At 64.9% G+C, this 55913-nt stretch carries 58 protein-coding genes and 1 tRNA gene (1 of these 59 running past the window's edge); 52 read left to right on the forward strand and 7 right to left on the reverse strand.

Annotated elements, in window-relative coordinates:
* Positions 1-1092 carry the 3' portion of an ATP-binding protein gene (locus DWV11_RS18135; protein ID WP_115790314.1) on the forward strand. Its footprint begins 219 nt before the window's first position, so the window shows 1092 of its 1311 coding nt (coding positions 220-1311); its start codon lies off the left edge, out of view; it ends in the stop codon at positions 1090-1092.
* A complete protein-coding gene (locus DWV11_RS18140) occupies positions 1089-1772 on the forward strand; it encodes a LuxR C-terminal-related transcriptional regulator (RefSeq protein ID WP_115790315.1) in 684 nt (227 codons plus the stop codon). The genes DWV11_RS18135 and DWV11_RS18140 overlap by 4 nt, the downstream gene beginning before the upstream one ends.
* Before the next feature lie 63 nt (positions 1773-1835).
* Here DWV11_RS18140 and DWV11_RS18145 read toward each other — a convergent pair whose 3' ends face one another.
* Complete coding sequence (locus DWV11_RS18145; RefSeq protein WP_115790316.1) at positions 1836-3065, reverse strand: pyridoxal phosphate-dependent aminotransferase; 1230 nt, start codon at positions 3063-3065, stop codon at positions 1836-1838.
* A gap of 259 nt (positions 3066-3324) precedes the next feature.
* On the opposite strand from DWV11_RS18145, the gene DWV11_RS18150 reads away from it, so the two are divergent.
* From DWV11_RS18150 to rplL, 9 genes are all read left to right on the forward strand, one after another.
* A tRNA-Trp gene (locus tag DWV11_RS18150) sits at positions 3325-3397 on the forward strand.
* 77 nt (positions 3398-3474) lie between these two features.
* Positions 3475-3756 (forward strand): preprotein translocase subunit SecE, encoded by a 282-nt coding sequence (gene secE, locus DWV11_RS18155; protein ID WP_074587838.1) that lies wholly within the window; start codon positions 3475-3477, stop codon positions 3754-3756.
* Between the two features lie 115 nt (positions 3757-3871).
* On the forward strand, positions 3872-4633 hold the full coding sequence (nusG, locus tag DWV11_RS18160) for a transcription termination/antitermination protein NusG (RefSeq protein ID WP_115790317.1): 762 nt from the start codon (positions 3872-3874) through the stop codon (positions 4631-4633).
* A gap of 130 nt (positions 4634-4763) precedes the next feature.
* On the forward strand, positions 4764-5195 hold the full coding sequence (gene rplK / locus DWV11_RS18165; RefSeq protein WP_115790318.1) for a 50S ribosomal protein L11: 432 nt from the start codon (positions 4764-4766) through the stop codon (positions 5193-5195).
* A gap of 144 nt (positions 5196-5339) precedes the next feature.
* The gene (gene rplA / locus DWV11_RS18170; protein ID WP_115790319.1) at positions 5340-6047 is read left to right on the forward strand and encodes a 50S ribosomal protein L1; all 708 of its coding nucleotides are present in this window, start codon (positions 5340-5342) and stop codon (positions 6045-6047) included.
* A 97-nt stretch (positions 6048-6144) separates the two neighbouring features.
* Positions 6145-7233: a GNAT family N-acetyltransferase gene (locus DWV11_RS18175; protein WP_115790320.1), complete on the forward strand. Its 1089-nt coding sequence runs from the start codon at positions 6145-6147 to the stop codon at positions 7231-7233.
* Positions 7212-8354, forward strand: a complete 1143-nt coding sequence (locus DWV11_RS18180) for a GNAT family N-acetyltransferase (RefSeq protein ID WP_425452079.1) — start codon at positions 7212-7214, stop codon at positions 8352-8354. The genes DWV11_RS18175 and DWV11_RS18180 overlap by 22 nt, the downstream gene beginning before the upstream one ends.
* A 310-nt stretch (positions 8355-8664) precedes the next feature.
* Complete coding sequence (gene rplJ, locus DWV11_RS18185) at positions 8665-9243, forward strand: 50S ribosomal protein L10 (protein WP_115790322.1); 579 nt, start codon at positions 8665-8667, stop codon at positions 9241-9243.
* A 78-nt stretch (positions 9244-9321) separates the two neighbouring features.
* Positions 9322-9702 carry a 50S ribosomal protein L7/L12 gene (gene rplL, locus DWV11_RS18190; RefSeq protein ID WP_074587828.1) on the forward strand — a complete coding sequence of 127 codons (381 nt, stop codon included), beginning with the start codon at positions 9322-9324 and terminating at the stop codon, positions 9700-9702.
* Between the two features lie 52 nt (positions 9703-9754).
* Here the strand turns inward: rplL and DWV11_RS18195 are convergent, their stop codons facing one another.
* Positions 9755-10225 (reverse strand): aminoacyl-tRNA deacylase, encoded by a 471-nt coding sequence (locus DWV11_RS18195; RefSeq protein ID WP_115790323.1) that lies wholly within the window; start codon positions 10223-10225, stop codon positions 9755-9757.
* A 118-nt stretch (positions 10226-10343) separates the two neighbouring features.
* Positions 10344-11543 (reverse strand): acetyl-CoA C-acetyltransferase, encoded by a 1200-nt coding sequence (locus DWV11_RS18200; RefSeq protein ID WP_115790324.1) that lies wholly within the window; start codon positions 11541-11543, stop codon positions 10344-10346.
* 404 nt (positions 11544-11947) lie between these two features.
* Here DWV11_RS18200 and rpoB point away from each other — a divergent pair, with 404 nt between their 5' ends.
* From rpoB to DWV11_RS20510, 8 genes are all read left to right on the forward strand, one after another.
* Positions 11948-15469 (forward strand): DNA-directed RNA polymerase subunit beta, encoded by a 3522-nt coding sequence (gene rpoB / locus DWV11_RS18205; RefSeq protein ID WP_115790473.1) that lies wholly within the window; start codon positions 11948-11950, stop codon positions 15467-15469.
* Positions 15470-15566: 97 nt separating this feature from the next.
* A complete protein-coding gene (locus tag DWV11_RS18210) occupies positions 15567-19466 on the forward strand; it encodes a DNA-directed RNA polymerase subunit beta' (protein WP_115790325.1) in 3900 nt (1299 codons plus the stop codon).
* Positions 19467-19870: 404 nt separating this feature from the next.
* Positions 19871-20245, forward strand: a complete 375-nt coding sequence (gene rpsL, locus DWV11_RS18215; protein WP_009358312.1) for a 30S ribosomal protein S12 — start codon at positions 19871-19873, stop codon at positions 20243-20245.
* 1 nt (position 20246) lies between these two features.
* Positions 20247-20717, forward strand: coding sequence for a 30S ribosomal protein S7 (rpsG, locus tag DWV11_RS18220; protein ID WP_021472399.1), 471 nt, complete (start codon positions 20247-20249; stop codon positions 20715-20717).
* Positions 20718-20783: 66 nt separating this feature from the next.
* On the forward strand, positions 20784-22898 hold the full coding sequence (fusA, locus tag DWV11_RS18225; RefSeq protein ID WP_115790326.1) for an elongation factor G: 2115 nt from the start codon (positions 20784-20786) through the stop codon (positions 22896-22898).
* Positions 22899-23131: 233 nt separating this feature from the next.
* Positions 23132-24322, forward strand: coding sequence for an elongation factor Tu (gene tuf, locus DWV11_RS18230; protein ID WP_070350356.1), 1191 nt, complete (start codon positions 23132-23134; stop codon positions 24320-24322).
* A gap of 517 nt (positions 24323-24839) precedes the next feature.
* On the forward strand, positions 24840-28604 hold the full coding sequence (locus tag DWV11_RS18235) for a hypothetical protein (protein WP_115790327.1): 3765 nt from the start codon (positions 24840-24842) through the stop codon (positions 28602-28604).
* 63 nt (positions 28605-28667) lie between these two features.
* Positions 28668-28793, forward strand: a complete 126-nt coding sequence (locus tag DWV11_RS20510; RefSeq protein ID WP_281269636.1) for a hypothetical protein — start codon at positions 28668-28670, stop codon at positions 28791-28793.
* Between the two features lie 36 nt (positions 28794-28829).
* Here the strand turns inward: DWV11_RS20510 and DWV11_RS18240 are convergent, their stop codons facing one another.
* The gene (locus tag DWV11_RS18240; RefSeq protein ID WP_115790328.1) at positions 28830-30278 is read right to left on the reverse strand and encodes a GH1 family beta-glucosidase; all 1449 of its coding nucleotides are present in this window, start codon (positions 30276-30278) and stop codon (positions 28830-28832) included.
* Positions 30279-30660: 382 nt separating this feature from the next.
* Here DWV11_RS18240 and rpsJ point away from each other — a divergent pair, with 382 nt between their 5' ends.
* From rpsJ to map, 23 genes are all read left to right on the forward strand, one after another.
* Positions 30661-30969 carry a 30S ribosomal protein S10 gene (rpsJ, locus tag DWV11_RS18245; protein ID WP_003803825.1) on the forward strand — a complete coding sequence of 103 codons (309 nt, stop codon included), beginning with the start codon at positions 30661-30663 and terminating at the stop codon, positions 30967-30969.
* Positions 30970-30986: 17 nt separating this feature from the next.
* Positions 30987-31637, forward strand: a complete 651-nt coding sequence (gene rplC / locus DWV11_RS18250; protein ID WP_074587815.1) for a 50S ribosomal protein L3 — start codon at positions 30987-30989, stop codon at positions 31635-31637.
* 4 nt (positions 31638-31641) lie between these two features.
* Entirely contained in the window at positions 31642-32259 is a 618-nt protein-coding gene (gene rplD, locus DWV11_RS18255) for a 50S ribosomal protein L4 (RefSeq protein WP_074587814.1), read from the forward strand.
* Entirely contained in the window at positions 32256-32561 is a 306-nt protein-coding gene (gene rplW, locus DWV11_RS18260) for a 50S ribosomal protein L23 (protein WP_070350360.1), read from the forward strand. The genes rplD and rplW overlap by 4 nt, the downstream gene beginning before the upstream one ends.
* A gap of 29 nt (positions 32562-32590) precedes the next feature.
* Positions 32591-33430 (forward strand): 50S ribosomal protein L2, encoded by an 840-nt coding sequence (rplB, locus tag DWV11_RS18265; protein WP_074587812.1) that lies wholly within the window; start codon positions 32591-32593, stop codon positions 33428-33430.
* A gap of 12 nt (positions 33431-33442) precedes the next feature.
* Positions 33443-33724, forward strand: a complete 282-nt coding sequence (rpsS, locus tag DWV11_RS18270) for a 30S ribosomal protein S19 (RefSeq protein ID WP_070350362.1) — start codon at positions 33443-33445, stop codon at positions 33722-33724.
* A 38-nt stretch (positions 33725-33762) separates the two neighbouring features.
* Positions 33763-34128: a 50S ribosomal protein L22 gene (gene rplV, locus DWV11_RS18275; RefSeq protein ID WP_074587810.1), complete on the forward strand. Its 366-nt coding sequence runs from the start codon at positions 33763-33765 to the stop codon at positions 34126-34128.
* Complete coding sequence (gene rpsC, locus DWV11_RS18280; protein WP_115790329.1) at positions 34129-34962, forward strand: 30S ribosomal protein S3; 834 nt, start codon at positions 34129-34131, stop codon at positions 34960-34962.
* Positions 34963-35379, forward strand: coding sequence for a 50S ribosomal protein L16 (rplP, locus tag DWV11_RS18285; RefSeq protein ID WP_070350365.1), 417 nt, complete (start codon positions 34963-34965; stop codon positions 35377-35379). It abuts the gene before it with no gap.
* Between the two features lie 2 nt (positions 35380-35381).
* Positions 35382-35702: a 50S ribosomal protein L29 gene (gene rpmC, locus DWV11_RS20515; protein WP_014922387.1), complete on the forward strand. Its 321-nt coding sequence runs from the start codon at positions 35382-35384 to the stop codon at positions 35700-35702.
* Entirely contained in the window at positions 35699-35995 is a 297-nt protein-coding gene (rpsQ, locus tag DWV11_RS18295; protein WP_070350367.1) for a 30S ribosomal protein S17, read from the forward strand. Before rpmC ends, rpsQ begins: the two co-directional genes overlap by 4 nt.
* Positions 35996-36338: 343 nt before the next feature.
* Entirely contained in the window at positions 36339-36707 is a 369-nt protein-coding gene (gene rplN, locus DWV11_RS18300) for a 50S ribosomal protein L14 (RefSeq protein WP_070350368.1), read from the forward strand.
* 3 nt (positions 36708-36710) lie between these two features.
* Positions 36711-37073 (forward strand): 50S ribosomal protein L24, encoded by a 363-nt coding sequence (gene rplX / locus DWV11_RS18305; RefSeq protein ID WP_074587804.1) that lies wholly within the window; start codon positions 36711-36713, stop codon positions 37071-37073.
* Positions 37073-37651: a 50S ribosomal protein L5 gene (gene rplE / locus DWV11_RS18310; protein ID WP_070350370.1), complete on the forward strand. Its 579-nt coding sequence runs from the start codon at positions 37073-37075 to the stop codon at positions 37649-37651. Before rplX ends, rplE begins: the two co-directional genes overlap by 1 nt.
* An 82-nt stretch (positions 37652-37733) precedes the next feature.
* On the forward strand, positions 37734-38132 hold the full coding sequence (gene rpsH / locus DWV11_RS18315; RefSeq protein ID WP_115790330.1) for a 30S ribosomal protein S8: 399 nt from the start codon (positions 37734-37736) through the stop codon (positions 38130-38132).
* Between the two features lie 18 nt (positions 38133-38150).
* Positions 38151-38687, forward strand: a complete 537-nt coding sequence (gene rplF, locus DWV11_RS18320; RefSeq protein WP_115790331.1) for a 50S ribosomal protein L6 — start codon at positions 38151-38153, stop codon at positions 38685-38687.
* A gap of 3 nt (positions 38688-38690) precedes the next feature.
* The gene (gene rplR, locus DWV11_RS18325; RefSeq protein ID WP_115790332.1) at positions 38691-39074 is read left to right on the forward strand and encodes a 50S ribosomal protein L18; all 384 of its coding nucleotides are present in this window, start codon (positions 38691-38693) and stop codon (positions 39072-39074) included.
* A 29-nt stretch (positions 39075-39103) separates the two neighbouring features.
* Positions 39104-39775 carry a 30S ribosomal protein S5 gene (rpsE, locus tag DWV11_RS18330; protein WP_210725787.1) on the forward strand — a complete coding sequence of 224 codons (672 nt, stop codon included), beginning with the start codon at positions 39104-39106 and terminating at the stop codon, positions 39773-39775.
* 2 nt (positions 39776-39777) lie between these two features.
* Complete coding sequence (gene rpmD / locus DWV11_RS18335; protein ID WP_115790334.1) at positions 39778-39984, forward strand: 50S ribosomal protein L30; 207 nt, start codon at positions 39778-39780, stop codon at positions 39982-39984.
* Entirely contained in the window at positions 39984-40463 is a 480-nt protein-coding gene (gene rplO / locus DWV11_RS18340; RefSeq protein ID WP_070350376.1) for a 50S ribosomal protein L15, read from the forward strand. Before rpmD ends, rplO begins: the two co-directional genes overlap by 1 nt.
* 203 nt (positions 40464-40666) lie before the next feature.
* A complete protein-coding gene (secY, locus tag DWV11_RS18345) occupies positions 40667-41977 on the forward strand; it encodes a preprotein translocase subunit SecY (protein WP_115790335.1) in 1311 nt (436 codons plus the stop codon).
* Positions 41978-41982: 5 nt separating this feature from the next.
* The gene (locus DWV11_RS18350) at positions 41983-42552 is read left to right on the forward strand and encodes an adenylate kinase (protein WP_210725794.1); all 570 of its coding nucleotides are present in this window, start codon (positions 41983-41985) and stop codon (positions 42550-42552) included.
* Between the two features lie 190 nt (positions 42553-42742).
* Positions 42743-43573: a type I methionyl aminopeptidase gene (gene map / locus DWV11_RS18355; RefSeq protein ID WP_115790337.1), complete on the forward strand. Its 831-nt coding sequence runs from the start codon at positions 42743-42745 to the stop codon at positions 43571-43573.
* A 108-nt stretch (positions 43574-43681) separates the two neighbouring features.
* On the opposite strand, the gene DWV11_RS18360 is transcribed toward map, so the two are convergent.
* The 3 genes from DWV11_RS18360 to DWV11_RS18370 are packed head-to-tail and all read right to left on the reverse strand — an operon-like array spanning position 43682 to position 46391.
* Complete coding sequence (locus DWV11_RS18360) at positions 43682-44239, reverse strand: 2-oxo-4-hydroxy-4-carboxy-5-ureidoimidazoline decarboxylase (RefSeq protein WP_115790338.1); 558 nt, start codon at positions 44237-44239, stop codon at positions 43682-43684.
* Between the two features lie 17 nt (positions 44240-44256).
* On the reverse strand, positions 44257-45717 hold the full coding sequence (locus DWV11_RS18365; RefSeq protein ID WP_115790339.1) for a chlorohydrolase family protein: 1461 nt from the start codon (positions 45715-45717) through the stop codon (positions 44257-44259).
* On the reverse strand, positions 45714-46391 hold the full coding sequence (locus DWV11_RS18370) for a FadR/GntR family transcriptional regulator (RefSeq protein ID WP_115790340.1): 678 nt from the start codon (positions 46389-46391) through the stop codon (positions 45714-45716). Before DWV11_RS18370 ends, DWV11_RS18365 begins: the two co-directional genes overlap by 4 nt.
* Positions 46392-46488: 97 nt before the next feature.
* On the opposite strand from DWV11_RS18370, the gene DWV11_RS18375 reads away from it, so the two are divergent.
* The 10 genes from DWV11_RS18375 to rpmJ all read left to right on the forward strand — a co-directional run bounded on the left by DWV11_RS18375 (position 46489) and on the right by rpmJ (position 55895).
* Positions 46489-47580, forward strand: coding sequence for a sugar phosphate isomerase/epimerase family protein (locus tag DWV11_RS18375; RefSeq protein WP_168404761.1), 1092 nt, complete (start codon positions 46489-46491; stop codon positions 47578-47580).
* On the forward strand, positions 47577-48464 hold the full coding sequence (locus DWV11_RS18380) for an ABC transporter permease (protein ID WP_115790341.1): 888 nt from the start codon (positions 47577-47579) through the stop codon (positions 48462-48464). The genes DWV11_RS18375 and DWV11_RS18380 overlap by 4 nt, the downstream gene beginning before the upstream one ends.
* A 7-nt stretch (positions 48465-48471) precedes the next feature.
* On the forward strand, positions 48472-49488 hold the full coding sequence (locus DWV11_RS18385; protein ID WP_115790342.1) for an ABC transporter permease: 1017 nt from the start codon (positions 48472-48474) through the stop codon (positions 49486-49488).
* On the forward strand, positions 49488-50549 hold the full coding sequence (locus DWV11_RS18390) for an ABC transporter ATP-binding protein (protein WP_115790343.1): 1062 nt from the start codon (positions 49488-49490) through the stop codon (positions 50547-50549). The genes DWV11_RS18385 and DWV11_RS18390 overlap by 1 nt, the downstream gene beginning before the upstream one ends.
* A complete protein-coding gene (locus DWV11_RS18395) occupies positions 50546-51427 on the forward strand; it encodes an ATP-binding cassette domain-containing protein (protein ID WP_115790344.1) in 882 nt (293 codons plus the stop codon). The genes DWV11_RS18390 and DWV11_RS18395 overlap by 4 nt, the downstream gene beginning before the upstream one ends.
* A gap of 1 nt (position 51428) precedes the next feature.
* The gene (locus tag DWV11_RS18400) at positions 51429-53069 is read left to right on the forward strand and encodes an ABC transporter substrate-binding protein (protein WP_115790345.1); all 1641 of its coding nucleotides are present in this window, start codon (positions 51429-51431) and stop codon (positions 53067-53069) included.
* Between the two features lie 87 nt (positions 53070-53156).
* The gene (locus tag DWV11_RS18405; RefSeq protein WP_115790346.1) at positions 53157-54212 is read left to right on the forward strand and encodes a sugar phosphate isomerase/epimerase family protein; all 1056 of its coding nucleotides are present in this window, start codon (positions 53157-53159) and stop codon (positions 54210-54212) included.
* Between the two features lie 107 nt (positions 54213-54319).
* Positions 54320-55282 (forward strand): P1 family peptidase, encoded by a 963-nt coding sequence (locus tag DWV11_RS18410; RefSeq protein ID WP_115790347.1) that lies wholly within the window; start codon positions 54320-54322, stop codon positions 55280-55282.
* A 209-nt stretch (positions 55283-55491) separates the two neighbouring features.
* Positions 55492-55713, forward strand: a complete 222-nt coding sequence (gene infA, locus DWV11_RS18415) for a translation initiation factor IF-1 (protein WP_009358723.1) — start codon at positions 55492-55494, stop codon at positions 55711-55713.
* A 68-nt stretch (positions 55714-55781) separates the two neighbouring features.
* A complete protein-coding gene (gene rpmJ / locus DWV11_RS18420) occupies positions 55782-55895 on the forward strand; it encodes a 50S ribosomal protein L36 (RefSeq protein WP_011775570.1) in 114 nt (37 codons plus the stop codon).
* The last annotated feature ends 18 nt before the right edge of the window (positions 55896-55913 follow it).

Consider the following 55913-nt stretch of genomic DNA (forward strand, 5'->3'; position numbering starts at 1 on the left):
TCCATCGGCCCTGCGGTGAGCGCGTCACTTCCGGCGCCAAACGCGCCGCTGTCTGCCGGAGGATCGCCGTCCGCGAGGCCCGCCGTGCCTTGGTTCAGCGGTCGCCGGTTCCAGTACGGCAAGGAACTGCTGCTCGGGGCCGGCCTGATTTTCGTGGCGGGAATCCTCATCGCGCGCCAGCTTGGCGTGGACCTGCCCTTGGGCACCTTGATTCCGGCAGCCGCCATTCTCGGCGGTGCCGCCATCGCCTGGATGCAGCTGGACGAGACCCGCAGGGCCGGACTGGTCGACAAGACGAAGGCCGACCAGGCGGGCGGCTGGGTCCGCCTCGCTGCGGGCCTGGCCCTGGTGGTGGCCGGGGTGCTGGTCATGGTCTCGGGGTCGGGTTCCTGGGAACAGACCTGGTTGGCCCTGCTGGCCTCGGTGGCGGTGCTCGGCGGTGTGGTCCTGGTCCTGCTGCCGTGGGGACTGAAGTTCTGGAGGGATCTGGAAACGGAACGCGCGGGCCGCGTCAGGGAAACCGAACGGGCGGAGATCGCCGCCCATCTGCACGACTCGGTCCTGCAGACACTGGCCCTGATCCAGCGCCGCGCAAGCTCGGAACAGGATGTGGTCCGCCTGGCCCGCGCCCAGGAGCGTGAACTCCGGGGTTGGCTGTACCGGGACCAGGCTGCCGGTTCGGGACAGCTTGCCGACCGCATCAAGGCGGTTGCCGCCGAAGTGGAAGACACCCACGGGCACATGGTCGACGTCGTCAGCGTCGGGGACACAGTCATGGGCGAACGGCACGAGGCGCTGGTCCAAGCCGCCCGGGAGGCCATGCTCAACGCCGCCCGGCACGGGGGCGGAACGGTGTCCGTCTACCTGGAGACTTCGGACGCGGGAAGCGAGATCTTCGTCAAGGACCGTGGCCCGGGATTCGACCCCGAGGCGGTCCCGAAGGACCGCCTGGGCGTCCGCGAATCGATCATCGGACGCATGAAACGGCACGGCGGCACGGCTGCGATCAGCAGCGGTCCCTCAGGGACCGAAGTGCGCCTCAGCCTTCCGGCGGCCGGCCCGGACGAACGCAACGGAGAGGGAAGACCATGAATGCTGCAGGCACCGCGGGCGATGGTGGAAACCAGCGGAGGATCCGCGTGGTGGTGGTCGATGACCACGCCATTTTCCGCTCCGGCCTGAAGGCCGACCTCGATTCCCGGATCGACATTGTCGGCGAGGCGGGCTCCGTCGAGGAAGCCCTCCGGGTCATCGCCGAACAGCGGCCTGAAGTGGTCCTGCTGGACGTCCACCTGCCAGGCGGCCTGGGCGGCGGTGGCCGGGAGGTGATCAGCAAGTCTGCGCACATGCTGGGAAGCACCAGCTTCCTCGCCTTGAGCGTCTCTGACGCTGCGGAAGACGTGGTGGCCGTGATCCGGGCGGGCGCCCGCGGGTACGTCACCAAGACCATTTCCGGGCCCGGGATTTCCGACGCCGTCATCCGCGTTGCCGATGGCGACGCCGTGTTTTCGCCGAGGCTGGCGGGTTTCGTCCTGGACGCCTTCGGTACCTCACCGTCGGACATCGCCGACGACGAACTGGACCGCCTGTCCGCCCGCGAACTCGAAGTCATGCGGCTCATTGCACGCGGCTACAGCTACAAGGAAGTTGCCAAGGAACTGTTCATTTCCATTAAGACCGTGGAAACCCACGTGTCAGCAGTGTTGCGTAAGCTTCAGCTCTCCAGCCGGCACGAACTGACCAAATGGGCGGCCGAACGCCGCTTGCTGTGAACCGCGAACCGGCCCCGAGACGAAGAATGCCCCCTCCGGTGAGGGGGCATTCTTCACGTGGTGCTACTTGGCTTTGCCGAGGAAGTCCTGGAGGCGGCGCACGCCTTCGGCGAGGTCCTCGTCGCCCAGTGCGTAGGAGAGGCGCACGTACCCGGACGGGCCGAAGGCCTCACCCGGAACGATCGCCACCTCTACCTCGTCCAGGATCAGGGAGGCCAGCTCGGCGGAGGTCGACGGGCGGACCGGGCCGTTCGCCGTCGGGAATTCCTTGCCGAGCAGGGCCCGGACGTCGGCGTAGACGTAGAACGCGCCGGTCGGCGTCGGGCATTCAACGCCCTCGATGGCGTTCAGGCCCGCCACGATCGCCTTGCGGCGGCGGTCGAAGGCAACCTTCATTTCGTCGACGGCGGTGAGCGGGCCGGAGACTGCGGCGAGGGCGGCGATCTGCATGATGTTGGAGACGTTCGACGTCGAGTGCGACTGCAGGTTGGTGGCAGCCTTGATGACATCGGCCGGGCCGATCATCCAGCCGACCCGCCAGCCGGTCATGGCGTACGTCTTGGCGACACCGTTGAGGATGACCACCCTGTCGCCGAGCTCGGGAGCGGCGGTTGCGATTGATGTGAAGGGCACGCCGTCGTAGGTCAGGTGTTCGTAGATCTCGTCGGTGACCACCCACAAGCCCTTGGCGGCGGCCCACTTGCCGATTTCGGCCACTTGCTCCGGGCTGTAGACGGCGCCGGTGGGGTTGGAAGGGGAGACGAAGAGCAGGATCTTCGTCCGCTCCGTGAGGGCGGCTTCGAGCTGATCGACGGTAACCAGGTAGCCCTGCTCCGGGCCGGCGAACACCTCCACCGGCACACCGCCGGCGAGACGGATGGCCTCAGGGTAGGTGGTCCAGAAGGGGGTCGGGATGATGACCTCGTCGCCCGGGTCGAGCAGGGTGGCGAAGGCGTTGTAGACGGCCTGCTTGCCGCCGTTGGTCACCAGGACCTGGGAAGGGTCTACCTTGTAGCCGGAATCGCGGAGGGTTTTCTCCGCGATGCCCTTCTTCAGTTCGGGAAGGCCGGCTGCGGGGGAGTACCGGTGGTTCTTGGGATCGCCGGCGGCCTCGATGGCGGCCTTGACGATGTAGTCCGGGGTGGGGAAATCCGGTTCCCCTGCGCCGAAGCCGATAACGGGACGGCCGGCGGCCTTGAGCGCCTTCGCCTTGGCATCAACGGCAAGGGTGGCGGATTCGGCAATGGCGGAAATTCTCTGTGATACGCGGGCGGGAGCTGTTCCGGCAGGCATGTGGGACCGTTCTTCGCTGGCAGCGTGAGCTGGATGATGGGAAACGACGAGTTCTACTCTATGCTGTTCTGCGGACGCCCTGCTGGCCCCGTTTGCGAAAGTGACGGCTGCGGCAGGGAGGCCAGGATGTCCCGGGCACACCGGAACGGTCCCGGTTCGACTATCGCGAAGTTCTTGCGTAGACTGGTTCACCGGTGTTGAAAAACATCACAATGGTCCGCGCCTCTGGTGTGGCCGAAATATTATGGATTCGTTCCATAGGGTAGTGGCGCAATTGGTAGCGCAGCGGTCTCCAAAACCGCAGGTTGCAGGTTCGAGTCCTGTCTGCCCTGCGCAGGCTGTTCCGGGTTCAGTCCGGGACAGACGCGGCAACGGTTCTGATCAGAACCGGGTCAACAACGTTGCATGGATGAGTGAGGACCGGGTGACCGAAACAGCTGCAAGCAGCTCGAAGGGCCGACCTGCCAGGAAGGCCGACGCCGGCTTCTTCGCTCGAATCACCCTCTTTGTCCGCCAGGTAATCGGCGAACTCAAGAAGGTGGTCGCTCCGACCCGCAAGGAACTGATCAACTACACCCTTGTGGTGCTGGTTTTCGTGGCCGTCATGATGCTCATCGTCACCCTGCTGGACCTGGCCTTCGGTACCGGAGTCAGCTGGGTGTTCGGCGGATCAGGCGCCACGGACCGCTAAACGGATCACTCCGCAAACCGTGCCGGAATCCCCGGAAATTCAAGGGATTTTGCAGGGTTTGCGGAATTGAGCCATTTAAATAGGCATGTTAGGCAATGAGGAAGCAGGAGACCAAGTGTCTGAGCAGGAGCTCGAGGTAAACGAGACTGAGCTGGATGGAAGCACGGACGCGGCGGCGGAGGCCCCCGAGACGTCCGAGGCTGAGTCTGCTGCGCCTGAAACCGCCGGAGAAGAGTCCGGCGACGACGCCCTTGCCGCCGCCGCTGCAGCCGCACCGGCCGATCCGGCCGAAGAATTCAAGGCCAAGCTGCGCCGCCAGGAGGGTGACTGGTACGTCATCCACTCCTACGCCGGTTACGAGAACCGTGTGAAGGCAAACCTTGAGACCCGCATCCAGACCCTGGACATGGAAGATTACATCTTCGAAATCCAGGTGCCCATGGAAGAAGTCGTTGAGATCAAGAACGCCCAGCGCAAGGTCATCAACCGCGTGCGCATACCCGGCTACGTCCTGGTCCGCATGGACCTGACGGATGCTTCCTGGGGCGCCGTCCGCCACACCCCGGGTGTCACTGGATTCGTGGGCAACGCCCACAACCCCGTGCCGCTGCGCCTCGACGAGGTCTTCTCCATGCTCGCCCCGGTCTTCGAAGAAGAGCAGGCCGAGAAGGGCAAGCCGGTCAAGCAGAGCGCCACTCCGGTTGCCGTGGACTTCGAGGTCGGCGAATCGGTCATCGTCAAGGAGGGTCCCTTCGAGACCCTCCCGGCCACGATCTCCGAGATCAAGCCCGAATCCCAGACCCTTGTGGTGCTGGTTTCGATCTTCGAGCGCGAAACCCCGGTCACGCTGGCGTTCAACCAGGTCACCAAGATCTGATAGACCAAAAGATTTCGCCCTGCTTCCGCCTGCTTAGCGGTGGCGGGGCGGCCGGCCGCCTTGCCATGGCGGCCAACAACCTGAGGCACGCTCCTGTGTCCCAGGACGCTATTTAGAGAAGGACCCTACATTGGCTCCCAAGAAGAAGGTCACCGGCCTCATCAAGCTGCAGATCCAGGCAGGTGCCGCCAACCCGGCCCCGCCGATCGGTCCTGCGCTTGGCCAGCACGGTGTCAACATCATGGAATTCTGCAAGGCGTACAACGCCGCAACGGAAGCCCAGCGCGGAAACGTCATCCCGGTTGAAATCACGGTCTACGAAGACCGCTCCTTCACCTTCGTTACCAAGACCCCGCCGGCTGCAGAACTCATCAAGAAGGCTGCAGGCGTTGCCAAGGGCTCGTCGACTCCGCACACCGTGAAGGTCGCCAAGCTCACCCAGGCACAGGTCGAGGAAATCGCTTCCACCAAGATGGAAGACCTCAACGCCAACGACATCGCGGCTGCTGCCAAGATCATCGCCGGCACCGCCCGCTCCATGGGCATCACTGTCGAAGGCTAAGCAAAGCCTTCAACCGCCGGGAAACCGGCAATTGAAAATCATTGAAATGTTGGCAATCCGGCATAGCTAATCAGCCGGACTTCCAATCGTGGCAGGGCCGAGCGCGGTCCGCAGACCACAACTGCACAAGGAGAAACAAGCAGCATGGCAAAGCGCAGCAAAGCATATGAGGCAGCCGTAGCCAAGATCGAGGCTGGCAAGGTCTACGCCCCGTTCGAGGCCATCAGCCTGGCGAAGGAAATCAACCCGTCCAAGTTCGACGCAACGGTTGAGGTCGCTTTCCGCCTCGGCGTTGACCCCCGCAAGGCCGACCAGATGGTCCGCGGCACGGTCAACCTTCCCCACGGCACCGGCAAGACTGCCCGTGTCCTGGTATTCGCAACCGGTGACAAGGCTGAGGCAGCAATCGCTGCCGGCGCCGACTTCGTTGGTTCCGATGACCTGATCGAAAAGATCGCAGGCGGCTGGACCGACTTCGACGCAGCCGTTGCCACCCCGGACCTCATGGGCAAGGTCGGCCGTCTCGGCAAGGTCCTCGGCCCCCGCAACCTCATGCCGAACCCGAAGACCGGCACGGTTACCCCGGACGTCGCCAAGGCTGTCAACGACATCAAGGGCGGCAAGATCGACTTCCGCGTCGACAAGCACTCGAACCTGCACTTCATCATCGGCAAGGCATCCTTCGACGCCGTCAAGCTGGCCGAGAACTACGCCGCAGCCCTCGAAGAGGTCCTCCGCCTGAAGCCGTCCGCTTCCAAGGGCCGCTACATCCAGAAGGCCACCGTCACCACCACGTTCGGCCCGGGCATCTCCGTGGACCCGAACGTCACCAAGGTCCTGACCGAAGCCTAAGCTTCACCAGTTCCACTTCAAGAAAGCCGCCCGGCCTGTGCCGGGCGGCTTTCTTGCATCCTCGGCCGGGGACCCTGCGCGGGTTTAGGCTGGGGCCATGGTCGAAGCTGTGGAAGCCACCATCCATGAACTCCATCTGCCGCCCAGCCTCCAGGGCCCGGAAGCTGCGGAGTTCCGCGAATACTGCGAAGCCCTCGACGGGATCCTGCTGGAACACTGGGGCAACCTGGACCTTGCGGCATCCCTGCCCGCACGGTTCACCGGCTGGGCGGACAACGACTACCGCAAGCTCCGCAACTTCTACCTCCGTGTGGACGGGAAGGTCGTCGGGAGGGGATTCGTTGAACTTTCCCTGAAGGACAACCTGAGCAGTGCGTGGTTGCGCGTCGACGTCTTGGGACCTTACCGCCGCAGGGGACTTGGCAGCATGATGCTCCAACAACTCGAAACCGTCGCCCGTGACGAAGGCAGGTCGGTCCTCATGGCGAGCTCGGGGGACCCCGCACGGCCGGAGTACGGGGCGGAGGTCCTGCCGTCGCCGGTGGGCACGGGATCGGTGCCCAGGAACGCGCCCGGCACGGCATTCGCCCTTCGTCATGGCTACTCGCTGGCCCAGGCAACGCGCTACAGCACCCTGCGGCTTGACGGCTCCCCCGACTGGTCGGGGCTCATGGCCGAGGCCGAAGCGGCATCCTCCGAGTACGAGTTGCTCAGCTGGACGAACAGTTGTCCCGAGGCCCTGGTGGACGAGCTCGCCGTCCTGATGGGCCGGATGAGCACGGACGCTCCCGTGGGCGGCTTGGACTACGAAGCCGAGGCGTGGGACCGGGCGCGCGTGCGTACCTTGGAGCAGGAGACGGCGGAAGAAGGCCAGGACTGCCTTGTGGCTGCTGCCCGGCACCGGGCCAGCGGGGTGCTCGGCGGGTACACGGCGCTTTATGTGGACCGTTTGAAGCCGTGGCTGGGCGAGCAGGACGATACGCTTGTGGCAGCAGGGCACCGCGGCCACCGGCTCGGCATGAGGTTGAAGATCGCCAACCTGCGACGCTTGAAACTGGAATATCCCCGCGTTGAACGAGTGACCACCATGAACGCGGAGGAGAACCGCTACATGTTGGCAATCAACGTGGCGCTCGGCTTCGCACCCTCGGGTACCTACGGCGAATGGCAGAAGAGGACTGGATGACGGACAACGTGGAGATCGGACAGCTGTGGATTCCGGATTCGCTGGAAGCGGCCGACGCCAAGGACTTCCTCGAAGCTGTCGAGGTGAGCAGGAAGGTCCGCATGCAGCTGTGGGGCACCGACGACCTTGCCTACACCCCGCTGGAAAAGCTCCTTGAGCTGGGGGACCCGTACGAGCGCCAGGTCATCCTGGTGGCGAGGATTGCGGGCCGGATCATCGGCACCGTGGACATCGCGCTGCCCCTGGCGGACAATCTCGACCTGGCCGAATTCACGCTCGACATCCTCCCGGAATTCCAACGGCGCGGTGCCGGCCGCCGTCTCCTCGAAGCCGCAGAGCAGCTTGCCCGCGCCGAAGGCCGCACCATGGCGATGGTGGACACCAACCACCCCGCGGCGTCCCTGCAAGGCGACGCCGGAGAACAGCTGGTTCCGGGCAGCGGCCTCGGCTCTGTTCCCCTGGCCAGTCGTGAAGTCGACTTTGCCCAGCGGGCCGGCTATACCCTGCAGCACATCGAGCAGTTCAGCTCCTGCACGCTTCCCCTCGACTCGAAGCTCGTGTCCGAACTCGAAGCGGAGGCGGATGCCGCGAACGGCGGCAGGTACCGCATTCACCACTGGACGGACCGTTGCCCCGACGAGTGGCTTGACGCCGTCGCCGCCCTGGAAAACGCCGCCGGTGAAGGGATCGACGACGGCGCGGCAGGGGCGGTGGAAGAACAACTGGTGTTCGACGGCGGGATGTTGCGGGAGGCGGAGGACGCCGCCATCGCGCAGGGCCGCCGGACTGTTGTCACCGCCGTCGAGCATGTCGCCAGCGGCCGCATCGTCGGCCTGACCACCATCGGGGTCCTCGCCCAGCGCCAGGACGTGGTGTTCCAGGACGACACCACGGTGCTGCAGGAACACCGCGGGAACAAGCTCGGCCTGCTCATCAAGGTCGCCAACATGCAGCGCCTGAGTGAGCAGTTCCCCGATGCCCGCGTGATCTACACCTGGAACGCGCCGGAGAACCGCTACCTGCTCACGGTCAACAAACAGCTCGGGTTCACGACGGCGGGTGTGACGGGCCTCTGGCAGAAGGAACTTCCCGCCCGGGCAGGCACAACATCTTCGGAATGAGCCGGGCTCTTGAGCCGGCCGATTTGGAATAGGGCGGCACCGTCCCGTAACCTTGAACTACCAAAGACCGTCGGTTGATGGGAATCCACTTTCCAAGCAAAGCTCAACAGTGCAGCTGCGCCCGGAAGGATCCGCGGATTCCCGGACGAAGGACCCTGACAAGGGCGGCCGGCGCAGGTGAACGAAGCAAGTCTCCGTGGTCATGGACCGCGTCGAGCCAAGCCCCGTGCATCTGCGCGGGGCGTTTTTCGTTGCAGCTCTTCTTGAGCGGGGACCCGGAAGACCGGCATTATTCCCCGGAAGGAGGGTTATGGCAACGCCCAACAAGATCTCCGCAGTAGCTGAGATCACCAACGATTTCAAGGAATCGACCGCCGCTGTCCTGACCGAATACCGCGGGCTCTCTGTTGCACAGCTCAAGCAGCTGCGTGTTTCTCTCGGCCAGGACACCAAGTTCTCGGTCGTCAAGAACACCCTGACCGCCATTGCAGCCAAGGAAGCCGGTGTCGAAGCATTCGACGGCCAGCTTGCAGGCCCCACCGCAATTGCGTTCATCAAGGGTGACGCGGTTGCCGCCGCCAAGAGCCTGACGGACTTTGCCAAGGCCAACAAGCAGCTGATCATCAAGACCGGCTACTTCGAGGGCAAGGCTCTGAACGCAAGCGAAGTTGCCGCCCTGGCTGCACTCGAGTCCCGTGAGCTGCAGCTCGCCAAGGTTGCCGGTGTCCTCAAGGCTCCTGCTGCCGCTGCTGCACGCATCATCGACGCTCTGCGCATCAAGCTTGAAGAAGAGGGCGGCGCTCCGGCACCGGCCGCTGAAGAAGCTCCGGCTGCTGAAGAAGCTGCTGCTCCGGCCGAAGCCGCCGAAGCTGCAAGCGAAGAGAACTAAGTTCTCCCCCCAATCAAAACTCCGGTGCGGCGGCGGGCATGGCCCGCGCAGGCACCACCTAAAGGAAGGACGCCAACCATGGCGAAGCTCAGCAACGAAGAGCTCATCGAAGCTTTCAAGGAACTGACCATCATCGAGCTCTCCGAGTTCGTCAAGCTCTTCGAAGAGACCTTCGAAGTTACCGCTGCTGCTGTTGCAGTTGCCGGCCCGGCCGGTGGCGGCGCAGGCGCTGAGGAAGCTGAAGAGAAGAGCGAATTCGACGTCATCCTCGAATCCGCTGGCGACAAGAAGATCGCAGTGATCAAGGAAGTCCGCGCCATCACCTCCCTCGGCCTCAAGGAAGCCAAGGACCTGGTTGACGGTGCTCCGAAGGCTGTTCTCGAAGGCGCCAACAAGGAAGCTGCCGAGAAGGCCAAGGCTCAGCTCGAAGAAGCAGGCGCAACCGTTACCCTCAAGTAACCCGCCTTGCATTTGGAAGCCCCGTCCGGTTCGCCGGGCGGGGCTTCCTGCGTTAACAAGCCGGTTCGCTGATATCCGCCACCACCGCATCCAGCGCGGCCGTCAGGGCGTCGGCGTCGACGAACGCGCTGAAGCCGTGGGCGCCGGCGCCCATTGAGATCCGCCTGCCGGCAATGCTGGCGTCCGCGTAGACCGGCCATGGGGTGGTGCTGCCGAGGGGCGTGATGGTCCCGCGTTCGTAACCGGTGGCTTCCAGCGCGACGTCGGCATGCGGCAGGGAGAGCTTGTTGACGCCCAACAATGCCCGCAGCTTCGGCCACGAGATCTGCCGGTCCCCGGGAATCAGGGCGAAAAGGAAGCTCCCGTCCCGGTGCTTGACCACCAGCGACTTCACGATGTCCCCAGGCGTGATCCCCAGGATCCCGGCGGCCTCCTCGAGGCTTCGGGCGGCCTGGCGTTCCACAAGCTGGACCTCCAGCCCGCGGGCCTGGGCATCGGCGAGGAACCGGTCGGTACCGTTCACGTGTCCTTCCTTCCGCGGACCTCCGGGGCCCGCCTGGATTCCTGTTGCGTCGGCCGCTGTCAGCCTGCCGTCCTGCGGCAGGGGCTCGTGCCAGCCGTGCTACATCAGTCGCGGTACATCAGTCGCGGTAGAGCAGGAGCGCTTCGCCCTGTCCGCCGCCGCCGCAGAGGGACACCGCGGCTTTGCCCGATCCGCGCCGCTTGAGCTCGTGGGCCGCGTGCAGTGCAAGCCGGGCGCCGGACGCCCCGATCGGGTGGCCCAGCGCGATCGCGCCGCCGTGGATGTTGCACTTTTCCAGCGGGTAGGAGAGTTCCTTGAGGGACTGCACGGCCACCGAGCCGAACGCTTCGTTGATCTCGATGAAGTCCAGGTCTTCAACCGTCCAGCCCGCATTCGCGAGTGCCCGCTTGATGGCATTGGACGGCTGCGAGTGCAGCGAGTTGTCGGGGCCGGCCACCTGGCCGGGCTTGCCGACGACTGCGAGGTACTCCAGGCCCTTCTCCTCGGCGTACGCGCGGCTGCACAGCACGAGTGCGGAGGCGCCATCGGACAGGGGAGAGGAGTTGCCCGCGGTGATGGTGCCGTCGCTGGCGAACGCGGGCCGGAGCGGCGCCAGGGTGTCCAGCGTCGTGTCCGGGCGGATGCCCTCGTCTTCGGTCACCACTACCGGTTCGCCCTTGCGCTGCTTCACGCTGAGGGGGGCTATCTCGCCTTCGAACACGCCCTCCTTGACCGCGACGCCGGCACGCCGGTGCGAGGCAGCCGCCACTTCGTCCTGGGACTTGCGGTCGATGCCGAGGGTGACGTTCCGGGTTTCAGTCGACAGGCCCATCGACTGACCGTCGAAGGCGTCGGTGAGTCCGTCGTGGGCGGCGACGTCCAGGGCCTGGATGGCCCCATAGGTCCAGCCCTGGCGGGAACCGGGCAGCAGGTGCGGGGCCCGGCTCATGGATTCCTGGCCGCCGGCGACCACCACGGTTGCGTCGCCGCTGCGGATCAGGCGGGCGGCGTCGATCACTGCCGTGAGCCCCGAGAGGCAAACCTTGTTGATGGTGACGGCGGGGATGTTCCAGCCGACGCCGGCCGCGATGGCGCTCTGCCGGGCGGGGTTCTGGCCGGCGCCGGCCTGCAGGACCTGACCCATGATGACGGCGTCGACGTCGGCGGCGGCGATTCCGCTGGCCGCGATGGCCGCCGAGATCGCGTGGGCGCCGAGCTCGACGGCGGTGAATCCTGCCAGCTGCCCGTTCAGCCGCCCCTGTGGGGTGCGTGCCGCGGCCAGGATGACAACGTCGTTGTTGTCTGTTGCGTTGCTCATTTTCTCTCTTCCGTTCAGGAAACCAGTGAGCCAAGGCTACAACGCATGGTGTGCCTCACAATGTCAACGCGGGGAGCGGGCGGTCCATTCCGGCAACCCGCCGGGAATGCCCAGTAGGTGCCTGCGGCAACCTTGCTTGCAATCGGCGGGGAAGTGGGGTAGACAGGTAGGTCGATTTGCCGTATTGTGGATATTTGCGTCTTCCCTGTTAACCTTCAGCCTTCATATAGCGGTGGGCTTTACCTCTCAGCTGCGCCATTGACGTGCCTTTGACCAGGCAAATCAAGGCGGGCCGGGGCCCGGGTCATATAGCGGAACCGGACTGGTGCCCTGCGGACTTTGTGCCCGCGGGAAACAAACGGGGGAGATCTGAAAACGCCTGAAGGTCTGTGGAAGGATCCCTCTTGGTCGCCTCGAGCACCTCTAATGTAAATAACGCAGGAACCGCTATCAATGCCGACAGCACCGACGGTGCTACTCGCCGGCTCTCATTCGCAAAGATTCACGAACCGCTTGATGTTCCGAATCTCCTCGCTCTGCAGACGGACAGCTTTGACTGGCTCGTCGGAAACGAACGCTGGCAGGCGCGGGTTGCGAAGGCCGTCGAGGAAGGCGACCTGAGCGTCGCCACCACGTCCGGACTCGCCGACATCTTCGAAGAGATCTCCCCGATCGAAGATTTCCAGGGCACCATGTCCCTGAGCTTCTCCGAACCGGAGTTCGCTGACCCCAAGTACACCATGGCCGAGTGCAAGGACCGTGACGCCACCTACTCGGCGCCGCTGTACGTCAAGGCCGAGTTCATGAACAACAACACGGGCGAAATCAAGCAGCAGACCGTGTTCATGGGCGACTTCCCGCTCATGACGGAGAAGGGCACCTTCGTCGTCAACGGCACCGAGCGTGTCGTCGTTTCCCAGCTGGTCCGTTCTCCGGGCGCCTACTTCGAGCGCGCCGCGGACAAGACCAGCGACAAGGACATCTTCACCGCGCGCATCATCCCGTCCCGCGGTGCATGGTTCGAGCTCGAAATCGACAAGCGCGACCAGGTCGGCGTTCGCCTCGACCGCAAGCGCAAGCAGTCCGTCACCGTGCTGCTGAAGGCCCTCGGCTGGACCGACGGCCAGATCCTCGAAGAGTTCGGCCAGTACGACTCCATGCGCGCCACGCTGGAGAAGGACACCACCGAAACCCGCGAAGACGCGCTCCTGGACATCTACCGCAAGCTGCGCCCGGGCGAGCCGCCCACCGTCGAAGCTGCCGAGGCCCTGCTGCGCAACCTCTACTTCGAGCCCAAGCGCTACGACCTTGCCAAGGTCGGCCGGTACAAGATCAACCGCAAGCTCGGCATCGACCGCTCCCTTGGCGACAAGGAAGCTTCGGTCCTGCACGTCGAAGACATCGTTGCCATGATCAAGTTCCTCGTCGCGCTGCACGCCGGCGAGAAGACCATCATCGGCAAGCGCGATGGCGAAGATCACGAGATCCGCGTCGAGATCGATGACATCGACCACTTCGGCAACCGCCGCATCCGCGCCGTCGGCGAACTGATCGAAAACCAGGTCCGCACCGGCCTGTCCCGCATGGAGCGCGTCGTCCGCGAACGCATGACCACGCAGGACGTCGAGGCCATCACTCCGCAGACCCTGATCAACATCCGCCCTGTGGTGGCAGCGATCAAGGAGTTCTTCGGAACTTCCCAGCTGTCCCAGTTCATGGACCAGAACAACCCGCTGTCGGGCCTGACCCACAAGCGCCGCCTCTCGGCGCTTGGCCCGGGTGGTCTGTCCCGTGACCGCGCCGGCATGGAAGTCCGAGACGTCCACCCGTCGCACTATGGACGTATGTGCCCGATCGAAACCCCTGAAGGCCCGAACATCGGTCTGATCGGTTCGCTGGCATCCTACGGCCGCATCAACCCGTTCGGCTTCATCGAGACCCCGTACCGTCTGGTTTCCAACGGTGTTGTCTCCGACGAGGTCCAGTACCTGACGGCAGACGACGAAGCCGAGGTGCTGATCGCCCAGGCGAACGCACCCCTGGACGCGAACAACAAGTTCTCCGAAGAGACCGTGCTTGTCCGTGCCCGCGGTGGTGGCGGCGAGCCCGTGCTCGTGCCCGCCGATGACGTCCAGTTCATGGACGTTTCCCCGCGCCAGATGGTGTCGGTGGCTACCGCCCTGATCCCGTTCCTTGAGCACGACGACGCCAACCGCGCCCTCATGGGTGCGAACATGCAGCGCCAGGCCGTGCCGCTGGTCCGTTCCGAGGCCCCGTTCGTGGGCACCGGCATGGAGCGCGCCGCAGCCGTTGACGCCGGCGACGTCGTCATCGCCAAGAAGGCCGGTGTGGTCAGCGAGGTTTCCGCCGACCTCGTGGTCATGCTGAACGACGACGGCACCGAGTCCAGCTACCGGATCAGCAAGTTCGCCCGCTCCAACCAGGGCAACTGCTACAACCACCGTGTCCTGGTGAGTGAAGGCCAGCGCCTGGAAGTCGGCGGCATCATCGCCGACGGCCCTGCAACGGACCAGGGTGAGCTCGCTCTCGGTAAGAACCTCCTCGTGGCATTCATGTCCTGGGAAGGCCACAACTTCGAGGACGCCATCATCCTGTCCCAGCGCATCGTCGCTGAGGACGTCCTTTCCTCCATCCACATCGAGGAGCACGAGATCGATGCCCGCGACACCAAGCTTGGTGCCGAGGAAATCACCCGTGACATCCCGAACGTGTCCGAGGAAGTCCTGGCGGGCCTGGACGAGCGCGGCATCATCCACATCGGTGCCGAGGTCGAGGCCGGCGACATCCTGGTCGGCAAGGTCACCCCTAAGGGTGAAACCGAACTGACCCCGGAAGAGCGCCTGCTGCGCGCCATCTTCGGCGAGAAGTCCCGCGAAGTCCGCGACACCTCCCTGAAGGTGCCGCACGGTGAGTCCGGTACCGTCATCGGCGTCCGTGTCTTCGACCGCGACAACGACGACGAACTGCCCCCGGGCGTGAACCAGCTGGTCCGCGTCTACGTCGCCGCCAAGCGCAAGATCACCGACGGTGACAAGCTCGCAGGCCGTCACGGCAACAAGGGTGTCATTTCCAAGATCCTGCCGGTCGAGGACATGCCGTTCCTCGCCGACGGCACCCCGGTGGACATCGTCCTGAACCCGCTGGGTGTTCCGGGTCGTATGAACGTCGGCCAGGTCCTGGAAACGCACCTCGGCTGGGTTGCCAAGACCGGTTGGAAGATCGAAGGCGAGCCGGAGTGGGTCAAGAACCTGCCGAACCTGCCGCGTGAGACTTCTGCCAACCAGACCCTCGCCACCCCGGTGTTCGATGGTGCCCGCGAAGAGGAAATCACCGGGCTGCTGGACTCGACCAACGTGACCCGCGACGGCGACCGGCTGATCGACTCCTCCGGCAAGACGCGCCTGTTCGACGGCCGCTCCGGCGAGCCGTTCCCGGACCCGATCTCCGTCGGCTACATGTACATCCTGAAGCTCCACCACCTGGTGGACGACAAGATCCACGCCCGCTCCACCGGCCCGTACTCCATGATCACCCAGCAGCCGCTTGGTGGTAAGGCGCAGTTCGGTGGCCAGCGGTTCGGTGAAATGGAAGTGTGGGCCCTCGAGGCCTATGGCGCCGCCTACACGCTCCAGGAACTGCTCACGATCAAGTCGGATGACATCCACGGCCGCGTGAAGGTCTACGAAGCCATCGTCAAGGGCGAGAACATCCCCGAGCCTGGCGTTCCGGAATCCTTCAAGGTCTTGATCAAGGAAATGCAGTCGCTGTGCCTGAACGTGGAGGTCCTCTCCACCGACGGTACGACGATCGAAATGCGTGACTCTGATGACGCAGTCTTTACGGCTGCGGAAGAACTGGGCATCGATCTGTCTCGTGCAGAGCCCAGCTCCGTAGAAGAGGTCTAGTGAGCCGGCGACGGCGGCCTCCCGCCGCCGTCGCGCTCCTCCTCTTTCCGTAAACCAAGACTTCAGAACTTAGAGAACAAGAGAGAACAGGGACCACATGTCCAGCGAATCCTCCTTCGGCCTCATGCAGATCGGCCTCGCCACCGCGGAAGACATCCGCGGCTGGTCTTACGGTGAGGTCAAGAAGCCGGAAACCATCAACTACCGCACGCTCAAGCCCGAGAAGGACGGCCTCTTCTGCGAGAAGATCTTCGGCCCGTCCCGCGACTGGGAATGCTACTGCGGCAAGTACAAGCGCGTGCGCTTCAAGGGCATCATCTGTGAGCGCTGTGGCGTCGAAGTCACCCGCGCCAAGGTGCGCCGTGAGCGCATGGGCCACATCGAACTGGCCGCCCCCGTCACCCATATCTGGTACTTCAAGGGTGTTCCCTCCCGCCTGGGCTACCTCCTTGACCTCGCGCCGAAGGACCTTGAGAAGGTCATCTACTTCGCCGCGTACATGATCACCAGCGTCGACGCCGAAAGCCGCCACGCCGAACTGCCAAATCTCCAGGTCGAACACGACCTCGAGAAGAAGCAGCTGGTTGACAACCGCGACAGCGACATCGCCGCGATCGCCCGCGACCTTGAGGACGAGCTTGCCCGTCTCGAGGGCGAAGGCGCCAAGGCCGCCGACAAGAAGAAGGCCCGCGACTCCGCCGACCGCCAGATGGCGAACGTGCGCAAGCGTGCCGACGCCGAGATCGAGCGCCTTGAGCAGGTCTGGGACCGCTTCAAGAACCTGAAGGTCGCCGACCTCGAAGGTGACGAGGCCCTGTACCGCGAACTGCGTGACCGCTACGGCATGTACTTCGAAGGTTCCATGGGTGCCGAAGCCATCAAGAAGCGCCTTGAGAACTTCGACATGCAGGCAGAGGCCGAGTCGCTGCGCGACACCATCCAGAACGGTAAGGGCCAGCGCAAGACCCGCGCCCTGAAGCGCCTTAAGGTCGTCAACGCCTTCCTCACCACCAACAACAGCCCGCTCGGCATGGTGCTGGACGCCGTCCCGGTGATCCCCCCGGAACTGCGCCCGATGGTCCAGCTGGACGGTGGCCGCTTCGCGACCTCCGACCTCAACGACCTCTACCGCCGTGTGATCAACCGCAACAACCGACTCAAGCGACTGCTGGACCTCGGTGCCCCGGAGATCATCGTCAACAACGAGAAGCGCATGCTTCAGGAAGCTGTTGACAGCCTCTTCGACAACGGCCGCCGCGGCCGTCCGGTCACCGGTCCGGGCAACCGTCCGCTGAAGTCCCTGAGCGACATGCTCAAGGGCAAGCAGGGCCGTTTCCGCCAGAACCTGCTCGGCAAGCGCGTCGACTACTCCGGCCGTTCGGTCATCGTCGTCGGCCCGCAGCTGAAGCTGCACCAGTGCGGCCTGCCCAAGCAGATGGCCCTGGAGCTCTTCAAGCCGTTCGTGATGAAGCGCCTGGTTGACCTCAACCACGCCCAGAACATCAAGTCGGCCAAGCGCATGGTCGAGCGTTACCGTCCCCAGGTCTGGGATGTGCTGGAAGAGATCATCACCGAACACCCGGTGCTGCTCAACCGTGCACCTACCCTGCACCGCCTCGGTATCCAGGCGTTCGAGCCCCAGCTTGTTGAAGGCAAGGCCATCCAGCTGCACCCGCTGGTGTGTGGCGCCTTCAACGCCGACTTCGACGGCGACCAGATGGCAGTGCACCTGCCGCTGAGCCCCGAGGCCCAGGCTGAGGCCCGCATCCTGATGCTGTCCTCGAACAACATCCTGAAGCCGTCCGACGGCCGCCCGGTGACCCTGCCTTCGCAGGACATGATCATCGGTCTGTACCACCTGACCACCAAACGGGTTGGTTCGGCCGGCGAAGGCCGCGTGTTCTCCTCGGTTGCGGAAGCCATCATGGCCTACGACGCCCGCGAACTGCACCTGAACTCCCAGGTGAAGATCCGCCTGGAGAACTTCGTGCCGTACGCAGGCTGGGAAGCTCCGGAAGGCTGGGAGCCCGGTCAGCCGGCGCTGGTCCAGACCTCCCTGGGCCAGGTCATCTTCAACCAGACCCTGCCCGAGGACTACCCCTGGGTCGAGGCTGTTGCGGACAAGGGCGAGCTCTCCCGGATCGTCAACGACCTCGCCGAGCGCTACCCGAAGGTCGTTACGGCTGCCACCCTGGACAACCTGAAGGATGCCGGTTTCTACTGGGCAACCCGCTCGGGCGTCACCGTGGCCATCTCCGACATCGAGGTTCCGGAAGCCAAGCCGGGTATCCTCGCCGGTTACGAGACCATGGCTGCCAAGATCCAGGGCCAGTACGACAAGGGCCTGATCGATGACGACGAACGTCGCCAGGAACTGATCGAGATCTGGAACAAGGCGACCAACGAGATCGCACAGGTTATGCGCGACAGCCTGTCGCCGATGAACACCATCAACCGCATGGTGTCCTCCGGTGCGCGCGGTAACTGGATGCAGGTCCGCCAGATCGCGGGTATCCGTGGTCTTGTGGCCAACCCGAAGGGTGAGATCATCCCGCGTCCGATCAAGTCCTCCTACCGCGAGGGCCTGTCGGTGCTGGAATACTTCATCGCCACGCACGGTGCCCGTAAGGGTCTGGCCGATACCGCGCTCCGTACCGCCAACTCGGGTTACCTGACCCGTCGTCTGGTGGACGTTTCGCAGGACGTCATCGTCCGCGAAGAGGACTGCGGTACCGAGCGCGGCCTGAACGTCGCAATTGCCGTGCCGGACTCCAACGGTGAGCTGATCCTGGACGAGAACGTCGAGAACAGCGCGTACGCACGCACCCTGGCAGTCGACGTCGTCGACTCCAACGGGACGGTGCTGGCCCCGGCCGGTACCGACTGCGGCGACGTCGTCATCGGCGAACTGCTGGCTGCCGGCATCACCCAGGTCAAGGTCCGCTCCGTGCTCACCTGTGAGTCGAAGGTCGGAACCTGTGCGCTCTGCTACGGCCGTTCCCTGGCCACCGGCAAGACCGTGGACATCGGCGAGGCCGTCGGCATCATCGCCGCACAGTCCATCGGTGAACCGGGTACCCAGCTGACCATGCGTACCTTCCACACCGGTGGTGCCGTCTCCGCAAGCGGTGGCGACGACATCACCCAGGGTCTGCCCCGTATCCAGGAGCTCTTCGAAGCCCGTACTCCGAAGGGTGTTGCGCCGATCGCCGAAGCGGCCGGCCGCATCACCATCGAAGAGTCCGAGCGCCAGATGCGCCTGATCATCACCCCGGACGATGGTTCCGAGGAGATCGCCTACCCGGTGCTGCGCCGTTCCCGCCTCCTCATCGAGGACGGCGAGCACGTCAGCGTCGGCCAGAAGCTGATCAACGGTCCGGTGGACCCGAAGCAGGTTCTGCGCATCATGGGTCCGCGTGCCGCCCAGAAGTTCCTGGTGGACGAGGTCCAGGGCGTTTACCGCAGCCAGGGCATTGGCATCCACGACAAGCACGTGGAAGTCATCGTCCGCCAGATGCTGCGCCGCGTGACTGTCATCGAATCCGGCGACTCCGAGCTGCTCCCGGGCGAGCTCGCCGAGCGCTCCCGCTTCGAAGACGAGAACCGCCGCGTGGTGTCCGAGGGCCTTACCCCGGCTTCCGGTCGTCCGGAACTCATGGGTATCACCAAGGCGTCCCTGGCGACCGAGTCCTGGCTGTCGGCGGCTTCCTTCCAGGAGACCACCCGCGTCCTGACGCAGGCGGCCATGGAAGGCAAGAGCGACCCGCTGCTCGGCCTCAAGGAGAACGTCATCATCGGTAAGTTGATCCCGGCCGGTACGGGCTTGCCCCGTTACACCGAGGTCACCGTGGAGCCGACCGAGGAAGCAAAGGCAAGCCTGTTCACGGGTCCCAGCGCTTTCACCGACTTCTCGTATGACGCCCTGGGTGGCGACGGAGCTCCCGAGTTCCACGCCATCCCGCTGGACGACTACGACCTGGGCAACGACTTCCGCTGAGCGGAAGCCTGAACCCAGGCTGTCAGGAAGCCCCCGTGTCCACCAGGACGCGGGGGCTTCCCTGCGTCCGCCGTGCGGCACCCCGGTGTACGACGACGGCGGCAGCCGCCTGCCGCCGTCGTCGCACACCGTTTTAAGGCGGATCGGCAAGCCGTGCTAGACTTTTCGTAATTGTTCTGTGTGGCAGTGGATGAAGGCCGCCGCGGCATCATTTTGGTTTTGTTCTCATGATGTTCGGGTGGAGCCTGTTTCCGGGTTGCGGGCAACTTGCGCAACGAATGCCGCACTTTTGCACGCCCACCGGACCCTAGGGGCCGGCAGCTGCATGAGCAACGCCAAAGCTTCCACGACCCAGGCTGGCGCCTGGCGTGGGGGCAGAGATCAAAACAACGGAGAACACGAAAGTGCCTACGATTAACCAGCTGGTCCGCAAGGGCCGCACGCCGAAGGTCTCCAAGACCAAGGCTCCCGCGCTGAAGGGCAGCCCGATGCGCCGCGGTGTTTGCACCCGCGTTTACACCACCACTCCGAAGAAGCCGAACTCGGCCCTTCGTAAGGTCGCACGTGTGCGCCTGAACGGTGGCGTGGAAGTTACCGCCTACATCCCCGGTGTTGGCCACAACCTGCAGGAGCACTCCATCGTGCTCGTCCGCGGTGGTCGTGTTAAGGACCTCCCGGGTGTCCGCTACAAGATCGTCCGTGGTGCACTCGACACCCAGGGTGTGAAGAACCGCAAGCAGGCCCGCAGCCGCTACGGCGCAAAGATGGAGAAGAAGTAATATGCCTCGCAAGGGTCCGGCCCCCAAGCGGCCGCTCGTTTCCGATCCCGTTTACGGCTCCCCGTTGGTCACCCAGCTGATCAACAAGGTCCTGATCGACGGCAAGAAGTCCACTGCAGAGCGCATCGTCTACGGTGCTCTTGAAGGTGCCCGTGCCAAGACCGGCGGCGACCCCGTTGCCGCTCTGAAGAAGGCCATGGACAACGTCAAGCCGTCCCTCGAGGTCCGCTCCCGCCGTGTCGGTGGCGCCACCTACCAGGTTCCCGTCGAGGTCAAGCCGGGCCGCTCCACCGCCCTGGCACTGCGTTGGCTCGTGGGCTACTCCAAGGCCCGCCGCGAGAAGACCATGACCGAGCGCCTCCAGAACGAAATCCTGGATGCCTCCAACGGTCTCGGTGCCGCTGTGAAGCGTCGCGAAGACACCCACAAGATGGCCGAGTCCAACAAGGCCTTCGCCCACTACCGCTGGTAATACACCGTTCGCCGCCGGCTCACCGAGCCGGCGGCGTGCGCGTAGTTCATCCGAAAGGGAGACCCCGTGGCACAGGACGTGCTTACTGACCTCAACAAGGTCCGCAACATCGGCATCATGGCCCACATCGATGCCGGCAAGACCACCACTACCGAGCGCATCCTGTTCTACACGGGTGTGAACCACAAGATCGGCGAAACGCACGACGGCGCTTCGACGACCGACTGGATGGAACAGGAAAAGGAACGCGGCATCACCATCACGTCTGCCGCCGTGACCTGTTTCTGGAACAAGAACCAGATCAACATCATCGACACCCCCGGCCACGTTGACTTCACCGTTGAGGTTGAGCGCTCCCTGCGCGTCCTCGACGGTGCTGTTGCTGTCTTCGATGGCAAGGAAGGTGTGGAGCCGCAGTCCGAGACCGTGTGGCGCCAGGCTGACAAGTACAACGTTCCGCGTATCTGCTTCGTCAACAAGATGGACAAGCTTGGTGCGGACTTCTACTTCACCGTGGACACCATCATCAGCCGCCTCGGTGCCAAGCCGCTGGTCATGCAGCTGCCGATCGGTGCCGAGAACGACTTCGTCGGCGTTGTGGACCTGCTCCAGATGCGTGCCCTCGTGTGGCCCGGCGATGCCAAGGGTGACGTGACCATGGGTGCTTCCTACGAGGTCCAGGAGATCCCTGCCGACCTCAAGGAAAAGGCCGAGGAATACCGCGCCCAGCTCGTCGAGACCGTCGCGGAAGCTTCCGAAGAACTCATGGAGAAGTACCTCGAAGGTGAAGAACTCACCCTCGAGGAGCTCAAGGCCGGCATCCGCAAGATGACCGTCAACTCCGAGATCTACCCGGTCTTCTGCGGTTCTGCCTTCAAGAACCGCGGTGTGCAGCCCATGCTCGACGCCGTTGTGGACTTCCTGCCGAACCCGCTCGACGTTCCGGCGATGGTCGGCCACAACCCGCGCAACGAGGAAGAAGAACTGGTCCGCAAGCCCAGCGCTGACGAGCCGTTCTCCGCCCTGGCATTCAAGATTGCCGCTCACCCGTTCTTCGGCCAGCTGACCTTCATCCGCGTGTACTCCGGTCACGTCGAAGCCGGCGCGCAGGTGGTCAACTCCACCAAGGGCAAGAAGGAACGCATCGGCAAGCTGTTCCAGATGCACGCCAACAAGGAAATGCCCGTTGAGGGCGCCACCGCAGGCCACATCTACGCAGCCATCGGCCTGAAGGACACCACCACGGGTGACACCCTGTGCGATCCGCAGAACCAGATCGTCCTCGAGTCCATGAGCTTCCCGGAGCCCGTGATCTCGGTGGCCATCGAGCCGAACTCGAAGGGTGACCAGGAGAAGCTCTCCACGGCCATCCAGAAGCTTTCCGCTGAGGACCCGACCTTCCAGGTCTCCCTCAACGAAGAGACCGGCCAGACCGTTATCGCCGGCATGGGCGAGCTCCACCTGGACATCCTGGTGGACCGCATGCGCCGCGAATTCAAGGTCGAGGCAAACGTCGGCAAGCCGCAGGTTGCGTACCGCGAAACCATCAAGAAGGCTGTCGAGAAGGTCGACTACACCCACAAGAAGCAGACCGGTGGTTCCGGTCAGTTCGCAAAGGTGCAGGTCTCCTTCGAGCCGATGGACACCGCGGACGGCGAGTTCTACGAGTTCAAGAATGCCGTCACCGGTGGTCGTATTCCGCGCGAATACATTCCTTCGGTTGACGCCGGTATCCAGGACGCCATGCAGTTCGGTATCCTCGCCGGCTACCCGATGGTGGGCGTGCGTGCAACCCTGATCGACGGCGCTTACCACGACGTCGACTCCTCGGAAATGGCGTTCAAGATCGCCGGTTCCCAGGTGTTCAAGGAAGGTGCCCGCAAGGCCAACCCGGTGCTCCTCGAGCCGCTCATGTCCGTCGAGGTCCGTACTCCCGAGGAGTACATGGGCGATGTCATCGGTGACCTCAACTCCCGTCGTGGCATGATCCAGTCCATGGAAGATGCTGCGGGCGTGAAGGTTGTCCGTGCCAACGTTCCGCTGTCCGAGATGTTCGGTTACATCGGCGACCTGCGTTCCAAGACCCAGGGCCGCGCCGTGTACTCGATGACCTTCGACAGCTACGCGGAGGTCCCGAAGGCTGTTGCCGACGAGATCATCCAGAAGACCCGCGGCGAGTAATCAGCTTCGGAAAAACCAAGGGTGCATGCCGTCAGGCCACGCATCCGGTGCAGTGGCCGGACCGGTGTCCAAGGCTCCGGCCCGGCCCTGCATCAAAGGGTCCGGGGACCGATTTCGGTCCCTGGATCTGAAAATTTCACCAAAACCAAAGCCCCCAAGTAGACTTGCTGAAGTTCTGCCGCGAAAAGCGCGGTTGAGGAGCACGTCACTTGAAATCGTTCTAGGAGGAACCTGTGGCAAAGGCAAAGTTCGAGCGGACTAAGCCGCACGTCAACATCGGCACCATCGGTCACGTTGACCACGGTAAGACGACGCTGACTGCCGCCATTTCCAAGGTGCTGTACGACAAGTACCCGACTCTCAACGAGCAGCGCGACTTCGCGTCGATCGACTCTGCTCCGGAAGAGCGCCAGCGTGGTATCACCATCAACATCTCCCACGTTGAGTACCAGACCGAAAAGCGCCACTACGCACACGTGGACGCCCCGGGTCACGCTGACTACATCAAGAACATGATCACCGGTGCTGCCCAGATGGACGGCGCAATCCTCGTGGTTGCCGCTACCGACGGCCCGATGGCTCAGACCCGCGAGCACGTTCTGCTTGCCCGCCAGGTTGGTGTTCCCTACCTGCTGGTTGCGCTGAACAAGTCCGACATGGTTGAGGACGAAGAACTCCTCGACCTCGTCGAAATGGAAGTTCGCGAGCTGCTCAGCTCCCAGGGCTTCGACGGCGACGACGCTCCCGTCATCCGCGTTTCCGGCCTGAAGGCTCTGGAAGGCGACCCCGTTTGGGTCAAGTCCGTTGAGGACCTGATGGAAGCTGTCGACGAGTCCGTTCCGGACCCGGTTCGTGACCGCGACAAGCCGTTCCTGATGCCGATCGAAGACGTCTTCACCATCACCGGCCGTGGCACCGTTGTTACGGGCCGCGCCGAGCGTGGCACCCTCGCCATCAACTCCGAAGTTGAGATCGTCGGTATCCGCCCGATCCAGAAGACCACCGTTACCGGTATCGAGATGTTCCACAAGCAGCTCGACGAAGCATGGGCCGGCGAAAACTGTGGCCTCCTGCTCCGTGGTCTGAAGCGCGACGATGTCGAGCGTGGCCAGGTTGTCGTCAAGCCGGGTTCCATCACCCCGCACACCGACTTCGAGGCCAACGTCTACATCCTTTCCAAGGACGAAGGCGGCCGCCACAACCCGTTCTACTCGAACTACCGCCCGCAGTTCTACTTCCGCACCACCGACGTGACCGGCGTCATCACCCTCCCCGAGGGCACCGAAATGGTCATGCCGGGCGACAACACTGAGATGACCGTTGAGCTCATCCAGCCCATCGCCATGGAAGAAGGCCTCGGCTTCGCAATCCGCGAAGGTGGCCGCACCGTTGGTTCGGGACGTGTTACCAAGATCATCAAGTAGTTTCTGCTTGTAGATCGGTAGGAGGCCCGGCGCACGGCGCTCGGCCGAGCACCTTGAAGAGAACCCCGTCGCTTACGCGGCGGGGTTCTCTTTTGTTACGATTACGCAATCGAATGGATTAAAGCGGCCTGCAATAGAGCGCCGCGAACAGAGGGGCGTGCCGATGTCCGGTGTTCTGGCCAATGCGTGGTTCGGAATCCTCATATTGCTGGTGATCGTGGCCGCTGCCGGGTACTCCAGCGGCCTTGCCATAGGAAAACGGAAGGGTGCGCCTCCGCCGCAGGCAGGGGAGGCGCGCTACCGTGCCGGGTATCTGGCCGGGCACTACGCCGGGTGGCAGGATGCCGCGGCCCGCTTCGGCCACTCCGGCGCGGTCACCGGGTCTACTCCGCGGGCCCAGCAACCGTCCGCCATGCGATTTCCCTCCACTTTGCCTTTACCGCAGGCTCCGGTCCGGCCAGCTGGTCCGCCACCCGCACTGCCGGGTCAACCTGCCACGCGAACAGTTCCCGGCCCGATGCGTCCGGCCCCGCAGCAGACGCCGCGTCGGCCAGCGCCGCCGACCGCAGCGGAACGGGCTGCCGCAGCTGCCCGCAAGGGGAAGCGTGACAGGCAGAACATCAACATCACCCTGTACGTCGCAAGCCTCCTGCTGCTCGCGTCAGCGGCCTTGTTTATCGGTTCCGGCCTGCCCGCAGGCCTTCGTTTCGCAGGCCTCTGGGCCATCACCGTGCTGTTGTATGGCGGCGGCTTCGTCCTTGAGGCAAGGATTCCCCGGCTCCGCCCCGCCGCGCTTGCCTTCACGGGAACCGGCTTGGCGCTCCTGCCCGTCACTGGCCTCGCCATGTACAACTTCGTGCTCCACCATGGGCCCACTGCGTGGTTGGTGACGTCCCTGGCGGGAACCGCGGCGTATGTTTTCGCAGCCGTGCGGCTCGACAGCCGGGTGCTGGCCTACCTCTCGTTGACTTTCCTGGTCTCGTCCGCATGGTCGGGAGTCTCCCTGCTCGGCGGTGCTTTGGTCTGGTACTTCTTCTGCCTGATCGGGCTGTCGATCCTCCTGGGCATCACCACTATGTCCGGGCTGCGGGGCGTGCCGTCCGTGTACATCAGGCCACTGCAGGTGCTGCATCCCGCCGTCGTTCCCTTCGTCGCGCTGTCCGTGACATGTGTGCCCCACCTTCTGGGGCGCGGCGAGTACGCACTGGTCATGGCAATCTGCGGTCTCTACCTGGCGCTGGCCTCGGCCATCCGGAAGACTCCCTTCCGGCTGCAGCACGCCTATGGCGCCCGGGCCTGCTTGACGGTTGCCGTGGCGGCCGCCGTCTCCGATGCTGGAGCCGGGCTGGCCACAACGCTGTTCGTGGCGTCCCTGGTGGTGGCTGTCCAGGCACTCGCGGTGGCCTTCGGTTCGGCCGTGCTGTCCCGGTGGTTCCCGTCCCGGCCGCGCTGGCCGCTGGACGCCTTGGCCACTTTCGGGCTGCAGCTTGCCCTCGGATTCCTTGCGACGGTCGCGCTGTTCTTCCATCGCGGGGTGCCACTTGGCGTTCCCTTGGGTGCGGCACTTGCCTGCGCAGTCGTCCTGGCGTGGAAACTGCGGGGCCCCGCTGAATTCCTTCCGCCGGCCGTGTTGCTTGCCGTTGTTCCGTTCGTTCCAGCACTTGGGGGACTTCCGACGTCGGCCCTGCTTGCCGGGGCTGCGGCGGCCTGGCTGCTGCGCGCCTTCCTTCCCGGTGCCGCGGACCTCCGCGGCCGCTTTGTCCTTGCGGCCCGGATTGCCCTGACCCTGGCGGTGCCTGCCCTCACGGCAGGGGCTCTGCCGGCGTCGCCGGAGCGGGAGGCGTACGTTGTGCTGGCCCTCATCGGGGCGTGCCAGGCGCAGTTGTTGCTTGAGGCGGCCGCAGCCCGGATCCGATTGGCGCTGTTGGCGCCGGACTCCTGCCTGGCGGGATTCGCGGCAGCGGCCTTGGCATTGCTGCCTGTCCTGCGGCTGTTCGACCCTTCTGCCGACCAACGGCTGGGCGCGGTCGCTGCCGTGGGGATCGCAGGCACGGCGGCGGCCGCCGGACTCCTCCTCGGCGGTCCTGCGCACTCCGGCCTCCCATTGGGTTCCACCCCCGGCAGCGGGGCCGCATCCGACTGGCGTCCCGGCATCCGGGAGATCCTGCCGCCGGCCGTGATCACTGCTTCGTGCCTGTTCTCCTTTGCAGCCCTGCCGCTGGGCTGGGGCAATCTCGTCCTGGCCCTCAGCCTTGCCTACTACGCGGTCCAGGCACTCCGATCGGGAAGTGCATGGCAACGGCAGGGGTACGTGTGGTGCGCCCGGGCGGTCCTCACCATCCTGTCCTGCACCGGCTACCAGCAATACCAGGATGTCGGGGGCAGCCTCCAACTGGCTGGTGAATCGCTGCAGTTGGCCGGCATTGCGTTCGTGGCATGCGGCATCCAGCTGCTTCCGGCGCTGGCTAAATCCGGCAGGCATCTGTCGCTCGCCGTGGGGGAGGCGGCGGTGGTGCTTTCCTTCATGGCAGGCGCGTGGGTTGTCCTGGCCGCTGCAGGGACTGAAGGTTGGCAGCCCGGAGCATCGGCCGCCGCCATGGCCGTCGCGGCTGCGGCCGCAGGGTACGTTCTTCGACGGCACACCGTCGCCGCGGTGTTCGCCCCGGCTGTGCTCGTCCTGCTGTTGTCGCTGCGCGGAAGCAGGATCCATGAGGTCGAACTGATCCTTGCGGTCTTTGCCGTCTTCAGCACCGTGATGGTTCCGGCGTCGGTTCAGCGTGCCGCCAAGGGAATCCATTTCGCCGCCGCCAGGGTGCTTACCGCAGTACTGGCCGGCGTGCTCGCGCACGACATCTCCGCCTCGGCCACCGTGGTTTCCCTGACCTTTGCGGCAGTTTTCCTGCTTCAGCACGCGATCCGGTACGGCATGCGCAAGCGCCTTGATGCGTTCCCCTTCCAGCAGGCTGCCGTCTGGATCACGCTTGCGGCGCAGGCCCTGCTTCCCTTGGGTTACGCCGTGCAGCAGCCCGACGACGGTGCCCGCTGGGTGCTGCTGCTGGAGTTCCTGGTGCTCGGGTGCAGCGCGCTCGGCGCCAGCCGCTGGCTTGCCGCACGGGGAGCGGAGTACATCGCGGTTCCGGCGGCGGTCGCCGCCGTCTGGGCCGCGGGCCTGAACCGTCCGCTGCGCGGATGGGAGTGGCTTGGTGCTCCGTTCCTGGCCGAGGAAGGGATGCTTTTCATCCTGCTTGTCCTTGCCCTTGCCGCCATGGGTGCCAGGCTGCGGTTCTCGCCGGGCCCGACGCCGCGTGAGCGTTGGTTCTGGCTGGTCGCAGCGTCCGGGTTCAGCAGCGCCGCCGTCTTTCTGTCGTTGGATATTTCCTGGACGGCTTTCGGGCTGGCAGTCCTGCTGGCCGCGCTCCTGTGCTTTGAAGCCTCGCACATCGAAGGCGTCCCGGCGGTTTACGCTGCAGCGGTGCCGCTCACCCTCACCGGGGCAACGGTGCTGGCTGCCGGCATGTCCGGCCTTGAGTTGCCAGGTGCGGACGGGAGAGCCTGGCCGGAGTTCCAGCCGTGGTTGTACGGTTGCGCAGCTGCGGCGCTCTTGCTTTTCGGTCTATGCCGCGCCGCGATACCGGCGATCCGCCAGCAACCGTGGCGACGTATTTCCCTTGCGGCCGGCGCCACCGCAGGCCTGGGACTGGCCGCATTGGACGGCTTGCTCCGCGACGAAACCGCGCTCACCGGGGCATGCCTGCTGGCAACCGCCGTGGCTGTCGCCGTTGCGGAGGTCCCCCGGAAGCATGCCTGGAACTGCGGCGAAGCGGGATCGGTCCTGGTGGTGGCCGCTGTCCAGCGCTCGCTCCTCTTCGTACAAGGGCAACTGCCGGACGTCTTCTGGACGGCGCAATGGTACGTGGCCCTTGCCGGTGTTGTAGCCGTGCTGTGCTACATCCGCTCGGCGCGGGCGAGGGGACGGGCCTGGCTCGTCGCCGCTTCCGTCCTGCTGAGCTTGTCCGCGGCTGCGGCCCTGCTGTCAGGCACACCTGCCCAGCAACTGTGGATCCTGGCCGGGTTCGCCCTGCTGCTGCTCGCCGGCCTGCTCCTGAGCGAGCGGACTTTCAATTGGTGGGGTGCCCTCGGAGTCGGCCTGTGCGTGCTGTGGGCATTGCGTTCCTACGCCTTCGCCTTGCTCGCGTTGACGGCGCTGGCACTCATCGCATTCGCGGTATGGCGCTTGAACCGGACCAAGGACATCGCGGGCGGCCAACAGCTCGGGGACTGAACACCCTGGTCGTGCGGCCCGGGCAGGCCTTGATACGGTTGGTGCTGGAGAGAGGAGTCATCCGTGGAGTTCCTGATTGTGCTTGCCGTCCTGGCCGCGGTTGCCGGCGGCGTCCTGTGGGGCCGCAAGTACTTCCGGCATGAGATCGACCGGGCGAAGCGGATCCGCCGCGCAAACAAGCAGCAGTAACCGGGTTTCAGCAGGGTTGTGCCAAAAGCGGCCGGCCTAGGTGGTTTTCCCGCGCAAGCGGCTGCGGCGCGCCCGGCTGAGGGACCGGTACCAGTAGAAGGATTCCTTGGGCGTCCTCTGCAGGGTTTCGAAGTCCACATGGACCAGGCCGAAGCGCTGTGAGAATCCGGCGGCCCATTCGAAGTTGTCCAGGAGCGTCCAGACGTAGTAGCCGAGCAGCTCGACGTCGTGGGCAATGCCGCCCGGAGCGGTGGCAGTCAACACGTGGCCCAGGTGGCCCGCGAGGTACTCGATCCGGTCCTGGTCCCGCAAGGTCCCGGAAACACGGGCGGGTTCCGGGAAGCTTGCACCGCTCTCCGTAATCATCACCGGAGGCAATGCCTCGCCGTAACGGTCCTTGAGCGAGCGGAGCAGGGTCCCTAGATGCTCGGGTGCCACCGGCCACCCGAAGCCCGTGACCCCGTACTCGGGGAACGGCACCAGGTGGAAGGGCAGCTTGGCCATCATCTCGCTGTCGCCCGCCGGGGTGCTGTGGGTGCCGCCGCCCGCCGCGATCCTGACCGGGTAGTAGTAGTTGACCCCGTAGAAGTCCAGCGGCTGGTGGATGAGTTGCATGTCGTCGTCGGAGGCGCTGCCGAGCATTTTGAACCAGGGGCGCACCAACAACGGCGGTGTCGGGTACTTTCCGGTCAGGAGCGGGTCGGCGAAGATCCGGTTCACCAGCAAGTCGAAGGTGGTTGCCATCAGTCCGTCCTTGAAACCCGTACCTGCCGGGCTGACGGGGGCGTGCATATTGGCGACGCCGATGCGTCCTATCGCTCCGGCCGCACGCAGTGCCTGGACCGCCAGCCCGTGGCCCAGTAATTGGTGGTGCACTGCAGGGAGCGCGTCGAACAGGAGCCGGCGGCCCGGCGCGTGGACCCCGAGCCCATATCCCTGGAGCGCCACCGAGACCGGTTCGTTCAGGGTCACCCATTGCGCAACGCGGTCGCCCAGGCGGGCAGCGACGAGGGCAACATAGTCGCCGAAGCGTCCGGCCGTCGCGCGGCTGAGCCACCCGCCGTCGTGCTCCAATGCCAGGGGAGTATCCCAATGGAACAGGGTCGCCATGGGGGAGATGCCGGCCGCAAGCAGCTTGTCGGTCAGGCGGTCGTAGAAGTCCAGTCCTTGTTCGTTTGCGGCGCCCCTGCCATCCGGCTGGATCCGGGACCAGGAAAGGGAGAAGCGGTAGGAATCGACGCCGAGCTCCCGCATCAGGGCGATGTCTTCGCCGCTGCGGTTATAGTGGTCGCAGGCGACGGCGGCCGAAGCGCCGTCGCTGATCGTCCCGGGCTTCTCCGCGAACGCGTCCCAGCTGGACGGACCCCGGCCATCCACGTCCAGGGAACCCTCGATCTGGAACGCCGCGGTGGCGACTCCAAGGATGAATCCGGCAGGAAACAGGCCCGCAAGATGCTCTACGGTGGGTCCAGCCTGGACGGTCATGCCCCCATCATGATCACCGCTGCGCACGATGGCAACGGGTTCCGGAGGCCCGATTCGCATCTGCCGTCGAATTCGGGCATACTAGATGAGTTGTTCAAGCGCTCCTTCGCGTCCCGATCCGGATAATGCCGGGTGCAGGGTCCAGGCTGGAGCCCAAACATAACCCGGATCCCCCAAAGAACTACGGATCGTTTTGCGTGAAAAGCGCGACACGCCCGACCGCGGGGGTCGGAGCACCGGCGGTTTGAGGAACCCGGGATTTCCGGATTCAAGCCGTGCGGTGGGTGGTGGTAGAACCTCAATTGCTTCGGCAGCCACGGAACGCAAGTAAACAGGGCAGCCCTAACCCAGGGAAGCACAGACTGAAAGAGAGTCAGGCGACATGGCGGGACAAAAGATCCGCATCCGGCTGAAGTCATATGACCACGAGGTCATTGATGTTTCAGCGCGGAAGATCGTTGAGACGGTCACGCGCGCAGGCGCAACGGTAGTGGGCCCCGTGCCGCTTCCGACGGAGAAGAACGTGTACTGCGTTATCCGCTCTCCCCACAAGTACAAGGACAGCCGTGAGCACTTCGAAATGCGTACTCACAAGCGTCTGATCGACATCATCGACCCCACGCCCAAGGCTGTTGACTCGCTCATGCGTCTCGACCTGCCGGCCGACGTGAACATCGAAATCAAGCTGTAGGGAGGTGCTGAGAGACTATGACCGCAACCCGTAACGTAAAGGGCCTGCTGGGCACGAAGCTCGGCATGACCCAGGTCTGGGACGAGAACAACAAGCTCATCCCGGTAACTGTCGTCCAGGCTGACTCCAACGTCGTCACCCAGCTGCGCAACGCAGAGGCCGACGGCTACGTCGCCGTTCAGATCGGCTATGGCCAGATCGATCCCCGCAAGGTCACCAAGCCGCTGGCTGGTCACTTTGAAAAGGCCGGCGTGACCCCCCGCCGCCACGTCGTCGAACTGCGCACTGCAGACGCCGCGTCTTACGAGCTGGGCCAGGAGCTCTCTGTTGAGCTCTTCGAAGCCGGCCAGAAGATCGACGTCGTCGGCACCAGCAAGGGTAAGGGCTTCGCCGGTGTTATGAAGCGTCACGGCTTCTCCGGTGTCGGTGCTTCCCACGGTGCGCACAAGAACCACCGCAAGCCTGGTTCCATCGGTGGCGCATCCACCCCGAGCCGCGTCTTCAAGGGCCTGAAAATGGCCGGCCGCATGGGCGCCGTACGTCACACCACGCTGAACCTGACCGTTCACGCTGTTGACGTTGAGAAGTCGCTGCTCCTTATCAAGGGTGCCGTCCCCGGTGCCCGCGGCCAGGTCGTACTCGTACGTTCCGCCGTGAAGGGAGCCTAGTTCAATGACTAGCACTGTGAAGGTAGACCTGCCTGCAGAGATCTTCGACGTCCAGACCAACGTGCCGCTGCTGCACCAGGTCGTCGTCGCCCAGCTCGCTGCCGCTCGCCAGGGTACCCACAAGACCAAGACCCGCGCTGAAGTTTCCGGTGCAGGCCGCAAGCCGTTCAAGCAGAAGGGTACCGGCCGCGCCCGCCAGGGCTCGATCCGTGCTCCGCACATGACCGGTGGTGGCATCGTCCACGGCCCGACCCCGCGTGACTACGCCCAGCGCACCCCCAAGAAGATGAAGGCCGCTGCTCTCCGTGGCGCCCTGTCGGACCGCGCCCGCAACGGCCGCATCCACGTCGTCGCTGAACTGGTTGCCGGCACCAAGCCGTCCACCAAGGACGCCCTGGCGACGCTGAAGGCTGTTACCGAGCGCAAGAACCTGCTCGTCGTGATCGAACGCGCCAACGATGTTGCTGCACTGTCCGTGCGCAACCTCGCCGACGTCCACACCCTCTACGTGGACCAGCTGAACACCTACGACGTCCTGGTTTCCGACGACGTGGTCTTCACCAAGGCTGCTTTCGAAGCGTTCGTCGCTGACAAGGCAAAGAACGAGGAGGCCGCCAAGTGAGCGTCACCACCATCAAGGACCCGCGCGACGTCGTCATCGCACCCGTCGTTTCGGAAAAGAGCTACGGCCTGATCGACGAGGGCAAGTACACCTTCCTGGTGGACCCCCGTTCGAACAAGACCGAGATCAAGCTGGCCGTGGAGAAGATCTTCTCCGTCAAGGTCGAATCGATCAACACCATCAACCGTGCCGGTAAGCGCAAGCGGACCAAGTTCGGATGGGGACAGCGCAAGAGCACCAAGCGCGCGATTGTCACCCTGAAGGAAGGCACTATCGACATCTTCGGCGGTCCGCTCGCGTAGCGGAGACCACTTTAACGAGGAAATAAATCATGGGAATCCGTAAATACAAGCCGACTACCCCGGGCCGTCGTGGCTCGAGCGTAGCCGACTTCGCTGAAATCACGCGATCGACTCCGGAAAAGTCGCTGCTGCGTCCGCTGCACAAGACCGGCGGCCGTAACAACACCGGTAAGATCACCACTCGCCACAAGGGTGGTGGACACAAGCGCCAGTACCGTCTGATCGACTTCCGTCGCCACGACAAGGACGGCGTCAACGCCCGCGTTGCCGAAATCGAGTACGATCCGAACCGTACGGCCCGCATCGCGCTCCTGCACTACGTTGATGGCACCAAGCGTTACATCATCGCCCCCAACAAGCTGTCCCAGGGCGACTTCGTTGAGGCCGGTCCCGACGCTGACATCAAGCCGGGCAACAACCTGCCCCTGCGCAACATCCCTGTCGGTACCGTGATCCACGCAGTTGAACTGCGCCCGGGTGGCGGCGCCAAGATGGCCCGCTCCGCCGGTGCCTCGGTGCAGCTCGTTGCCAAGGAAGGCCGTTTCGCCCAGCTGCGCCTGCCCTCCGGCGAAATCCGCAACGTTGACGTGCGCTGCCGCGCAACCGTCGGCGAGGTCGGCAACGCCGAGCAGTCGAACATCAACTGGGGCAAGGCCGGCCGTATGCGCTGGAAGGGCGTCCGCCCGACCGTGCGTGGTGTGGCCATGAACCCGGTTGACCACCCGCACGGTGGTGGTGAAGGCAAGACCTCCGGTGGCCGTCACCCGGTCAACCCCAACGGCAAGCCCGAGGGCCGTACCCGCCGCCCCAACAAAGAGAGCGACAAGCTTATTGTTCGTCGCCGCCGTACTGGCAAGAACAAGCGATAGGAGCCTGGACACATGCCACGCAGCCTGAAAAAAGGTCCTTTCGTTGACCAGCACCTCTTTGTGAAGGTCGCCAAGGAAAACGAAAAGGGCACCAAGAACGTCATCAAGACCTGGTCCCGCCGTTCGATGATCATCCCGGACATGCTGGGTCACACGATCGCCGTTCACGACGGACGCAAGCACATCCCGGTGTTTGTCACTGAGTCGATGGTCGGGCACAAGCTCGGCGAATTCGCTCCTACGCGGACTTTCCGCGGCCATGTCAAGGACGACCGTAAGGGCAAGCGCCGCTAAGGCGCTCGCTCTACGGCTAAGACGAGAGAAGGAAAGCAATGGAAGCCAAGGCTATTGCGCGTCACATCCGCGTAACGCCTATGAAGGCCCGGCGCGTCGTCAACCTTGTTCGTGGCAAGCAAGCGAACGAGGCTCTGGCAATTCTGAAGTTTGCCCAGCAGGCAGCTTCGGAGCCGGTATTCAAGGTAGTTCAGTCGGCAATGGCAAACGCCCGGGTCCTCGCGGACCGCGACGGCGTTGCCTTTGACGAGGGCGACCTCTACATCAGCGAAGCGTTTGTTGACGAGGGCCCGACCATGAAGCGGTTCCAGCCGCGTGCACAGGGTCGCGCCTACCAGATCAAGAAGCGCACGAGCCACATCACCGTGGTAGTCGCTACCCCGGAGAAAGAGGAGGCTCGCTAAGTGGGACAGAAAGTAAACCCGCACGGGTTCCGACTCGGTATCACCACCGATCACGTTTCGCACTGGTTCGCTGACAGCACCAAGAACGGCCAGCGGTACAAGGACTTCGTCCGCGAAGACATCCGCATCCGCCAGCTCATGTCCACGGGCATGGAGCGCGCCGGCATCGCCAAGGTCGAGATCGAGCGCACCCGCGACCGCGTCCGCGTGGACATCCACACGGCACGTCCGGGCATCGTCATCGGCCGCCGCGGCGCCGAGGCCGACCGCATCCGCGGCGAGCTCGAAAAGCTGACCGGCAAGCAGGTCCAGCTGAACATCCTCGAGGTCAAGAACCCGGAGATGGAAGCACAGCTGGTTGCCCAGGGCGTTGCTGAGCAGCTGACTTCCCGCGTGGCATTCCGCCGTGCGATGAAGAAGGCCATGCAGTCCGCGCAGCGTGCGGGTGCCAAGGGTATCCGTATCGCCTGCTCCGGTCGACTGGGCGGCGCGGAAATGTCCCGCTCCGAGTTCTACCGCGAAGGCCGTGTGCCGCTGCACACCCTGCGCGCGAACATCGACTACGGCTTCTACGAGGCCAAGACCACCTTCGGCCGCATCGGCGTGAAGGTCTGGATCTACAAGGGCGACGTCACCGCCAAGGAACTGGCTCAGCAGGCAGCTGCTGCTCCGTCCCGCGGCCGCGCCGGCGACCGCCCGGGCCGCCCGGGTGGCGACCGCCGTCGTCGTAACGACCGTCCGGCAGCCGAGGCAGCACCCGCTGCTGCTGAAGCTCCGGCCGCTGAAGCCGCTCCCGCAGGTTCGGCACAGGCAGCAGAAGGAGGACAGGCTTAAATGCTTATCCCACGTCGAGTCAAGCACCGTAAGCAGCACCACCCGGGTCGTTCCGGCGCTGCAACGGGCGGCACCAAGGTCAACTTCGGTGAGTTCGGTATCCAGGCCCTGAGCCCGGCATACGTGACCAACCGTCAGATCGAATCCGCCCGTATCGCGATGACCCGCCACATCAAGCGTGGCGGTAAGGTCTGGATCAACATCTACCCGGACCGTCCGCTGACCAAGAAGCCGGCCGAAACCCGTATGGGTTCCGGTAAGGGTTCTCCGGAATGGTGGGTCGCAAACGTCAAGCCGGGCCGGGTTCTCTTCGAACTCTCCGGTGTCAATGAAGAGGTAGCACGCGAGGCACTGCGCCTGGCAATCCACAAGCTGCCGTTGAAGGCACGCATTGTGCGTCGCGAAGGTGGTGAATAGAAATGGCAGTAGGGTCGAAGGATCTCGCACCCGCACAGCTGGACGGTTTCGACAACGAGCGTCTCGTTGAGGAACTCCGCAAGTCCAAGGAAGAGCTGTTCAACCTGCGTTTCCAGTCCGCCACCGGCCAGCTGGAGAACCACGGTCGTCTGCGCGCGGTAAAGAAGGACATCGCACGCATCTACACCGTTCTCCGTGAGCGCGAGCTGGGCATTCGTGCCGAGGTTGCCGCACCGGTTGTGGAAGCCAAGGAAGAAAAGAAGTCCAAGAAGGCTGCCAAGGCTGAAAAGGCCGAGGTTGAAGCCGGGGAGGACGCCAAGTGAGCGAGAAGGAAACTGTGACGGAAGCAGCAGCCAGCGCCGAACAGCGCGGTTACCGTAAGACGCGTCGCGGCTACGTTGTCTCGGACAAGATGGAAAAGACCATCGTTGTCCAGGTTGAAGACCGCGTGAAGCACGCTCTGTACGGCAAGGTTATTCGCCGCACCTCGAAGATCAAGGCTCACGACGAAGAGAACACCGCCGGCATCGGCGACCTCGTCCTCATCGCCGAGACCCGCCCGCTGTCCGCTACCAAGCGGTGGCGCCTCGTGGAGATCCTCGAAAAGGCCAAGTAAGTCCGACGCCGGCCTGCCGGCGGGGATTCACTGGAAGGGCCCGCATTCCGCGAGGGATGCGGGCCCTTCCGCGTTTCGGCCATTGGGCCCAAGCATGCTAGGATATTGAGTTTGTATGGCGCCATTTGTGCGTCTGCAACCACCTCGTAAACAATCGTGCCATGGCATACTGCCCCGCGCCGGTTTTCCCGGCAAGGGAAGCTGATGCTTCTGGCATGGGCGTTTAGGCCTGCTCTGGCAAAATCCAGGCAGGTCCAGAGACACCCCGATCAACCGTTCCGCAAGGCTCATTCCGTATGCACGATTTCGGCTTGAGAACCGGCGCGACGCAAGGAGTAAAAAATTGATTCAGCAGGAGTCGCGACTGAAGGTCGCCGACAACACGGGTGCTAAGGAAATCCTTACCATTCGCGTTCTCGGTGGTTCCGGCCGTCGCTACGCAAGCATCGGCGACGTCATCGTCGCAACCGTCAAGGACGCTATCCCGGGCGGCAACGTAAAGAAGGGCGACGTCGTCAAGGCCGTCGTCGTTCGCACCAAGAAGGAACGCCGCCGTGCGGACGGTTCCTACATCAAGTTTGACGAGAACGCAGCTGTGATCCTGAAGAACGACGGTGACCCCCGCGGTACCCGTATCTTCGGCCCGGTTGGCCGCGAGCTTCGCGACAAGAAGTTCATGAAGATCGTCTCCCTGGCTCCGGAGGTGCTGTAACCCATGGGTGCAAAGATCAAGAAGGGTGACCTCGTTCAGGTCATCACCGGTGCCAAGCAGGACCGCGGCGGCGACCGTGGCAAGCAGGGCAAGGTTCTTCGCGTATTCCCTGAGGCTAACCGCGTCCTCGTGGAAGGCATCAACCGCGTGACCAAGCACACCAAGGTCGGACAGTCCCAGCGCGGCACCAAGACCGGCGGCATCGAGATCGTCGAGGCTCCGATCCACATCTCGAACGTGGCTCTGGTTGACCCCTCGACCAAGAAGCCGACCCGCGTCGGTTTCCGTGTTGAGACCGTTGAGAAGGACGGCAAGAAGAAGACCGTTCGCATCCGCGTGTCCAAGGCCACCGGGAAGGACATCTAATGACTGAGACTCTCGAGACTCCGGTAAAGATCGTTCCGCGTCTGAAGACCAAGTACGCCGAATCCATCAAGCAGTCCCTGCTTGAGGAATTCAAGTACGAGAACGTGAACCAGGTTCCCCGCCTCGTGAAGGTCGTTGTGAACATGGGTGTTGGAGATGCCGCCAAGGACTCCAAGCTGATCGACGGCGCCGTCCGCGACCTGACCCTGATCACCGGCCAGAAGCCGCAGGTCACCAAGGCCCGCAAGTCCATCGCCCAGTTCAAGCTGCGCGAAGGCATGCCGATCGGTGCGCACGCCACCCTCCGTGGCGACCGCATGTGGGAATTCGTGGACCGTCTGGTCACCCTCGCCCTGCCCCGTATCCGCGACTTCCGCGGCCTCAACGGCAAGCAGTTCGACGGCAACGGCAACTACACCTTCGGTCTGACCGAGCAGGTTATGTTCCACGAGATCGACCAGGACTCCATTGACCGCGTCCGCGGCATGGACATCACGGTTGTCACCACCGCCAAGACCGACGACGAAGGCCGTGCACTGCTCAAGGCACTCGGCTTCCCGTTCAAATCCGAAGACTAATCAACTACGTAAGAGGTCCGCTGCCCTGTCTCCCTAGAGAGAAGGATGGCGGAAACCGCTACGAGGAAGGGCAAGAGCCCAAATGACTATGACAGATCCTGTCGCAGACATGCTTACGCGTCTGCGCAACGCCAACTCGGCATACCACGACTCCGTGACCATGCCGTACAGCAAGCTCAAGGCACGCGTTGCCGACATCCTGAAGGCCGAAGGCTACATTGCCGGCTGGAAGGAAGAGGAAGCTGAAGTTGGCAAGAAGCTGACCATCGACCTCAAGTTCGGTCCGAACCGCGAGCGTTCGATCGCCGGTGTCCGCCGTATTTCCAAGCCGGGTCTGCGCGTTTACGCGAAGTCCACCAACCTGCCCCACGTGCTGGGTGGCCTGGGTATCGCAATCCTGTCCACCTCTTCCGGCCTCCTGACTGACAAGCAGGCCGGCAAGAAGGGCGTGGGCGGCGAAGTCCTCGCGTACGTCTGGTAACGGGAAAGGAAGAGAATAATGTCACGTATTGGACGTCTCCCCATCACCGTTCCTGCCGGCGTCGACGTCAAGGTTGATGGCTCCGTCATCAGCGTCAAGGGCGCCAAGGGCGAGCTGAGCCACACTGTTGCCAGCCCGATCGAGGTCTCCCTGGACGAGAACACCCTGACGGTTACCCGCCCGAACGACGAGCGCAACTCCCGCTCGCTGCACGGCCTGACCCGTACCCTCATCGCCAACATGATCGAGGGCGTTACCAAGGGCTACGAGAAGAAGCTTGAGATCGTCGGTACCGGTTACCGCGTCCAGGCCAAGGGCTCCGACCTGGAGTTCGCTCTTGGTTTCAGCCACCCGGTCAACATCTCCGCTCCGGAAGGCATCACCTTCACGGTTGAGGGCCCGACCAAGTTCTCGGTCTCCGGTATCTCCAAGCAGCAGGTCGGCGAGGTTGCTGCCAACATTCGCAAGCTGCGCAAGCCCGATCCCTATAAGGGCAAGGGTGTCCGTTACGCCGGCGAAGTCATCCGCCGCAAGGTCGGAAAGGCTGGTAAGTAAACCATGGCCATCGCAATTAACAAGAAGCGCACGAACAAGAGCAAGGCAGCTGCCCGCAGCCGCCGCCAGCTTCGTATCCGCAAGCGTATCGTCGGTACGGCTGTCCGCCCCCGCCTGGTGGTCAACCGCTCCGCACGCCACGTATTCGTCCAGGTTGTCGACGACAGCAAGGGTGTCACCGTGGCCTACGCTTCCACCCTGGAAGCGGACCTGCGCGCGTTTGACGGCGACAAGACCGCCAAGGCCAAGCGCGTTGGCGAGCTCGTTGCAGAGCGCGCAAAGGCTGCCGGCATCGACGCGGTTGTGTTCGACCGCGGTGGTAACAAGTACCACGGCCGCATCGCCGCCGTCGCTGACGGTGCACGCGAAGGTGGGCTGGCACTGTGACCGTTGAAAATAACGAAAAGGACATTCAGGTGACTGAAGCTGCAGCTGCTGAGGCAACTGAGACCGCTGCTGCCACCGACGACCGCCGCGGCGGCCGTCGCGGCGAGCGTGGCGACCGTGGCCAGGGCCGCGGCGACCGTGGTGGCCGTGGTGGCCGCGACGGCGGCCGTGAGGCCGAGAAGAGCCAGTTCGTAGAGCGCGTTGTGACCATCAACCGTGTCGCCAAGGTCGTCAAGGGTGGTCGTCGCTTCAGCTTCACCGCCCTCGTCGTCGTCGGTGACGGCAACGGTCTGGTCGGCGTCGGCTACGGCAAGGCCAAGGAAGTTCCCGCCGCCATCGCAAAGGGTGTCGAAGAGGCCAAGAAGTCCTTCTTCCGCGTCCCGCGTGTCGGCAACAGCATCCCGCACCGCGTGCAGGGTGAGGCCGCAGCCGGCGTCGTGATGCTGCGTCCGGCTTCCCCGGGTACCGGTGTTATCGCCGGCGGTCCGGTCCGTGCAGTACTGGAGTGCGTCGGTATCCACGACGTCCTCTCCAAGTCGCTCGGTTCCTCCAACGCCATCAACATCGTTCACGCGACTGTTGACGCCCTGAAGCGCCTGGAAGAGCCCGCTTCCGTGGCAGCCCGCCGTGGCCTGCCGCTGGACGAGGTTGCTCCGGCTGCTCTGGTGCGCGCCATCCAGAACCAGAAGGCAGGTGTCTAGTCATGGCTAAGAACCTGACTCCCTCCGACGCCAAGTTGGAGATCACCCAGATCAAGGGCGTCATCGGCGCCAAGCAGAACCAGCGCGAGACCCTGCGTTCCCTCGGCCTCAAGCGCATCGGACACACCGTTGTCCGTACCGCTGACGCCGTGACCGTGGGCATGCTCAACACGGTTCCGCACCTCGTGAATGTTGAGGAGGCGAAGTAATGGCCGAGAACAAGACCGCAGAGGCTGCCGAGAAGCAGCACGCACTGAAGGTCCACCACCTGCGTCCCGCCCCGGGTGCCAAGACCGCCAAGACCCGTGTTGGTCGTGGTGAAGGCTCCAAGGGTAAGACCGCCGGTCGCGGTACCAAGGGTACGAAGGCCCGCTACCAGGTCAAGGCTGGCTTTGCCGGCGGCCAGCTGCCGCTGCACATGCGCCTGCCGAAGCTGCGCGGCTTCAAGAACCCGTTCCGGGTCGAGTTCCAGGTTGTGAACCTGGACAAGCTCAACGAGCTGTTCCCGGAAGGCGGCGCTGTGACCGTCGAGGCTCTGGTCGAGAAGGGTGCCGTTCGCAAGAACCAGCCCGTGAAGGTGCTGGGCACCGGCGACATCACCGTCAAGGTTGACGTCACCGCCCACGCTTTCTCCGCCAGCGCTGCGGAAAAGATCGCTGCAGCAGGCGGCACCACCACCGCTCTCTAAGGGAGTCATTTCCCGAAGTAGCGGCGGTGGTTCCACCCTGTTGTGAAACAACTCCCGGTGCGCGGGGCTTCGGCCCGGCGCACCGGGAGTTTTTCGTTTCGAGGCCTCCCGATTGTTCGCATCGCGCATACAACCGCTAGACTCGGGTGTTGGGTTTCATTGGGCCCACAGATACCTTTGGATTTTTCTACTCAGGAGGACGCTTGCTTAGCGCATTCGGCCGGGCGTTTCGGACGCCTGATTTGCGACGCAAGCTGTTGTTCACGCTGGGAATCATCACAATCTTCCGCTTGGGTGCGTTCATTCCCTCGCCTGGTGTGAGCTACCAGAATGTGCAGCAGTGTTTGCATGGCGGTCAGACACAAGGGAGCCTGTACCAGCTCGTTAACCTGTTCAGCGGCGGCGCGCTGCTGCAGGTGTCCATCTTCGCGCTGGGCATCATGCCCTACATCACCTCAAGCATCATTGTGCAGTTGCTTCGCGTGGTGATCCCGCGCTTCCAGCAACTGTACGAAGAAGGCGCTTCGGGCCAGGGCAAGCTGACCCAGTACACCCGTTACCTGACGATCGCCCTGGGCCTCCTGAACGCCACCACGCTGGTGTCTCTGGCCCGTTCCGGCCAGCTCCTGCCGAACTGCCAGCTGCCGCTTATCCCGGACAGCAGCATCATCACCACCATCCTGATCATCATCACGCTGACGGCCGGCACCGGCCTCATCATGTGGATGGGTGAACTGGTGACCGAGAAGGGCGTCGGCAACGGCATGTCCCTGCTCATCTTCACCTCGATCGCGGCCACGTTCCCCACCTCCCTCGGCGCCATCTGGTCGTCCAAGGGCCCGGGCACCTTCTTTACCGTGCTCATCATCGGCCTCGTGACCGTGGCCCTGGTGGTGTTCGTCGAGCAGTCCCAGCGGCGCATTCCGGTGCAGTACGCCAAGCGCATGGTCGGCCGCCGGACCGTCGGCGGAACCAGCACCTACATCCCGATCAAGGTGAACATGGCCGGCGTCGTGCCCGTCATCTTTGCTTCCTCCATGCTGTACCTCCCCGGCCTGATTGCGCAGTTCAACCAGCCGAAGGCGGGAGAGCAGATGGCTCCGTGGGTCGAGTGGATCAACAACAACCTCACCCGCGGCGACCACCCCATCTACATGGCGCTCTACTTCGCCATGATCGTTTTCTTCACCTACTTCTACGTCGCCATCACCTTCAACCCTGAAGAAGTGTCGGACAACATGAAGAAGTACGGCGGGTTTATTCCGGGCATCCGGGCGGGCAAACCGACCGCGGACTACCTGCAGTACGTGCTTTCCAGGATCACCCTTCCCGGAGCCGTCTACCTCGGCTTCGTGGCGCTGATCCCGCTGATCGCCCTGGTCCTGATCGGCGCCAACCAGAACTTCCCGTTCGGTGGCACCTCGATCCTGATCATGGTGGGCGTCGGCCTGGAAACCGTCAAGCAGATTGATGCGCAGCTACAACAACGTCACTACGAAGGGCTTTTGCGATGACGAGAATGCTGATCATTGGACCTCCGGGTTCGGGCAAAGGGACCCAGGCCGAGCGGATTTCCGAGCGTCTGGGCGTAGTCGCCATTTCCACCGGCGACATCTTCCGTGCCAACGTCAAGGGCGAAACCCCGCTGGGAATCGAAGCCAAGAAGTACATGGACGCCGGCGACTTCGTCCCGGACGCGGTCACCAACAAGATGGTCCGCGACCGCCTGGGCGAGTCCGACGCCGAGAACGGCTTCCTGCTGGACGGCTACCCGCGCACCACGGCACAGGTCGACTACCTTGACCAGATCCTCGCGGAAGGACAGGAGAAGCTCGACGTAGTGCTTCAGCTGACCGCCGACGACGAGGAACTCGTCAGCCGCCTGCTGGGCCGCGCCAAGGAAACCGGGCGCTCGGACGACAACGAGGCCGTGATCCGCCACCGCCTGGACCTGTACCACGAGCAGACTGAAGCCGTGGTTGCGAAGTATGCCGAGCGCGGCATCCTGACGCAGGTGGACGGCATCGGCGGCATCGACGAGGTCACCAACCGAGTGGTCCTGGCCATCGAAGCTGCCAAGGCTGTCTGACCTCGGCGCAACTGACGCTTGCTGAAAGGGTGCGCCCCGTACTTTGTGTGCGGGGCGCACCCTTTTTGGGGTGCAACCGATTCCTGTGAGCGGCCGATTTCGACCACGCTCGCCGATGCGGGAAAATGGTTGGCAGAGCCAAGGCACGTGCGCCCCGCATGAGCCGGTGAGAGCAACCCCCGAGGAGACCATGGCGTTCGGCCAGCCCCGTATCGAATACAAGTCCAATCAGCAGATGCGCAAGATGCACGAGGCCGGGCTGGTGCTTAGCCGAGCCCTCGACGCCGCAGTGGCCGCAGCCAAGCCGGGGGTCAGCACCCGTGAACTGGATGCTGTGTTCGCCACCGTGCTCAACGACGCCGGCGCCAAGTCCAACTTCCTCGGCTACCACGGCTTCCCTGCCACCATCTGCGCTTCCGTCAACGAGGAAGTGGTCCACGGCATCCCAGGCGACCGCGTGCTGCAGGACGGCGACATCATCTCGATCGACGGCGGCGCGATCGTGGACGGCTGGCACTCTGACTCCGCCCGCACCGTGATCGTAGGAACCGCTGACCCCGAGGATCAGCGCCTCTCCGACGTCACCGAGGAAGCCATGTGGCGCGGCATCGCAGCCCTGGCCAAAGGCAAGTTCGTGGGCGACATCGGCAACGCAATCGACGACTACGTCTCCGCCGTCCCCGGCAAGCCGCTGGGCATCCTGGAGGACTACGTGGGCCACGGCATCGGCTCCGAAATGCACATGGCCCCCGACGTGCTGAACTACCGCACCGGTCACCGCGGTCCGAAGATCCGTCCGGGCCTGTGCCTGGCGATCGAACCGATGCTGGTACGCGGCGGAATCGAAACGGCCACCCTCGAGGACGACTGGACCGTGGTCACCACCGACGGCCAGCGTTCCTGCCAGTGGGAGCACTCCGTGGCCGTGCACGAAAAGGGCATCTGGGTCCTGTCCGCGCCCGACGGCGGTGCGGAGCGGCTCGCGCAGTTCGGCGTCACCCCGGTGCCGATCCCGGCCTGAGCCCAACCCGCCACCGGACATGTCCACTCCTGGCCACCAGGAGTGGACATGTCACTTAAATGCCCATCGCTTGGTTCCAAGGGTGGACATGTCCGGCCGTGCAGCCGGTTATCCCTCAGTGAGGGCGGCTTCCGGGTCTTCCAACTCTTCGACGAGCCTCGTGAGGCGAATGGCGACCAGTTTGCGCAGTTCCTCCCTGACGGCGTCGCACTCCGCTTCGGATGAGTTCGTCAAGCGTGCCCGGAGCGCGGCCACCATCTCATCGTTCGTCAGTCCGGTTGCGCTGATGAGGAAGACATGGCCGAACTTTGCTTCGTAGGCATCCTGGGCCTCGTTCAGGGCTTGCAGGGCTTCGTCGTCCCTGTCCATGAGGGCGGATTCCTGCTTGGCCCACCGCAGCCTCCGGCCGGTGAAGCCGTCGTGCCGGGATCCCAGGCGCCTCAACCCAACGTGGGAGGCGACCACGTTGGCGTCGCTCAGAGCTGTGACAGCCGAGCGCGCCTTTCCGATCAGGTCGTCGAAGTCAGTGAACGGCCGTTGACGCTCAACGTCGATTGCCCAGTCTTCCACGGGAAGGTGGCACAGTCCGGGCATCGCCTTGATGAACTCGTCACGGGGGAGGTCGTTGAGCCGTTTGACTCCGTGCAATCCAATGGAGGTGTTCAAGGCAGTTCCTTTCGTTGTCAGCGCAGCGGGAAGCTCGGCGGCAGGAGTTCTTCGGTGGACCGGCGGGCGTGGTCCGAAACGCTCAGCGAGGCGATGTAGAGTTCCAGGAATTCCTGGGCCCGCTCGCGGTAGCCGCTTGTGTCCACGGTGGCGATCCCGCCGTCGTCGACCACCGTGCTTCCGGCAACTACCACGCGCGTGATGTCGCGGCCGTCGGCGTTCATCACCATGGTGCGGATGGGGTCGCCGTACGGGCCGATGTGCTCGCCGCTTAGGTCCAGCACGAAGTAGTCGGCCTGCGCACCGGGGGCGAGACGGCCCAGGTCCGGGCGGCCCAGCGCTTCGGCCGGGTCGAGCGTGGCGGAGCGGAAGAGGTCCGCGGCCTGGGCGCTGGTGCGGTTTCCGGTGATGGCCTTGGTCATGCCCATGGCCAGGTCCATGGCGCGGATCATGTTCGGCGGGGCGGAGTCCGTGCCCAGCACGATCCGGATGCCGCGCCCGCGGTAGGAATCGTAGTTGTCCAGCATGCCGCCGTAGTGTGCCATCGGGATGGGGCAGAGCAGAACGCTCGTGCCGGAGTCCGCGAGCAGCGCGAGGTCGTCCCCAGCGCCGAAAGCCTCAGGCATAAGCGGGTGCCCCGGCACGGTCCAGGCGTGCGGGATGAAGGTGCGTTCGCCCAGGAAGCCGAGATCGGCGAGGTACGGCAGGGAGCGTTTGCCGGTCCGGGAGATCATGGTTTCGATTTCGAAGAGCCCCTGGGCGGCATGCAGGCGCACCGGGATGCCGAGTTCGTCGGCGGCCTTGCGGGTCAGGCGCAGCGTCTGTTCGGTCTGGGTCTCGATCCGGGCGGGCAGCAGTGCGGTGCGGATCAGCCCGCCGGCCCGGCCTTCGTAGTCCTGCGCGAAGCGGACGGCATCCTCCAGCCCGGCCAGGCCGCGGCGTTCGTCTTCGTGGAGCAGCACGCGGGTGCCGTCCGTATATGGCACGGCCGTGCGGTAGCTCGGGCCGAGGTAGGCGCGGATGCCGAGGGCTTCAACGGCCTCGGCGGTGTCCGCCATGTCCTGGTAGTCCTCGCACCATTCGTGGTAGCTCTCCGAGGCGATCGGCATGAGCGTGGTGATGCCGTTGCGCACCAGTTGGGAGAGCGCGAACTCGCGGCGGAAGCGGGCCTGCTCGCGGGTGAAGACGGCTCCGTGGTCCTTCAGGTAGGCCTCGGACCAGACCAGGCCAAGGCGGCGGGACGCGTCCGGCCAGGAATCGAAGATGGCGTGGTCGATGTCGGCCAGGGCATTGAGGTCGATGAAGCCCGGGGAGACGACGGCCTGCCCGGCATTGATCTCCACATCCACCGTGCCGGAGTAGTCCCGGCCGACGAAGAGGATGGTCCCGTCCTCGTGGACCAGTTCTGCATCGGGCAGGATGCAGTGGTCGCCGTCGGCATAGCCGATCACGAAGGCGGCCTTGACGCGTGTGATCATTTGTTCTCCAAGTCGTGTGCCTGGTTGTCCAGGATGGCCCCGGCCACCAGCATGGCGTCCTGCACGGAGCCGTCGCGGATGGCCTCGAAAAGATCGTCGTGGTTGTCATGCCCTGCGTGCGCTGCCCGGTCGAGGCCTGCTGCGGAGGTCCAGGCGCCGTCGATGTTCGCGGCCAGGGAGCCGTAGATCCCGGCCAGCAGCTGGTTGTGCGCGGCGTCCACCACGGCGCGGTGGAAGTCGATGTCGGCTGCCCGGAAACCCTCGTCGTCGCGGGCCTCGGCGGCAGCACGACGGCGGTGGAGTGCGTCCTCGAGCTTGTCCAGGTCGGCCTTGTCCCGCCGCTGCGCGGCGAGGGCCGCCGCGGGCACGTCAAGGCTGCGCCGGACCTCGACCGCTTCGAAAGGGTCGGCGTCCTGGAAGCCCTTTCGGAGGGCGATCTCCTGTTCGTCGACGGCGGCCACAAAGGTGCCGTCGCCCTGCCGGGTCACGAGCAGGCCTGCGTGCACCAGCGCGCGCAGTGCCTCGCGCAAAGGAGCGCGGCTCAGTCCCAAAGCCTTGCCCAGTTCGGGTTCGGGCGGGATCCGGTCTCCCAGGCCCCACTCGCCCTGCCGAATCCGCTGACGGATGTCATCGATTGCTTCGTCGACCACACTGCGCCGTCCGTTCACCGCCATGGTGCCCCCTCTGGTTCCTACGTCCACGAAGCGTCTCACATGGCTGGGTGAAAATCCACTCTTTCGTAAGACGTCTTACGAGTGTAAGTTTAGCCGCATGACCCAGATCACAGAAATGCTTCCTGGCTCGAGGTCTCCCGAAGACAGGGAATTCCCCGCCGTTCGACTCGGCATCCAATTCACCCGCTACCCCGGAATGGAGCAGCTGCCGCTGCTTGATTCACTCCGCCAGGCCGTCGACGACGGCTTCACGCTGGTCGTCCTGAACAACATCGCCGCGGAACTCGCGGGCGAAAGCGAGGACTTGCTCGACGAGGTGGCGGCGGAAGCCCGGCGCGCCGGCGTCGAACTCCACCTGGGACTGGGCTGCGCGGGGCCGGCGGGTGAACCGGCCGCCGTCCGGCGGGAACTGCGCAGCGCCCTGGCGCGGGGCCTGGAACTCGGCATCAAGGAGTTCTTCGTTTACACCCGTTCCGTGCGGGAAGGCCTGGTGGAGCAAGGACGCTTCCTGGACCACGCCGCGCAGCTCCGGCTGATCCTGGCAAACCTTGAATCCCTCGCCACGACGGCGGGGGATGCCGGGGCCAGGATCAACGTCAAGACCCACGAGGACCTCGCTTCGGGGGAGGTGCTGTCCCTGGTGCAGGGCCTCGATCCGGCGGTCTTCGGCATCGGGCTCGACGTCGCCAACCCCGTGGTCCGCGGCGAAGATCCGCACGCCGTCGCCACGGCCCTCGGCCCCTTGACCCGCATGACCCACCTGGAGGACTTGGTGCTCTTCGCGGTGCCGCACGGCTACCGGCGCCGGCTGCGCGCCCTCGGCGAAGGCGTCCTCGACTGGGACGAGCTCCTCGGCAGCCTGCTGGCCGCCGGGGTGCGCGACTTCACCCTCGAACAGCACCGCGGAAAATTCGACACCCCCGTTTTCGACCGTTCATGGTTCCGCTACGAACCCCACCTTGACGCCCCGGGACTCGGCCAGCTGGCCCGCCTCGGGGCCCTGACGCACGACGGCGTGGCGCGCGGCGGCATCCCGCCCCTCGCCGACTGGGACGAAGACCCCGCCCCTGCCGAACGCCGTCGACAGCTGCTCCACAGCGCCGCAACGCTGCGGCGGATCCTCACATCGATCGGCGCCGGAGTTGCTGCCCCGGCCACGATCCTCTCCGGAGAGGAAGGACTCTCATGACAGCAATAGCTGCTCCGCAGGCCGTTGTCCCGGCCAGGCGCCGGCCCTTCACCAGCTTTCTCAAACGGGACAGGAGGCTCACCCTGGCCCTGTCGCTGCTGGCGGCCCTTGTGGTGCTGACACTCCTCGGCCCGCTGTTCTGGCGGGTCCAGCCCGAGGCCATCAACCTCGGCGCAGTCCTCCAGGGCCCGAGCTTCGCGCACCCGATGGGCACGGACGACACCGGCCGCGACGTGATGTCCAGGTTCCTCGCCGGCGGACAGACCTCGATCCTCGCAGGCCTCACCATCGCACTCATCGGGGCCATCGTGGGCTGCGTGACCGCCCTCCTGGCCGGCTCCATGCGCGGCTGGGTGGACACCCTTTTCACCTGGCTGAGCAATTCGATCCTGTGCTTCCCGGCGATCCTGCTCGCCATGGCCATCGCGATGGCGCTCAAGCCGGGCGTCACCGCCGCCGTCATCGGCCTCTCACTGCACTCCTTCCCCTGGTACATGAGGACCCTCCGCGGCGAAGTGATGCGCCTGTACGGCCAGGACTTCATCCGTTCCACCATGGCGATCGGCGCCCACCCCGCCCGGGTCCTGTTCCGGCATGTGCTCCCGCACCTGGTGCCGATCATGATCCTGCAGATGGCGGCCGTGTTCGGTGCCGCCGTGCTGTCCCTGGCCGCCCTCGGGTACCTCGGACTCGGAGCCCAGCCGCCCACCGCTGAATGGGGCGAAATGATCACCGAAGGCCAGCAGTTCTTCCTCACCGGCCAGTGGTGGATCGCCGGCTTCCCGGGCCTCGGCCTGCTCATCGCCGTCACCCTGACCACCGTCATCGCGGACCGGGCCCGTGAGGTCCTGGACCCCCGCGGCGAATTCACCCAGGCGAAGTGAGGATCCGATGACCAGCACCGTACTCAAACGCCTCGGCGTTGCCTTGGCCACCATCTTCGGGGCCTCGATCTTCACCTTCGTCCTGCTCCGCAAGGTCCCCGGCGACCCCGCCCGGGCCATCGCCGGCGACACCGCCACCGAGGAAACCATCGCCGCCCTGCGCAAGTCCATGGGCCTGGATGACAACCTCTTCGTCCAGTACGGCAACTACATGGGCTCCCTGCTCCGCGGCGACTTCGGATTCTCGTACAGCACCGGCAACAGCGTGGGCACGCTCCTCGGGCAGCGGCTTCCCGCCACGCTCGAACTCGGCCTGCTGTCCGTGATCATCGCAATCGTCGCCGCCGTGCTCGCGGCAAGCTTCGCGGTCTATTCGCGACGGCGGTGGCCGGACCAGGCCGTTCGCTTCGCCTCCTCCCTGGCCATGGGTTCGCCGCCGTTCTGGATCGCGCTGCTGGCCCTGATGGTCTTCTCCATCCAGCTCGGGATCTTCCCGGGGCCGGAAGGCCGGCTGTCGCCCGGAATGCTCAAGCCGCCGAACGTCACCGGGATGTTCACCGTGGACTCCCTCCTGGCCGGACGATGGGGCACCTTCGCCAACGCGGCGTGGCACCTCCTGCTGCCGGCGACCATCGTGGCACTGGGCCCGTTCGCCTTCCTCAGCCGGCTCTACCGCAACCAGCTGCGCGGCACCCTCCGGGAAACCTTCGTGGCCGTCTCCCAGAGCCACGGCCTGCGCCGCTTCCCGGTCTACAACCGGCACGTGGCGCCGCACGGTCTGCTGTCCCTGCTGCCTGCCGCCTCCCTCCTCTTCGCCGACCTCCTCGCCGGAAGCCTCCTGGTGGAGAAGGTGTTCGGCTGGCCCGGCATCGGCTCCATGACCGCCGACGCCATCATCCAGAAGGACTTCGCGGTGGTCCAGGCCGTGCTCCTGTTGGCGGCCGTCCTCTACGTGGTGGTCAGCCTCCTGGCCGACATCCTCATGACCGCAGCCGATCCCCGCACCCGAGTAGGAGCACGCTGATGCAAAGCAATGCACCCTCCCTTCCTGTACCCCGGCTGACGGTCGACGGCGGCCCGGACCCCGAGCGCAACGACCCCGTGCTCAGCGTCCGTGGCCTGCGGACCGACTTCGAGACTGCCGTGGGAACCGTCCACGCCGTCCGCGACGTCTCCTTCGACCTCCGCAAGGGGCAACGGCTGGCGATCGTGGGCGAATCCGGCTCCGGCAAGTCCGCCATGGCCATGTCCCTGATGGGCCTCGTGCCCCCGCCCGGCCGCGTGGTCGGCGGCAGCGTCAGGCTCAACGGCAAGGAGATCGTGGGCCTGGACGACGCCGGGATCTCCAAGGTCCGCGGCAAGGACATCGGCCTGGTCTTCCAGGACCCGATGGCCGCACTGGATCCGCTGAAGACCATTGGCAGCCAGTTCGTCGAAACCATCCGGGTGCACCAGGACGTCTCGGTGAAGGCCGCCCGCAAGATGGCCGCCGACCTGCTTGGCGAGGTGGGCGTGAACGACGCGGCCCGCCGGCTCTCCGACTACCCGCACCAGTACTCTGGCGGCATGCGCCAACGCGTGCTGATCGCCATGGCCATCGCCAACGATCCCTCCGTGGTGGTCGCGGACGAACCCACGACCGCCCTGGACGTCACCACCCAGGCGCAGGTGCTGGACCTGCTGGCCAAGATCTGCGATGAACGCGGAAACGCCCTGGTGATGATTACCCACAACCTGGGCATCGTCGAAGAACTCTGCGACAGCGTCAATGTCATGTACGCCGGGCGCTTCGTCGAATGCACCAGCACCGGGGCGTTGTTCGCCTCGCCGGGCCACCCGTACTCGAAGGCCCTGCTGGACTGCGTCATCGACCCCGCCACCGCACGGCGCGGCGCGCTGCCGGCCATTCCCGGCTCGCCGCCGGACCTCTCGGTGGACGAACCTGGCTGCCCCTTCGCTCCGCGCTGCCCGATCGGCCGGGACCAAGAGCGCTGCGCCGTCGAAAGGCCGCAGCCCCGCACCCTGTCCAATGGCGCCGTCGTGCGCTGCCACTTCGCCTACGACCCCCAAGGGGAGACAGCATGAACATCGCAAGCGCCACCCCGCTCCTGCGGGTGGAGAAGCTGAACAAGTCCTATGCCAAAGGCATCGGCGGCAGGCACCGCACCCGGATCCTGCGAGATGTCTCCTTCGAACTGCACCGCGGCCAGACCCTGGGCCTCGTAGGGGAGTCCGGCAGCGGGAAGTCCACCACCGCGGCCTGTGTCATGGGCCTCACGGCGGCGGACAGCGGGCTGATCGAGTTCGACGGCGTCGACCTGACCACCCTGTCCAAGGCCGGGATGCGCAGGATGCGCCGGCGGATCCAGATGGTCTTCCAGGACCCGAACGGCTCCCTCGACCCGCGCTTCACCGTGGCGGACCTCGTGGAAGAGCCGCTCATCGTGCACGGCGTCACCGATTCCGCCGAACGCTCGCGCCGGGTCTCCGAGGTCCTGGACCGCGTGGGAATCAGCGTCAAGCAGGCCCAACGCTATCCTTTCGCGTTCTCCGGCGGCCAGCGCCAGCGCATCGCTATCGCCCGGGCCCTCGTCCTGAACCCGGACCTCGTGGTCCTTGACGAACCCGTCAGCGCACTGGACGTCTCCATCCAGGCCCAGGTCCTCAACCTCCTCAGCGAGCTGCAGGACGAACTCGGCCTGACGTACCTCTTCATCGTCCACGATCTCGCGGTGGCCCGGCTCATGAGCCACGACATCGCCGTCATGAACGCCGGGGAGATCGTGGAGGCGGGTACGTCCGCTGACGTCTTTGACAACACCACCCACCCGTACACCCGCGCATTGCTCGACGCCGTGCCGGGCGCCCGCCGCCGGGCGGCACAGAACCGGACAGTAGCCCAGCAGCGGACGACGGCGGCGCTCGCCACCGCGGGCACGGCCGACGCCATGGAAGGAATGTGACATGTTGACCCTCCCGAAATGGACGGCGGCCGCGAAGACTGCGCTGCTGAAGCGGACGACGGCGGCGCTCGCCGCCGTGGGCCTGCTCGCCGGTGTTCTCTCCGGCTGCGCCCAACCTGCGGCGTCCTCGGGCGCGGGCGGACGGCCGTTCACCGTGAACTGGGCCGCCTCTCTGACCAACATCGACCCCGCGTTCGTGTGCGCAGGCGCCGAGAACAGCTTCGCCACCAACTTCTACGCCCGCCTGGTCCGGCTCGACGAGGAACCGCAGAAGGACGGAACACTGGTGGCAGTCAACGAGCCCGAACGGGTCAAGGGCGACCTGGCCACCTCGTGGACGGTTTCCCCGGACGGCAAGTCGTACACCTTCAAGCTGCACCCGGGGGCGAAGTTCGCCAACGGCAACCCGCTGGACGCCGAAGCCGTGCGCTACTCGATCATGCGCAACCTCACGATCGGCGGCTGCGGCGCCCTCGGCCTGCAGATCGGCCTGACGGACCCGCCGCTGATCAGCAACGTCGTGGTGGTGGACCCGCAGACGGTGCGCCTTGAACTCTCCCGGGCCTACCCGGCGATCCTGGTGACCCTGGCCCAGAGCCGCGGCTCGATCTATGACCCGAAGGTCATCAAGGAGCACGGCGAGGACCAGAAGGGCGTGCCCAACCAGTGGCTGGCCTCGCACACCGCCAGCAGCAGCGGCCCCTACGTGCTGGATGAATACGTGGCCAACAACTACGCCGTCCTCACCCGGAACCCGAACTACTACGGCGAACCGGCCAAGGAAGCAGAGGTGCGGGTCAACTTCATCACCTCGATCCCCACCCTGATGCTGCAGGCCCGCCGCGGGGAAGCCGATGTGACCCTGGGCCTGCCGCCCTATGTGGTTCACCAGCTGAGCCAGGAGGACTGCTGCCGGGTCACCAGCGCCCCGGCGTTCGCGCCGGTGACGGTGTCCCTGGACAATTCCTCGGGCACCACGGCCAACCCGAAACTGCGTGAGGCGCTCACCTACGCCGTGCCATACGAACAGATCAAGGCCAGTGTGGCCTACGGTTACGCGGACAGCTACTACGGCCCCTTCGTCCCCGGCATCCCGGGCTTCGACGCACAGCGTTCGGCCCCTCGGCCGCTGGACAAGGACAAGGCCCGGGCCCTGGTCAAGGAATCGGGCCTCGTGGATCCGCAGATCGACCTCATGATCAACCCGTCCTCGCCCGGCGTGTCCACTCTCGCGACCATCCTCAAGGCCTCCTGGGAGGACATCGGGGTGCGCGTGAACATCGACTCGCAGACGCCCACGGCGTTCGCCACCAGGTTCAACACCGGCAAGTACCAGTCGGCCCTGCTGTTCGAAACCGGCGGCGTGGTGGCCGCGTACGAGCTGCGCAAGAAGATGACCTGCGGCAGCACCTTCAACAACCAGCACATCTGCATTCCCGGAACCCCGGAGCTGATGGACAAGCTCAACGCCGCTTCCGACCTTGATGCGCAGCTGCCGTACATCAACGCGCTGGTGGATTCCTGGCGGGCCAGTTCGCCCACCATCATCCTCTATCGTGCCCAGTTCACGGCCGTGCTTGCGCATTCGGTCAAGCACTTTGAGTACTCGCCCACGTTCTCCTTCTACAACTGGGGCCGCTAGCGGCACCGCGCCCGCCGCGGGGACCGGTCCGACCGGTTCCCGGGGCGGGCACCACGAGACTTCCAGAACCAGCTAAGGACAAGAAAAATGCGTATTGGTGTCGATGGCAGCAAGATTCCCCACGGGGCCGAGGACTCCGCCGTCCGGATCCTCGAACGCGCCCACGCGATGGGCATGGAAGGCGTGTACTTCCGCAGCGTGATGGACGTTTCGCCCACCTTGGACCGTGGACTGCTCGCCGAAGTGCGGGCGTGCGCCGATGACCTGGGCCTCTACCTGCAGATGGGCCTGGCCAAGGTCAATCCCTATGCGGCCGCCGAGGCGCCCCAGGTCCGCCGGCTGGGCGACGGCGACTACACCCGCGGCATGGTCAGGATGATCGAGGCGGCCCACGAGGCCGCCGGCGTCACGGAGCTGTGGGTGGCGTGCGCCAACTACCAGCGCGGCATGCCCGGCTACTACGTCTTCGACCGCTTCCGCACGGACGCCCCCTGGCCGGACCAGCTGGTGGCGATCGAGAAGTTCCTGCGGCTGCTCGCACCGGTCGCCCGCGACCACGGGGTACACCTGAACATCGAGACCCACGAGGAGATCACCAGCTACGAGGTGGTGCGGCTTGTTGAATCCGTGGGCCCGGACGTCCTGGGTGTCACCTTCGACACTGCCAACGTGGTGGTGCGCGGTGAGGACCCCGTGGCTGCGGCCCGGCGTGTGGCACCCTATACCCGCGCCACGCACCTGAGGGACTTCGTACTGGGGGAGCAGGACGGGGTGTTCGGACGGGTCTTCGCCCCCATCGGCCAAGGCTCCATTGACTGGGACACCGTACTGGGCATCCTGCACGAGGCCAACCCGGAGCTGCCGCTCTCCATCGAGAACGCGGGCCCCACGCTGCACCTGCCCATCGGCTTGGACGATCCCGAATGGCTGGCCGTGCACCCTGACCTGGCCCCGGCCGAAGTGGGCCGCATCCGCGAAATGGCCGCCGGGTACCAAGCGCGCGTGGACCGCGGCGAGGCCCCCTCCCTGACGGAACTGCGGGCGGTCCCGTACGACGGCGAACGCTTCATCCACGAGTCGGCCCGGGCCCTGCGTGCCTCGCTCGCCCGGCTCGGCATCGCGGAGGGCGCCGCCACCCGCTGACGAGGAGCGCGAACGTACAGTTGCGGCCCCGGAATCGCGGGCGCATTCCTGGGCCGCAAACTGTACGTTCGCGCTAGTTCCACGCCGGTGTGGAGCACAATGGCCTCATGGCATCCAAGATCACCGATGTTCCGGGAATCCGCGTTGGGCACGTCCAGAAGGTCGGCGGCGGTTGGCTGTCCGGGGTCACGGTGGTGCTGCCACCGCCGGGAACCGTGGGCTCGGTGGACGTCCGCGGTGGCGGGCCCGGCACCCACGAGACCGATGCCCTTGATCCCACCACCCTCGTCCCCACCGTGGACGCCGTGGTGCTGACCGGCGGCAGCGCCTACGGCCTGGCCGCGGCACACGGTGCCCAACGCTGGTGCGAAGAGCAGGGTCGCGGTTTCCCGGTACCTGGTGGCGTGGTGCCGATCGTTCCGGCCGCCGCCATCTTCGACCTCGGCCGCGGCGGCGACTTTGCCGCCCGGCCCGGCGCGGACATGGGCTACGAAGCGGCAGCCGCGGCGGGCGCCTCGGGCGAGCAGGCCGACGTCGCGCGCGGGAACTCCGGCGCCGGGACCGGTGCGGTGCTCGGCAGGGGAGCCTTCAAAGGCGGGGTAGGCACGGCGTCCCTCACCCTCGACGGCATCTCCCCGGACGGTCCCGTGGTGGTCGGCGCCATCGCCGTGGTGAACGCACTCGGCTTGCCGGCCGGGGCGGAAGCGCCGCAGGCGCCGGGCAAACCCCAGCCGAACACCACGCTGGCCGTCGTCGCCACCAATGCGGTGCTGGACCCGGCGGAATGCAAGCGGACCGCCTCGGCGGCCCATGCAGGCATCGCCCGGGCACTGAACCCCTCCCACACCCTCGCCGACGGCGACACCGTCTTCGCGCTGGCAACCGGCGCCGTCGCCCTTGACCGAAGCAGCGGGCAGGCGCGCCAGGTTTCCCTGATTACCCTGCAAAGCGCGGCCGCCGAAGCGGTGCGCCTCGCGATCCTGGACGGCGTTGCCGCGGCGGAAACCATCACGACGCCGGCAGGGGAGTTCCCCGCGTTCGCCGCCCGGACGGACGGGCGGCAGGGGTGACAGCGGGATGCCTCTGCGCTAGCATGAGCCGATTTAACATTCGGCCCGCTTTGCCGTAGTGTTGTCTGTTGGTTGTCTGCACAGCCACGCCCATTTACAGAACCGGATTTCCGGGCCTGCGGTGGGCGGGCGGGGGCAACCGAAAACCCAAAAACGTCCGCAGGGATTCCCTTGGGAAGGACTGCGGCAAACAACAGTTAGCGGAGGATATGGCCAAGAAGGACGGGGTCATTGAGATCGAGGGCGTTGTGACCGAGGCGCTGCCCAACGCGATGTTTCGCGTTGAGCTGACCAACAAGCACATCGTTCTTGCACACATCTCGGGGAAGATGCGCCAGCACTACATCAGGATTCTCCCTGAGGACCGCGTAGTGGTGGAACTGAGCCCTTACGACCTCACACGTGGTCGCATCGTCTACCGCTACAAGTAAATTGCTGGGCGGCGGGGCATAGTCCCAAGCCGTTCCAGCCGACCACCTGCAACACGCAAAGGAACGCCATGAAGGTCAAGCCGAGCGTTAAGCAGATCTGCGACAAGTGCAAAGTGATCCGCCGTAATGGCCGGGTCATGGTGATCTGCGAGAACCCGCGCCACAAGCAGCGCCAGGGCTGATTCCCGCCAGGGAACCGG

This window comes from Arthrobacter silvisoli (assembly GCF_003369445.1).
In the GTDB taxonomy this organism is placed as follows: Bacteria; Actinomycetota; Actinomycetes; order Actinomycetales; family Micrococcaceae; genus Arthrobacter; species Arthrobacter silvisoli.

What these genes read in the sequence shown, in the direction of transcription:
- secE (WP_074587838.1), top strand. Translation starts at nt 3,475, where the DNA reads ATGAGTGAGGACCGGGTGACCGAAACAGCTGCAAGCAGCTCGAAGGGC.
- map (WP_115790337.1), top strand. Translation starts at nt 42,743, where the DNA reads ATGGCGTTCGGCCAGCCCCGTATCGAATACAAGTCCAATCAGCAGATG.
- DWV11_RS18175 (WP_115790320.1), top strand. Translation starts at nt 6,145, where the DNA reads ATGGTCGAAGCTGTGGAAGCCACCATCCATGAACTCCATCTGCCGCCC.
- DWV11_RS18405 (WP_115790346.1), top strand. Translation starts at nt 53,157, where the DNA reads ATGCGTATTGGTGTCGATGGCAGCAAGATTCCCCACGGGGCCGAGGAC.
- DWV11_RS18145 (WP_115790316.1), bottom strand. Translation starts at nt 3,065, where the DNA reads ATGCCTGCCGGAACAGCTCCCGCCCGCGTATCACAGAGAATTTCCGCC.
- DWV11_RS18240 (WP_115790328.1), bottom strand. Translation starts at nt 30,278, where the DNA reads ATGACCGTCCAGGCTGGACCCACCGTAGAGCATCTTGCGGGCCTGTTT.
- rplD (WP_074587814.1), top strand. Translation starts at nt 31,642, where the DNA reads ATGACTAGCACTGTGAAGGTAGACCTGCCTGCAGAGATCTTCGACGTC.
- rplP (WP_070350365.1), top strand. Translation starts at nt 34,963, where the DNA reads ATGCTTATCCCACGTCGAGTCAAGCACCGTAAGCAGCACCACCCGGGT.
- rplL (WP_074587828.1), top strand. Translation starts at nt 9,322, where the DNA reads ATGGCGAAGCTCAGCAACGAAGAGCTCATCGAAGCTTTCAAGGAACTG.
- DWV11_RS18350 (WP_210725794.1), top strand. Translation starts at nt 41,983, where the DNA reads ATGCTGATCATTGGACCTCCGGGTTCGGGCAAAGGGACCCAGGCCGAG.
- DWV11_RS18375 (WP_168404761.1), top strand. Translation starts at nt 46,489, where the DNA reads ATGACCCAGATCACAGAAATGCTTCCTGGCTCGAGGTCTCCCGAAGAC.
- rpsG (WP_021472399.1), top strand. Translation starts at nt 20,247, where the DNA reads ATGCCTCGCAAGGGTCCGGCCCCCAAGCGGCCGCTCGTTTCCGATCCC.
- rpsJ (WP_003803825.1), top strand. Translation starts at nt 30,661, where the DNA reads ATGGCGGGACAAAAGATCCGCATCCGGCTGAAGTCATATGACCACGAG.
- rplA (WP_115790319.1), top strand. Translation starts at nt 5,340, where the DNA reads ATGGCAAAGCGCAGCAAAGCATATGAGGCAGCCGTAGCCAAGATCGAG.
- rpsH (WP_115790330.1), top strand. Translation starts at nt 37,734, where the DNA reads ATGACTATGACAGATCCTGTCGCAGACATGCTTACGCGTCTGCGCAAC.
- DWV11_RS18180 (WP_425452079.1), top strand. Translation starts at nt 7,212, where the DNA reads ATGGCAGAAGAGGACTGGATGACGGACAACGTGGAGATCGGACAGCTG.
- rplE (WP_070350370.1), top strand. Translation starts at nt 37,073, where the DNA reads ATGACTGAGACTCTCGAGACTCCGGTAAAGATCGTTCCGCGTCTGAAG.
- DWV11_RS18210 (WP_115790325.1), top strand. Translation starts at nt 15,567, where the DNA reads ATGTCCAGCGAATCCTCCTTCGGCCTCATGCAGATCGGCCTCGCCACC.
- rplO (WP_070350376.1), top strand. Translation starts at nt 39,984, where the DNA reads ATGGCCGAGAACAAGACCGCAGAGGCTGCCGAGAAGCAGCACGCACTG.
- infA (WP_009358723.1), top strand. Translation starts at nt 55,492, where the DNA reads ATGGCCAAGAAGGACGGGGTCATTGAGATCGAGGGCGTTGTGACCGAG.
- rplC (WP_074587815.1), top strand. Translation starts at nt 30,987, where the DNA reads ATGACCGCAACCCGTAACGTAAAGGGCCTGCTGGGCACGAAGCTCGGC.
- rpsS (WP_070350362.1), top strand. Translation starts at nt 33,443, where the DNA reads ATGCCACGCAGCCTGAAAAAAGGTCCTTTCGTTGACCAGCACCTCTTT.
- rplB (WP_074587812.1), top strand. Translation starts at nt 32,591, where the DNA reads ATGGGAATCCGTAAATACAAGCCGACTACCCCGGGCCGTCGTGGCTCG.
- DWV11_RS18410 (WP_115790347.1), top strand. Translation starts at nt 54,320, where the DNA reads ATGGCATCCAAGATCACCGATGTTCCGGGAATCCGCGTTGGGCACGTC.
- DWV11_RS18400 (WP_115790345.1), top strand. Translation starts at nt 51,429, where the DNA reads ATGTTGACCCTCCCGAAATGGACGGCGGCCGCGAAGACTGCGCTGCTG.
- DWV11_RS18200 (WP_115790324.1), bottom strand. Translation starts at nt 11,543, where the DNA reads ATGAGCAACGCAACAGACAACAACGACGTTGTCATCCTGGCCGCGGCA.
- rplJ (WP_115790322.1), top strand. Translation starts at nt 8,665, where the DNA reads ATGGCAACGCCCAACAAGATCTCCGCAGTAGCTGAGATCACCAACGAT.
- DWV11_RS18235 (WP_115790327.1), top strand. Translation starts at nt 24,840, where the DNA reads ATGCGTCCGGCCCCGCAGCAGACGCCGCGTCGGCCAGCGCCGCCGACC.
- DWV11_RS18140 (WP_115790315.1), top strand. Translation starts at nt 1,089, where the DNA reads ATGAATGCTGCAGGCACCGCGGGCGATGGTGGAAACCAGCGGAGGATC.
- rpmD (WP_115790334.1), top strand. Translation starts at nt 39,778, where the DNA reads ATGGCTAAGAACCTGACTCCCTCCGACGCCAAGTTGGAGATCACCCAG.
- DWV11_RS18395 (WP_115790344.1), top strand. Translation starts at nt 50,546, where the DNA reads ATGAACATCGCAAGCGCCACCCCGCTCCTGCGGGTGGAGAAGCTGAAC.
- DWV11_RS18390 (WP_115790343.1), top strand. Translation starts at nt 49,488, where the DNA reads ATGCAAAGCAATGCACCCTCCCTTCCTGTACCCCGGCTGACGGTCGAC.
- DWV11_RS18380 (WP_115790341.1), top strand. Translation starts at nt 47,577, where the DNA reads ATGACAGCAATAGCTGCTCCGCAGGCCGTTGTCCCGGCCAGGCGCCGG.
- rplR (WP_115790332.1), top strand. Translation starts at nt 38,691, where the DNA reads ATGGCCATCGCAATTAACAAGAAGCGCACGAACAAGAGCAAGGCAGCT.
- DWV11_RS18365 (WP_115790339.1), bottom strand. Translation starts at nt 45,717, where the DNA reads ATGATCACACGCGTCAAGGCCGCCTTCGTGATCGGCTATGCCGACGGC.
- rplF (WP_115790331.1), top strand. Translation starts at nt 38,151, where the DNA reads ATGTCACGTATTGGACGTCTCCCCATCACCGTTCCTGCCGGCGTCGAC.
- rpmC (WP_014922387.1), top strand. Translation starts at nt 35,382, where the DNA reads ATGGCAGTAGGGTCGAAGGATCTCGCACCCGCACAGCTGGACGGTTTC.
- DWV11_RS18370 (WP_115790340.1), bottom strand. Translation starts at nt 46,391, where the DNA reads ATGGCGGTGAACGGACGGCGCAGTGTGGTCGACGAAGCAATCGATGAC.
- rplX (WP_074587804.1), top strand. Translation starts at nt 36,711, where the DNA reads ATGGGTGCAAAGATCAAGAAGGGTGACCTCGTTCAGGTCATCACCGGT.
- rpmJ (WP_011775570.1), top strand. Translation starts at nt 55,782, where the DNA reads ATGAAGGTCAAGCCGAGCGTTAAGCAGATCTGCGACAAGTGCAAAGTG.
- DWV11_RS18385 (WP_115790342.1), top strand. Translation starts at nt 48,472, where the DNA reads ATGACCAGCACCGTACTCAAACGCCTCGGCGTTGCCTTGGCCACCATC.
- rplV (WP_074587810.1), top strand. Translation starts at nt 33,763, where the DNA reads ATGGAAGCCAAGGCTATTGCGCGTCACATCCGCGTAACGCCTATGAAG.